Origin of the sequence: Aeromonas sp. 5HA1 (assembly GCF_029237245.1) — a bacterium.
In the GTDB taxonomy this organism is placed as follows: Bacteria; Pseudomonadota; Gammaproteobacteria; order Enterobacterales; family Aeromonadaceae; genus Aeromonas; species Aeromonas salmonicida.
The window spans coordinates 1-45,715 of sequence record NZ_JAACFW010000031.1 but is presented as its reverse complement, the minus strand read 5'-3'; the positions used below and the strand labels follow the sequence as shown (position 1 = coordinate 45,715).

At 60.3% G+C, this 45,715-nt stretch carries 35 protein-coding genes and 1 riboswitch; of the genes, 11 read left to right on the top strand and 24 right to left on the bottom strand.

Annotation, left to right across the window (positions count from 1 at the left end):
* Positions 1–162: 162 nt before the first annotated feature.
* The 10 genes from GWQ27_RS20585 to GWQ27_RS20540 form a co-directional block, all read right to left on the bottom strand.
* On the bottom strand, positions 163–1,071 hold the full coding sequence (locus tag GWQ27_RS20585; RefSeq protein ID WP_005317829.1) for a pseudouridine-5'-phosphate glycosidase: 909 nt from the start codon (positions 1,069–1,071) through the stop codon (positions 163–165).
* Positions 1,065–2,156 (bottom strand): PfkB family carbohydrate kinase, encoded by a 1,092-nt coding sequence (locus tag GWQ27_RS20580; RefSeq protein WP_058393692.1) that lies wholly within the window; start codon positions 2,154–2,156, stop codon positions 1,065–1,067. Before GWQ27_RS20580 ends, GWQ27_RS20585 begins: the two co-directional genes overlap by 7 nt.
* Before the next feature lie 143 nt (positions 2,157–2,299).
* Positions 2,300–2,722 (bottom strand): nitrite reductase small subunit NirD, encoded by a 423-nt coding sequence (gene nirD / locus GWQ27_RS20575; RefSeq protein ID WP_275908210.1) that lies wholly within the window; start codon positions 2,720–2,722, stop codon positions 2,300–2,302.
* Positions 2,719–5,304 (bottom strand): nitrite reductase large subunit NirB, encoded by a 2,586-nt coding sequence (gene nirB, locus GWQ27_RS20570; protein WP_219597726.1) that lies wholly within the window; start codon positions 5,302–5,304, stop codon positions 2,719–2,721. Before nirB ends, nirD begins: the two co-directional genes overlap by 4 nt.
* 27 nt (positions 5,305–5,331) lie before the next feature.
* Positions 5,332–6,153, bottom strand: a complete 822-nt coding sequence (locus tag GWQ27_RS20565) for an ABC transporter ATP-binding protein (protein WP_159167068.1) — start codon at positions 6,151–6,153, stop codon at positions 5,332–5,334.
* 31 nt (positions 6,154–6,184) lie between these two features.
* Positions 6,185–7,144 (bottom strand): ABC transporter permease, encoded by a 960-nt coding sequence (locus tag GWQ27_RS20560; protein ID WP_275908209.1) that lies wholly within the window; start codon positions 7,142–7,144, stop codon positions 6,185–6,187.
* A 14-nt stretch (positions 7,145–7,158) separates the two neighbouring features.
* Positions 7,159–8,526: a CmpA/NrtA family ABC transporter substrate-binding protein gene (locus GWQ27_RS20555; protein WP_275908208.1), complete on the bottom strand. Its 1,368-nt coding sequence runs from the start codon at positions 8,524–8,526 to the stop codon at positions 7,159–7,161.
* A gap of 290 nt (positions 8,527–8,816) precedes the next feature.
* On the bottom strand, positions 8,817–9,401 hold the full coding sequence (locus GWQ27_RS20550; RefSeq protein ID WP_058393688.1) for an ANTAR domain-containing protein: 585 nt from the start codon (positions 9,399–9,401) through the stop codon (positions 8,817–8,819).
* Positions 9,402–9,529: 128 nt separating this feature from the next.
* Complete coding sequence (gene cobA, locus GWQ27_RS20545; RefSeq protein ID WP_059111354.1) at positions 9,530–10,288, bottom strand: uroporphyrinogen-III C-methyltransferase; 759 nt, start codon at positions 10,286–10,288, stop codon at positions 9,530–9,532.
* 30 nt (positions 10,289–10,318) lie between these two features.
* Positions 10,319–12,976: a nitrate reductase gene (locus tag GWQ27_RS20540; RefSeq protein ID WP_275908207.1), complete on the bottom strand. Its 2,658-nt coding sequence runs from the start codon at positions 12,974–12,976 to the stop codon at positions 10,319–10,321.
* A 335-nt stretch (positions 12,977–13,311) separates the two neighbouring features.
* Between GWQ27_RS20540 and GWQ27_RS20535 the strand changes: the two genes are divergently transcribed.
* The gene (locus tag GWQ27_RS20535; RefSeq protein ID WP_125598117.1) at positions 13,312–13,821 is read left to right on the top strand and encodes an RNA methyltransferase; all 510 of its coding nucleotides are present in this window, start codon (positions 13,312–13,314) and stop codon (positions 13,819–13,821) included.
* A gap of 127 nt (positions 13,822–13,948) precedes the next feature.
* On the opposite strand, the gene GWQ27_RS20530 is transcribed toward GWQ27_RS20535, so the two are convergent.
* Together GWQ27_RS20530 and GWQ27_RS20525 are read right to left on the bottom strand one after the other, a co-directional pair.
* Complete coding sequence (locus GWQ27_RS20530; RefSeq protein ID WP_005317835.1) at positions 13,949–14,317, bottom strand: FlxA-like family protein; 369 nt, start codon at positions 14,315–14,317, stop codon at positions 13,949–13,951.
* Positions 14,318–14,401: 84 nt separating this feature from the next.
* Entirely contained in the window at positions 14,402–15,148 is a 747-nt protein-coding gene (locus GWQ27_RS20525; protein ID WP_275908206.1) for a hypothetical protein, read from the bottom strand.
* A gap of 208 nt (positions 15,149–15,356) precedes the next feature.
* On the opposite strand from GWQ27_RS20525, the gene GWQ27_RS20520 reads away from it, so the two are divergent.
* A complete protein-coding gene (locus GWQ27_RS20520; protein WP_275908205.1) occupies positions 15,357–15,785 on the top strand; it encodes a universal stress protein in 429 nt (142 codons plus the stop codon).
* A 67-nt stretch (positions 15,786–15,852) separates the two neighbouring features.
* Here the strand turns inward: GWQ27_RS20520 and GWQ27_RS20515 are convergent, their stop codons facing one another.
* The 6 genes from GWQ27_RS20515 to gpt form a co-directional block, all read right to left on the bottom strand.
* Positions 15,853–16,488, bottom strand: a complete 636-nt coding sequence (locus GWQ27_RS20515) for a murein L,D-transpeptidase catalytic domain family protein (protein WP_275908204.1) — start codon at positions 16,486–16,488, stop codon at positions 15,853–15,855.
* Positions 16,489–16,643: 155 nt separating this feature from the next.
* Entirely contained in the window at positions 16,644–17,897 is a 1,254-nt protein-coding gene (locus GWQ27_RS20510) for a glutamate-5-semialdehyde dehydrogenase (protein WP_275908203.1), read from the bottom strand.
* Between the two features lie 97 nt (positions 17,898–17,994).
* Positions 17,995–19,098: a glutamate 5-kinase gene (gene proB / locus GWQ27_RS20505; protein ID WP_021139788.1), complete on the bottom strand. Its 1,104-nt coding sequence runs from the start codon at positions 19,096–19,098 to the stop codon at positions 17,995–17,997.
* 221 nt (positions 19,099–19,319) lie between these two features.
* Positions 19,320–19,712 carry a sigma factor-binding protein Crl gene (crl, locus tag GWQ27_RS20500; RefSeq protein WP_059111349.1) on the bottom strand — a complete coding sequence of 131 codons (393 nt, stop codon included), beginning with the start codon at positions 19,710–19,712 and terminating at the stop codon, positions 19,320–19,322.
* A 60-nt stretch (positions 19,713–19,772) separates the two neighbouring features.
* Positions 19,773–21,041, bottom strand: a complete 1,269-nt coding sequence (gene frsA / locus GWQ27_RS20495) for an esterase FrsA (protein ID WP_275908202.1) — start codon at positions 21,039–21,041, stop codon at positions 19,773–19,775.
* Positions 21,042–21,151: 110 nt separating this feature from the next.
* Positions 21,152–21,619, bottom strand: coding sequence for a xanthine phosphoribosyltransferase (gene gpt / locus GWQ27_RS20490; RefSeq protein ID WP_005317860.1), 468 nt, complete (start codon positions 21,617–21,619; stop codon positions 21,152–21,154).
* A gap of 931 nt (positions 21,620–22,550) precedes the next feature.
* Here gpt and GWQ27_RS20485 point away from each other — a divergent pair.
* Positions 22,551–24,002 carry an aminoacyl-histidine dipeptidase gene (locus GWQ27_RS20485; RefSeq protein WP_275908201.1) on the top strand — a complete coding sequence of 484 codons (1,452 nt, stop codon included), beginning with the start codon at positions 22,551–22,553 and terminating at the stop codon, positions 24,000–24,002.
* A gap of 723 nt (positions 24,003–24,725) precedes the next feature.
* Here GWQ27_RS20485 and GWQ27_RS20480 read toward each other — a convergent pair.
* From GWQ27_RS20480 to GWQ27_RS20460, 5 genes are all read right to left on the bottom strand, one after another.
* On the bottom strand, positions 24,726–25,727 hold the full coding sequence (locus GWQ27_RS20480) for a dipeptide ABC transporter ATP-binding protein (protein WP_275908200.1): 1,002 nt from the start codon (positions 25,725–25,727) through the stop codon (positions 24,726–24,728).
* On the bottom strand, positions 25,724–26,719 hold the full coding sequence (locus GWQ27_RS20475) for an ABC transporter ATP-binding protein (protein WP_275908199.1): 996 nt from the start codon (positions 26,717–26,719) through the stop codon (positions 25,724–25,726). Before GWQ27_RS20475 ends, GWQ27_RS20480 begins: the two co-directional genes overlap by 4 nt.
* 25 nt (positions 26,720–26,744) lie before the next feature.
* On the bottom strand, positions 26,745–28,562 hold the full coding sequence (locus GWQ27_RS20470; RefSeq protein WP_275908198.1) for an extracellular solute-binding protein: 1,818 nt from the start codon (positions 28,560–28,562) through the stop codon (positions 26,745–26,747).
* Positions 28,563–28,712: 150 nt separating this feature from the next.
* On the bottom strand, positions 28,713–29,756 hold the full coding sequence (locus tag GWQ27_RS20465) for an ABC transporter permease subunit (protein ID WP_275908197.1): 1,044 nt from the start codon (positions 29,754–29,756) through the stop codon (positions 28,713–28,715).
* 210 nt (positions 29,757–29,966) lie between these two features.
* The gene (locus GWQ27_RS20460; RefSeq protein WP_345893577.1) at positions 29,967–30,992 is read right to left on the bottom strand and encodes an ABC transporter permease subunit; all 1,026 of its coding nucleotides are present in this window, start codon (positions 30,990–30,992) and stop codon (positions 29,967–29,969) included.
* A gap of 746 nt (positions 30,993–31,738) precedes the next feature.
* Here GWQ27_RS20460 and GWQ27_RS20455 point away from each other — a divergent pair.
* The 7 genes from GWQ27_RS20455 (at position 31,739) to GWQ27_RS20425 (ending at position 39,494) form a co-directional block, all read left to right on the top strand.
* Positions 31,739–34,345: a TonB-dependent receptor gene (locus tag GWQ27_RS20455; RefSeq protein ID WP_275908196.1), complete on the top strand. Its 2,607-nt coding sequence runs from the start codon at positions 31,739–31,741 to the stop codon at positions 34,343–34,345.
* Between the two features lie 108 nt (positions 34,346–34,453).
* A complete protein-coding gene (locus GWQ27_RS20450; RefSeq protein WP_059113173.1) occupies positions 34,454–35,218 on the top strand; it encodes a DUF3450 domain-containing protein in 765 nt (254 codons plus the stop codon).
* Positions 35,215–36,588 (top strand): MotA/TolQ/ExbB proton channel family protein, encoded by a 1,374-nt coding sequence (locus GWQ27_RS20445; protein ID WP_275908195.1) that lies wholly within the window; start codon positions 35,215–35,217, stop codon positions 36,586–36,588. Before GWQ27_RS20450 ends, GWQ27_RS20445 begins: the two co-directional genes overlap by 4 nt.
* Positions 36,589–36,598: 10 nt before the next feature.
* Positions 36,599–37,126 carry a MotA/TolQ/ExbB proton channel family protein gene (locus GWQ27_RS20440; protein ID WP_159167082.1) on the top strand — a complete coding sequence of 176 codons (528 nt, stop codon included), beginning with the start codon at positions 36,599–36,601 and terminating at the stop codon, positions 37,124–37,126.
* A 62-nt stretch (positions 37,127–37,188) separates the two neighbouring features.
* Positions 37,189–37,596 carry a biopolymer transporter ExbD gene (locus tag GWQ27_RS20435; protein WP_021139802.1) on the top strand — a complete coding sequence of 136 codons (408 nt, stop codon included), beginning with the start codon at positions 37,189–37,191 and terminating at the stop codon, positions 37,594–37,596.
* A 15-nt stretch (positions 37,597–37,611) separates the two neighbouring features.
* Positions 37,612–38,247 (top strand): energy transducer TonB, encoded by a 636-nt coding sequence (locus GWQ27_RS20430; RefSeq protein ID WP_021139803.1) that lies wholly within the window; start codon positions 37,612–37,614, stop codon positions 38,245–38,247.
* Between the two features lie 11 nt (positions 38,248–38,258).
* Positions 38,259–39,494 carry a tetratricopeptide repeat protein gene (locus tag GWQ27_RS20425; protein WP_265462076.1) on the top strand — a complete coding sequence of 412 codons (1,236 nt, stop codon included), beginning with the start codon at positions 38,259–38,261 and terminating at the stop codon, positions 39,492–39,494.
* 294 nt (positions 39,495–39,788) lie between these two features.
* Here the strand turns inward: GWQ27_RS20425 and GWQ27_RS20420 are convergent, their stop codons facing one another.
* On the bottom strand, positions 39,789–42,788 hold the full coding sequence (locus GWQ27_RS20420) for a glycosyl hydrolase family 18 protein (RefSeq protein ID WP_275908211.1): 3,000 nt from the start codon (positions 42,786–42,788) through the stop codon (positions 39,789–39,791).
* 148 nt (positions 42,789–42,936) lie between these two features.
* A riboswitch (cyclic di-GMP riboswitch) is annotated at positions 42,937–43,022 on the bottom strand.
* Between the two features lie 296 nt (positions 43,023–43,318).
* Between GWQ27_RS20420 and GWQ27_RS20415 the strand changes: the two genes are divergently transcribed.
* Positions 43,319–45,463 carry an ExeM/NucH family extracellular endonuclease gene (locus GWQ27_RS20415; protein WP_275908194.1) on the top strand — a complete coding sequence of 715 codons (2,145 nt, stop codon included), beginning with the start codon at positions 43,319–43,321 and terminating at the stop codon, positions 45,461–45,463.
* Positions 45,464–45,715 lie beyond the last annotated feature (252 nt).

Below are 45,715 nucleotides of genomic sequence, written 5' to 3'. Positions count from 1 at the left end.
CTTGCTAGCGTGGAGGAAGTCGAGAGCGTGAGCGATACGCATAAAAAATCCGAAACCAAATCAACAGGTTTCGGATTTTTACACATCAGCAGGATCGGTCAATGGATCCTTAACTGATCGGCATTAGGCCAAAAGGCCCTCTTTTGCATTCACCGCGAGTCGTTACAGGCTGGCGGCAATACGCGCCCCTAGGGCGGCGTTGTTCAGCACCAGCTGGATATTCGCCGCCAGCGAGTTGCCGCCGGTCAGCTCGCACACCCGCGCCAGCAGGAAGGGGGTGGATGCCTTGCCCTTGACACCCTGCTCGTCCGCCTCCTGCAACGCCTGCTTGATGGCCGCATCTATGTCGGCCTTGGGCATGGCGAACTGGGTCGGGATCGGGTTGGTGACCACGGCACCACCGGCCAGCCCCAGCTCCCACTTGAGACGCAGCGCCTCGGCAATGGCCGCCGGAGTGTCGAGGCGGTAATCCACCTTGAAGCCGCTTTCGCGGGTGTAGAAGGCGGGCAACTCCTCGGTCTGATAACCGATGACGGGCACACCCTGAGTCTCCAGGTACTCCAGGGTCAGGCCAATGTCGAGGATCGACTTGGCACCGGCACACACCACGGCGACCGGGGTCTGGGCAAACTCCTGCAGATCCGCCGAGATGTCGAAGGTCTCCTGAGCACCGCGGTGCACGCCGCCGATGCCGCCGGTGGCGAACACCCGGATACCGGCCATGGCGGCAATGATCATGGTGGAAGCCACAGTCGTCGCGCCCAGCCCCTTGTTCGCCAGCACGAAGGGGATATCCCGTCGGCTGCACTTGGTGGCGTCGTGACCGGCCCGGCCCAGCGCCTCCAGCGCCCCCGCATCCAGCCCCACCTTGAGGCGGCCATCCAGAATGGCGATGGTGGCTGGCACGGCGCCGTTGTCCCGCACCACCTGCTCTACCTGGCGCGCCGTCTCCACGTTCTGCGGATAGGGCATGCCGTGGGAGATGATGGTGGACTCCAGGGCAACGACGGGTTTGCCGGCGGCCAGGGCAGCGGCGACTTCAGGTTGGATATCGAGGTAAGCGTTCAACATGGGTACTCCTCCAGCATGCGTTCAACGGCGGCCTTGGATAGGCCGGAAAAGACGGTATCGGAACAATTGACGGTGAGGGCGGCGCAGCCGAGGGCGAAGCGGGTGGTGTCGGTCATGTCGCTCTCCTGCAACCAGGCGTGGGCCAGCCCTGCCATGAAGGCATCGCCACCGCCGGTCACGTTGACGACAGGGCTGCCGAGCACGGGCAGATGGCCCTGGCACTCCCCGTCGCTGTAGAAAATCCCCTGATCGCCGAGGCTCAGGAACAGCCGTTGCACCCCGGCGCGGTGGAACCAGGCTGCCGCCATGGGCCAGGTATCGGGCCCGGCAATGGTGAAGCCGCACAGCTGCTCGGCCTCGCTGCGGTTGGGCTTGAGGGTGTGGATCCGGTGCAGCCAGGGGCGGATCTTCTCCACCTTGGCCACAGAGACGGTGTCGACGAAGATGATGTGCTCACCCTGGCGCTCGAACAGCCAGTCCAGGGTGTGGGTGGCGAGGTTGGTGTCGAGCACCCAGAGCCGAGCCGCGCCAAGGAAACCGGTGAGCGGGGTAAGCCGGGCCGGTGTGAGCTGGTCGATGATCGCCATGTCGTTGACGGCGCAGCTCATCTCGCCGCTGCCATCGTGCAGGCTGAGGTAACAGGAGGTGGCCTGCCCCTCCAGCACCAGCACCTGGCGCACGTCAACGCCGGCGCGCTGGCTCACTTCCAGCAGATGATGACCGTACTGGTCGTTGCCCACCGCGGTCAGCAGCCGGGTGTCGGTACCAAGCCGCGCCAGGTTCTCGGCGATGTTGCGCCCCACACCGCCGGCGGAGGTGCGCACCTTGCCGGGGTTGGAATCGCCGATGCGCAGGTTGTCATGACTGCAGCCGCAGATATCCATATTGGCGCCGCCGATCACCACGGCGTAGGGGCCTTCCCGCAGCACATAGCCTCGCCCCTGCACATAGCCCTGCCGCATCAAGCTGGAGATATGGCTCGCCAGCGCCGAGCGGCTAATGCCGAGGCGATCCGCCAGCTCCTGCTGGGCAATCATGGGATCCTGGCGCAGCAGGGCGAGGATCTCTTGTTCACGCTCAGTCATAGACAAACATCCAGTTACAAACGTTTGTCTATTATTTATGAAAAACGTTTTCCCGCCATCCTCTCGTGCAAGAAATGTCGGGTCAGCCACAAAAAATCACCGGGCAAGCCCGGTGATTCAGCGTGGAACCAGACCCGCACGCTTCAGTCAAGCAGCACCCAGACTCCACCGGCACTCTGCATCACGGGCCAGCAGACCACCTTCAGCGCCGGATCATCCAGACAGCGGCCATCGGCCAGAGCATACCGCTGCTTGTAGAGGGGCGAGGCGACCACAGGCTCGCCACCACAATCCCCCACCAAACCCCGACTCAGCACGGCCACACCGGCCAGGGGATCCAGATCATCCAGCGCATAGATCCGCTCACCGAGCCGAAACAGCGCCAGGGAGCGACCGTCCAGCCAGGCGCTGCGCCCCGACTGCTCCGGCAGGGCCGAGATCGCACATACCCGCCGCCACTCACCATGCTCGCTCTGCAATAGCGCATCCCTGATGCCGTGCATCTCTGCCCTTTGTTGCCGTTCACCCAGCGTCTCCTGCCCTGCATTCTCGTTGGCATCGCTCATATCACCTCCTTGATATTGATCGCCGGCACCCATTGGCCCCGCTCCTCCCGTCTGGGGGGCGTGCTCCCCTCCGGCTGGTTGACGAAGGCCTCGAACAGCTTCAGCTTGTCCGGATCCGCCAGAGTGCTTTTCCACTCGCATTGCCAGCTGCCGACTATGCCGTCCATCATGGCCTCCAGCTCGGCGCCGATGCCGAGCCTGTCCTCGATGATCACCGACTTGAGGTAGTCGAGCCCCCCCTCCATGCCCTCCATCCAGACCGAGGTGCGCTGCAGCCTGTCCCCGGTGCGCACGTAGAACATCAGCAGCCGGTCGATGTAGCGGATCAGGGTCTGCTCATCGAGGTCGGTGGCAAACAGGTCGGCGTGGCGCGGCCGCATACCGCCGTTGCCGCACACATAGAGGTTCCAGCCCCGCTCGGTGGCGATGACACCTATGTCCTTGCTCTGGGCCTCGGCGCACTCCCGGGTGCAGCCGGAGACCGCAAACTTCAACTTATGGGGCGCCCGCAGCCCCTTGTAGCGGTTTTCCAGGGTCTGGGTCAGGGTCATGGAGTCCTGTACCCCGTAGCGACACCAGGTGGAACCGACGCAAGACTTCACGGTGCGCACCGACTTGCCATAGGCCTGGCCTGTCTCGAAGCCCGCCGCCACCAGCTCGCCCCAGATGGCGGGCAGCTGATCGCGCCGGGCGCCGAACAAGTCGATGCGCTGGCCGCCCGTGATCTTGGTGTAGAGGCCGTACTTGCGTGCCACCTCCCCTATGGTAATGAGGCCATCCGGGGTGATCTCACCGCCGGGGATGCGCGGCACCACAGAGTAGGTACCGTCCTTTTGCAGGTTGGCGAGGAAGGCATCGTTGGTATCCTGCAGGCCACGGTGGGGCTTCTCCAGCACATGCTCGTTCCAGAGCGACGCCAGTATGGAGGCGACCGTCGGCTTGCAGATGTCGCAGCCAAGGCCCTTGCCGTGCTTGTCTCGCAGCGCCTCGAAGCTCTTCAGCTCGCCCACCCGGGCCAGGTGATAGAGTTCCTGGCGGCTGTGGGCGAAGTGCTCGCACAGCCCCTTGTCCGCCTCGACCCCAATCTCCGCCAGCGTCTGATCCACCACCTGCTTGAGCAGATTGCTGCAGCCGCCGCAGCCGGTGCCCGCTTTGGTGCAGCTTTTCACAGCCCCCAGCTCGTGGTTGCCCGCCTTGACGGCAGCCACCACTGCGCCCTTGCTGACGTTGTGGCAGGAGCAGAGGATGGCGCTGTCCGGCAACACCAGGGGCGCCGCCGCGCCGCCCGCCTCCCCCACCAGCAGGGAGAGGGGCGGCTGGGGCAGCGCCACCCCATTCTGGTAGTACTGCAGCAGTCGCTCATAATCGCTGCCATCCCCCACCAGGATGGCGCCGAGCAGGCGATTGCCCTCGCCGTCGGTCACCAGCTTCTTGTAGATGCCGTTGACCCTGTCCAGCAAGAGCAGTTCCTGAGCCCCGGTCGTGCTGGCGTGGGCGTCACCGATGGAGCCCACATCTACCCCCATCAGCTTGAGCTTGGTGGACATGTCAGCCCCGGCGAAACGGGTCTCGCCGCCGCACAGGCTGGCCACGGCGGCGCGGGCCATCTGGTAGCCGGGGGCCACCAGACCGAAGATGCGCCCCTGCCAGAGCGCGCATTCGCCGATGGCGAGGATGGCGGGATCCGAGCTGTGGCAACCCTCGTCGATGCAGATGCCGCCGCGCTCGCCAACGCTCAGCCCGGATTGACGGGCCAAACCGTCGGCGGGGCGGATACCCGCCGAGAACAGGATCACGTCCGCCTCCAGATGGCTGCCATCCTTGAACTTCAGCCGGTGACGGGCCTGTTCCCCATCCTCTATGCACTCAGTGGCCTTCTCCACCAGCACCTCGACCCCGAGCGCCCGGATCTTGTCCCGCAGCACGGCGCCGCCGTTGTCATCTAGCTGTACCGGCATCAGCCGCGGGGCAAACTCCACCACCTGGGTCTTGAGGCCGAGCAGGCGCAGGGCGTTGGCCGCTTCCAGCCCCAGCAGGCCGCCGCCGATCACCACGCCGCTGCGGGCCTGGGCGCAGGCATCGCGAATGGCGGCGAGATCCCCCAGGGTGCGATAGACGAAGCAACCCGCCCGCTGGAATCCGGAAATGGGCGGCACGAAGGGCACTGAGCCGGTCGCCAGCACCAGCCGGTCGTAAAGGAATTGCTCACCGTTGGCGAGCGTCAAGGTGCGAACGGCTCTGTCCAGCGCCTCCACTTCAGCCCCCAGCCGCAGCTCGATGCCCTGCGCCCCATACCAGGCGGGATCCGCCAGTTGCAGCGCCTCGGGCGCCTTGCCGCCGAACACCTCGGACAGATGCACCCTGTCGTAGGCGGAGTCCGGCTCGGCACCAAATACCGTCACCTCGAACCGGTTAAGGCCGCCAGCCGCCACCAGCTGCTCGATAAAGTGGTGGCCCACCATACCGTTGCCGATCACCAGCAGACGTTGTTTCTCACCTCTCTCGGGCGATTCGACCAAGTGGTGGTCCATCTCATCATCCATACCGTTGCCCACTACCAGCAGTTTCTCTTTGTTAGCCATATCTCTCTTCCTTGAATCCGTCTGGGCTCAGGCGCGCAGCTTGCTGCGCACCGGGTCGGCCGCCTTGAGCGGGGTCACCTTGCGCTGCTTCTCATAGAGGAAGCGCAGCACCTGCTGGCGCAGCTTGTGATAGTGACCATCGTCTGCCAGGGCGACCCTGTCTCTGGGCCTTGGCAAGTCCACGGTCAGGATCTCTCCGACCGTGGCACTGGGGCCATTGGTCATCATGACGATGCGATCGGAGAGCAGCACAGCCTCGTCCACATCGTGGGTGATCATAATGACGGTATTGCCAAGCTCGGCCTGAATGGCCATCAGCGCATCCTGCAGATGGGCCCGGGTCAGGGCATCCAGGGCGCCGAACGGCTCGTCCATCAGCAGCACCTTGGGGGAGAGCGACAGGGCGCGGGCGATGCCGACCCGCTGCTTCATGCCGCCCGACAGCTCGTGGGGCATCTTCTGGCTGGCGTGATCCATCTGCACCAGGGAGAGGTAGTAATCGACCCGCTCCGCCACCGCCCGCCGGTTCGGCTCAACCTGCCCCACCGCCAGCGCCACATTCTGCTGGACGCTGAGCCAGGGCAGCAGGGCGTGGTTCTGGAACACCATGGCCCGCTCGGGCCCAGGCCCTGCCACCTCGCGGCCATCGAGGATGATGCCGCCGAGGGTCGGCTCCAGCAGCCCGGCCACCAGGTTGAGCACAGTGCTCTTGCCGCAACCTGAGTGGCCTATGAGGGAGACGAACTCCCCCTTCTCGATGCGCAGGTTGACCCGGCTGAGGGCCTCGAAGCTGCCCTGCTCCGTCTCGAACGAGATGCCGACGTCGCTTATCTCCAGATAACTCTTCATTGGCTCTTCTCCTGCCTGAATAGAAATGTGATTAACGCAGCACCTGGCGCTTGTCCCAGGAGAGCCACTGCTGCAGGGCCAGCATGCCCCTGTCCAGGCCGCAGCCGATGAGGCCTATGGTGACCACGGCCACCATGATGCGGGCCAGGGAGGCCGAGCCGCCGCTCTGGAACTCATCCCACACGAACTTGCCGAGCCCGGGGTTCTGGGCCAGCATCTCGGCCGCGATCAGCACCATCCAGGCCACCCCGAGGGACAACCGCAGCCCGGTGAAGATCATGGGCAGGGCCGAGGGCAGCACTATGCGGCGCACATGGGTCAGGAAAGAGAGCCGCAACACCCGGCTGACGTTGTGCAGATCCCTGTCCAGCCCCGCCACCCCGACCGCCGTGTTGATCAGGGTCGGCCAGAGGGAGCAGAGGGTCACCGTCAGCGCCGAGGTGACGAAAGACTTGGCGAGCCAGGGCACAGAGCTGGTGTAGAGCGCGCTCACCACCAGGGTGATAAGCGGCAGCCAGGCCAGGGGCGACACGGGTTTGAGCAGCTGGATCACCGGATTGGCGGCGCGGTAGAGCCCCTGATTCATGCCGAGCAGCACGCCGCACGGAATGGCGATAAGGCTGGCCAGCCCGAAGCCGCACAGCACAGTGAGCAGGCTGGTGGCAATCTGATCGAAGAAGGTGGGGCGCCCGGTATAGGGGCGCAGCTTCACCTCGGCCGCCGGATCCGCCGCCAGCCGCTCGGCATTGCGCAGTTGCTGACGCTCGAGAAAGGCGTTCGCCTTCTCCCGCTCCTGCACATGCTCCTGCCCCAGGGACCAGAGCTGGCTGGCGGTCGCAAGCGGCCCCGGCAGGGTGCCCAGACTGGTCTGTACCTGACTCGCCCCCCACTGCCAGAGACCGAGGAACAGCAGCACGCCGAGCAGGGGCTGCACCATGACTTTCCAGTTGATGGCTTTCCAATTGATGAGTGGCCACTTGTGTCGTTTCATCGGAAACTCCTTGTTCATTGCACCCGCTCATCGCCCTTGAGGCCGATGGCAAACTGTTGCAGGTAGGCGTTGGGATGGCGTCCGTCGTAGATGAGGCCATCGATGAAACCATCCTGCGGGCCGCGATAGCCCTGCTCGCTGGCAAAATCGGGGAAGTCACTGGCCTTGAACTTGCCCTCTGCGATCAGCGCCTCGGCCGCTAGGCGGTAGACCTCGGGTTGATAGACGGCCCTGGCGACCTGCTCGAACCAGGCGTCCGGTTTGGCCGTCGGGATTTGGCCCCAGCGCCGCATCTGGGTCAGGTACCAGATGGCATCCGAGTAGTAGGGATAGGTGGCGTGGTGGCGGAAGAAGACGTTAAAGTCCGGCAGGCTGCGCTTGTCCCCTTTCCCGTACTCGAAGGTGCCCACCATGGAGTTGGCGATCACTCCCTCGTCGGCCCCCACGTACTCCGGCCGCGCCAGCAGCTTGGCCGCTTCGCGCCGGTTGCCGTTCTGCTCGGCATCCAGCCACCAGGCCGCCCGCAGCAGCGCCTTCACCAACCGTATGTGGGTATTGGGATGGCGCTCGGCCCACTGGCGGGTAACGCCGAACACCTTCTCCGGGTTGTTGCGCCAGATCTCGTAGTCGGTGATGACGGGCACCCCTATGCCCATGGCAACCGCCTGCTGGTTCCAGGGTTCTCCCACGCTGTAGCCCGCTATGGTGCCCGCCTCCAGGGTGGCGGGCATCTGGGGTGGCGGCGTGACTGACAGCAGTACGTCCGCCTGGCGCTGACCCGAGCTGTCGCCGAGGGCGGGGGCATAGAAGCCGGGGTTCAGCCCGCCGGCCGCCAGCCAGTATCTGAGCTCGTAGTTGTGGGGGGAGACGGGGAACACCATTCCCATGTTGAACGACTTGCCCGCCTGCCGGTATTGAGCCACCACGGGTTTGAGCGCAGCAGCGCTCACGGGAGCCGGTACCTGACCCGCCACCGCCTTGGGCAGGTGGGGTTGCATGGCGGCCCACACAGGGTTGGCGACCGTGATGGCGTTGCCGTTGAGATCCATGGCGAACGCAGTCACCAGCTCGGCCTGAGTGCCTATGCCGACATGGGCGGCCAGCGGCTGACCCGCCAGCATCTGGGCACCGTCCAGCTCGCCGTCGATCACCCGATCCAGCAGCACCTTCCAGTTCGCCTGGGCCTCCAGAGTGACGTAGAGCCCCTCATCCTCGAAATAACCGCGCTCATAGGCCACCGCCAGCGGTGCCATGTCGGTCAGCTTGATGAAGCCCAGTTTGAGCTCCTCCTGCTCGGGAGCCCCCACTGCCCCCACTGCCGCCAGCGTCGGCAGTGACAGCAGGGCCAGCAGCAGACCCGCACATCCTTGTCTCTTGTTCATTCGCCTTCCTCGCTCACATCACAGTCATGGGCGGCCACTCCCCTGCGCCGTTGCAGGGCTGCGACCAAAAAAAAAGCCTCACCGATCCGGGATCGGTGAGGCCTCTTTGCCCTGTTGCGAGTGACGGGCCCATGGGCACCATCACTCCTTGTATGTTGACTAATTCACTTTCCGTGCCAAATTGGCCAAGCCACAGAAACTGGCCCTATCCTGCCTCTTTCCTCCCTGTTTATCCCCTCGTTTGCCTCAATTAGGCGCAGTTGCACCAAAACGGTTGGCCACGGGGGCGCTCAGGCAGGCAGGGCCAGCAGCAGTTGCCGAGCCAGCTCCCCCAGGCTCAGGTGCCGGTTCATGGCAGTGCTGCGCATCAGGCGGTAGGCCTGCTCCTCGTCCAGCCCCTGATGACGCATCAGTCGCCCCTTGGCCTGCTCGACCAACCGCCGATCCACCAGCTGTTGGCGCAGTTCACTCTCGGTCTGCGCCAGCGCCTGCACCATGGCCAGCTGGCTGCGGGCCAGCCGCAGCCACTGCTCGACCGGCTCCCGCTCGCCACACGGGTGGGGCACCAGCAGCACCCCCTGCTGCAACAAGGTGACCTGGGGCTCGGGGCCGATCCGTTCGCAAAACAGCAGGCGTGGCAACCCGGGCCAGAGAGAGAGACCGAGTCGCACCTCGGCGCCAAACTGGCGACTGCTGATGAGCAGGGCATCCCCCTGCCCGTTCGGGCTCAGCAGTTGGCGACTGTCCAGGATCTGCGGCTGATGGCCGTAGTGGCTGACCAGCAGGGCCAGACGGTTGGCCTGACCCGGCTCATCGGCGTGGATCATCAGGCGGGAAGGGGGGCCGGCACGGCCCCCTGGGGGAAGAGTAGTCATGGCGCTCCTTGCCAACGGCTGTCGCAGCTTGTCTGTCGCTGCGTGTCCACCACAGATGACGCAACATGAAGGCCAACTATTTGAATCTACCCCCTTTTTATCTATCTGGAGGTAGTGGAGGTAGGTACTCAGGCCACCCGGTCCAGCGCCTGGTTCAGCAGGGCGTTCAGCTCGCTGCGCAGGCTCACCACCTCCCCCATGATCATCAGCACGGGACTCTGTCCGGCCAGTGTCACGGCAGCCTCTGCCAGCATGGCCAACCGGGTCTCATGAACCTGCTGCTGCGGGCTGCAACCGGCCACCACCAGCGCCACCGGCAGATCCGGCGAGGCACCGGCCGCCAGCAATCCCTGCCGGATCCGGGCCGCCCGCTCCAGCCCCATGTAAAACACCAGGGTGTGGCCGGCCCGTGTCAGCCCCTGCCAACCCTGATAGTCGCCCTCCTCCATCAGATGACCCGTCACCAGGGTCAGGGAGCGGGCCAGCCCCCTGTGGGTCAGGGGGATCAGGCAGCTGGCGGCGCAACCCAGCGCCGCCGTGATGCCGGGCACCAGCTCGGCGGCGATACCGTGGCGGGCCAGGTGCAGGGCCTCCTCCCCGCCCCGGCCAAACACCAGAGGATCCCCTCCCTTGAGCCGCACCACCCGCTTGCCGGTGCGGGCCAGCGCCAACAGCAGGGCGTTGATCTGATCCTGGCTCGGACTCGGCTCGCCGCAGCGCTTGCCCACATCGAAACGGGCCGCCCCCTTGGGAATGCGGGCCAGGATCTCGCTCCCCACCAGGCGGTCATAGATCACCACTTCCGCCGCCTCCAGCCGTTGCAGGGCGCGCAGGGTCAACAATTCGAGCGGGCCGGGACCGGCCCCTACCAGACTGATTTGGCTCATCAGAGACTCCTTGTGTTGCCGCTCACGTCCTCAGACGGAGGCGATAAAAACATGCTTGATCAACAGCTTGTCGATCTCTGGCAGACAGGTGCCGCAATTGCTGCCACAGCCGAGCAAGGCCTGCAGCCCCGCCAGCTCGCTCACCCCCTGCCGGGTGATGGCGTCGACGATGCGCTGCTCCGACACCCGCAGACAGGAGCAGACCAGTCGACTATCTCCGGCCAGGGCCGCGCTCAGGGTCTGGCTCAGGGCCCCCGCCTGCAAGGGCGTACCGAGCAGGCTGGCCAGCAGATCGACCTTGATGTCAGGGCGCCGCTCCCCCACCAGCAGCAGGCCGGCGATGCGATCCTGCGCCAGCGCAACCGCCAGCCAGCCCTGTTTGAGCGGCAACCGCAACCAGCGGCCCGCCGCTCCCAGCCGCTGCCACAGCGCCTGCGGCCCCTCCGACCAGGAAGCCAGCAGAGTGCAGTTGCCTTCGGGCAGGGGGCGCCTGGCCCACCAGTCCACCGCCTCCCCCCAGGGCTGCTGACCCAGCCAGAGCCCTTGCCAGCGGGTCGGCTGCGGCTCGACCATCACCCGCCCCTGCTTGAACATGGGCTGACCCGAGAGGGGATCCACCACGGCGGCGATGAGGCGGTTGACCGCCCCCTGGCTGCACTGGCTGTCGGTCCAGTGCATGGGCAGGAAAGCATCCCCCTCCCTCAATCCCTCATCCACCCCGACGAGTAGTCGCGCTTCACCGAGATCATTGCTCAATCGCACCAGATCCCCCTCGGCCAGCCCGAGCGCCAGCAGGCTGGCGGCGCCAACCCGCAGCTTGGGCCAGGGTTCGGCTTCCTGCAGGCGGGGCACGTGGCCGGTGCGAGTCATGGTGTGCCACTGATCCCGCAGCCGGCCCGTGTTAAGTAACAAAGAGCCGAGCGACAAGGAGTCGAGCCGCGAGGGGATGGCCCCCGCCGGCGCAGCAACAGCGACAGGTTCGGGGGGAAAGTGCTGGGCCAGCGGCAGCAGACGGGCCCGCCCATCCGGCGTGGAGAAGACCCCATCTTCGAACAGGCGGGCGCGGCCACTCGGCCAGGCGGCGTTGACCGGCCAGCTCAGGGGCTCCAGCGCCTCGAACTCGGCCCGACTGAGGCGGGCCAGCCCCGAGATGTCGAACTGGCGGGCCCCCTCGTTCTCAAACCCCGACAAGGCCGCGTGTTCGCTGAAGATGTCGTGCTCATCCTCATAGGCAAAGCCCTCGCCAAAGCCGAGCCGGCGGGCCAGCTGGGTCAGCGCCCACCAGTCAGGCTTGGCCTCCCCCGGCAGAGGCAGGAAGGCGCGCTGGCGGCTGATGGTGCGCTCGGAGTTGGTGACTGTGCCGCTCTTCTCCCCCCAAGCGGCGGCGGGCAGCAGCAGGTGGGCCAGCCGTGCCGTGTCCGTGTCCGCCGTCACCTCGGAGACCACCAGCAGCTCGCAGCGGGCCAGAGCGTCGCGCACCCGGTTGCCATCGGGCAGGGAGACAGCCGGGTTGGTGCCGAGCACCCAGAGGGCGCGTATCTCCCCCCGCGCCACCGCCTCGAACAAGGCCACTGCCTTGTGACCCGGCCCGCTCACCATGGTCGGGCTCTGCCAGAAGCGCTGCACCCGGTCGCGCTCGACCTCGCCAAAGCCCATGTGGGCCGCCAGCTGGGTTGCCAGCCCGCCCACCTCACGCCCGCCCATGGCATTCGGCTGCCCCGTCATGGAGAAGGGGGCTGCCCCCGGCTTGCCGATGCGCCCGCACAGCAAGTGGGCGTTGATGATGGCGTTGGCCTTGTCCACCCCCTGATTGGACTGGTTGATCCCCTGACAAAAGAGGGTGACTGTCCTGGGGGTGCGGGCAAACAGCTGATAGAAGCCGAGCAGATCCCCTGGCGCCAGATCGCAGCTTCGAGCCACAGCCTCCAGCTGCCAGACCGGGTCGTCCAGCGCCGCAGCCAGCTCGGCAAAGCCGCTCACATGGCGTGCCACGTAATCCTTGTCCCAGCCATCGTGATCGAGCAGATAGCGGCAGAGGCCATTCCACAGCGCCACATCACTGCCGGGCTTGAGGGCCAGATGCAGATCCCCCTGCTCCGCCGTCATGGTACGACGGGGATCCAGCACCACCAGCTTGAGCTCTGGCCGCCGCGCCCGAGCCTGTTGCAGGCGGCGAAACAGCACAGGGTGGGTCCAGGCGGTATTGGCCCCCGTGATCACCACCAGATCCGCGAGCTCGAGATCCTCGTAGCAGGCGGGCACCAGATCCTCGCCGAAGGCGCGCTGATGAGCCACCACCGCCGATGACATGCAGAGCCGGGAGTTGGTGTCCACGTTGGCACTGCCCAGATAGCCCTTCATCAACTTGTTGGCGACGTAGTAATCCTCGGTAGTGAGCTGCCCCGAGAGGTAGATGCCGATGGCCGCAGGCCCGGATTCGGCCAATATGGCGGTAAAACGGCTGGCCAGGATATCGAGCGCCTGGTCCCAGCCGATGCGCTGCCCCTGCCAGCGCGGATAGAGCAGGCGGTCGGGGAAATCCAGACTCTCCAGCAGACTGGCCCCCTTGACGCAGAGGGCCCCCGCGTTGGCCGGATGCTGTTCATCCCCCTTCAGCTGCCAGCTCGCGCCCTCCCGGCTCAGCCGGATGCCGCACCCTACTCCACAATAGGCACAGGTGGTGTTCATTCCCTCGCTCCTTGTCGCCAGGCAGCCCGTCCAGTCGCGGGTCGCCTCCTTGCCGTGGCCCACAAAAAAGGCGTCCGCCCCTGATGGGGACGGACGCCTTTGTCCAGATAAGCCGAGATCATCTTGTCATAACAGACAACTGCAAACCCTGCGCCAAGATGTCAGCCCCAGTGCCACTGCGACCACCCAGGCAAGGTTGCGCCGGGACAGTGCAGCTGCCCCCTTGTTGGGCCCCGCCAGGCAAGATGCAGGAGCCCTCCTGCAGGCATCGGCACGCATTCCATGGGCAAAGTACGAGCCAGGGGTATAATACGGCCGCCACAGAGGAGAGAGAGATGAAAGAGTCGGATTACGGCTGTGAGGGACAAACCAATCCACAGTCACCAACAGAGGACACATCCCCGTATTGCTGCATCGGACTGGTCAATCCCAAGTCACCGGAGAACGTGGGCGCCGTGATGCGTGCCGCCGGTTGCTACGGGGCGGACGAGGTCTACTACACGGGCAACCGCTTCGAGCTGGCACGCCGTTTTGCTACCGATACCAAGCAGATGGTGGACAAGATCCCCCTGCTCGGGGTCGAGGCGCTGCTGGACTTTGTGCCGACCGGCTGCACCCCTGTGCTGGTGGATCTGATCGAGGGGGCCACCTCGTTGCCGGATTATGTCCATCCTGAACGTGCCTTCTACATCTTCGGCCCCGAGGATGGCACCCTGGATCCCGCCCGCTTCGCGGCAGTGAAGGAGGTGATCTATGTCCCGACCCAGGGCTGCATGAACCTGGCCGCCTCGGTCAATGTGATCCTCTATGACCGGCTGGCCAAGCGCCTGAGGGCCAAGGGATAATAAGCATCTGGTCTATGTGACTACACAGCAAGGCTGCATGAACCTGGCGCCTCGATCAACGTTATCCTCTACAACCAGTTGGCGAAGGGATAACCTCAGTCCTGAGCCGTGGCGCTGTGACGAACAGTCAAACCGTAATGGAAAATGTGCTGTTCATTGGCAAGTTGTCAGAATTGGCGGCCGCGGGAGCTTCTTGACGCTTGTTGGTCGGCTCCTCTTTCTTGGCGGCTTCCGCCTGCAGGCGAGCAATTTCCGCCATGATCAGTTCCAGTTGTTGTTGCAGGACTTTGATCTGCTCTTGCTGTGCTTTCGCTGATTGGGGATCCGCTGCCGCGCTCTCATCTTTCTTGTCTGTGAGCGCTTTTATCTGTTCCCTAATCTTTGCCGATTTTGCTTCTAATTGAGCAATTCTGCTTTGAGGGTCGCCAGATGCACGGCTGCCAATAGAAGCTGTATCGCTGCGGCCGATAGCGGCTGATGGAAGGGGCACTTGCATGTTATCTCCCTGGATTTTCGATGGATTTGTCTTTCTATCGACCAGAGAATGAGTTACTTCACTCCTTTTCCCTCTATAGTTGCATCAGTTACCGCTTGGCTCGACTCTTTGTTCCAACTCCTTGATAAAACCGCGATAGTAATCATGGAGTTGATAACGGCGATAGATATCGGCCAGGGTGCCACTGCGGATCAGGCGCACCATGCCCTGATCCCAGAGTTGCTGCAGGCGGGCCCCCCGCTCGGTATCGGCAAAGATGGGGTAGGTCGGGATCCAGCGCAGGAAGGTACGATTCATGTTGGCGGGAATGGAGTCGGCTGAATAGAGCACACCGGCGGTCAGGTAGTAGCGGTAACGCTCCTTGGTCAGCAGTTGCAACGCCATGTCGTGGCTGTCAATCTCGTGCCAGCGCATGGAGACCGGGATGTACTTGTCGAAGGCCCAGCCCCGCAGCCACAGCACCCCCTGCCCTTTCAGACTGTTTTCACCCAGCCACTGAGGTTGCCACTTCTTGAGCATCAGCACAGTCAGATCGTCGGCAGAGGCGGGATAATCCGGCTGGCGTACGCCGTTGACCTCGTCCCGATAGACCCCCATCGCCATGTCGCCCCCCTTCTGTGCTACCACCGCCAGCGCCCGCTTGTAGGGCACTATGTGCGGGACGACCTCATAGCCATGGGGCTGATAGATGGCGCCGACGATATCCAGATAGATGCCCCGCCCATCGGGCTGGCAGAAAGCGGGCCAGTCATCGCAATAGACATGCAAAGGGTCGGCCCTGCCAGGCAAGCAGAACAAGAGAAACAGCAACGAAATCAGCAGACGAACCATGGTTCACAATTTCCTCGGTGGCGATGCGCTCATCGGGCGGATCAGCCTGCGCGATGAGTACACCAAAGCCATACCACATGATATGGGGATCTCGAACCGAATCACCTCTTTTTCCCTGTTTTGCGAGCGAGTCGAGGGTTATTGCCCTCTGAATGGGTATTATTGGCAATAAGATTCATTAGTAACCCAACCATAGGGGAGCCTTCATATGCCATCCATCAAAACCCTGCTCTGCCCCGTCGATTTTTCCCAGATGTCCCAGCCAGTGCTCGACTATGCCGTGTTCATGGCACAGAGCCATCAGGCAGAGCTCAAGCTGATCCATGTGGTGGATCAATTGCATGGTTTCGACAGCTACAAAATCCTGCACATGACCGCCATCGAGATCACCCACGAAATGGAACGCCAGGCCAAGACCCAGTTGAAAGAGCTGGTTGCCACCCTGCCCATTGCGGCCAGCTTCGAAGTACGCTTCGGCCGCGCCGCCGACGAAATCGTCATTCAGGCAAAAGAGGACAAGATTGATCTCGTGGTCATGGGCAGCCATGGCCGTTCCGGCCTCAGCCACCTGTTGGTGGGCAGTGTCGCCGAGTCAGTGGTGCGCCACGCACCCTGCCCTGTGCTGGTTGTCCGCTAACCCTTCCATCGCCAATCAACGAACTAAGGCCAGCACTCTGCTGGCCTTATCTCTTTCAGAAACGCGCTCAACCGTGGGCGTAGATGACGCTGCCACCCTTGATGGTGTCTATGATGGCTCTGGACAGCTCCTTGGGCAGCGCAGGGCAGCCCCAACTGCGACCCAGCTTGTCATATTTGCGCAGATGCTGCGGGCTGGCATAGCTGGCCCCGTGCACCACAATTGCCCGCTTGCGGGCATTGCAGTTCTTGCCCGGGCTCAGGCCATCGAGACGCAGTGAATAGCCGTGCTTTCCCTGATAGGTCTCGGCGGTGCGATAGACACCGAGGGAACTCTGCCTGGAATTCAGCTGATTGGAAAACTGGCGAGCGGCCAGCTCACCTGAATTGCGACCATGGCTGACCCAGGTGTGGTAGAGCAACTTGTGGCGTTTCACGTCGATCACGAACAGTCGGCGCTGGGTCGAGGGCTTGGTGTAATCGATGATGGTGAGGATGGGTTTGCGCTTGTGGTGCACGCTCTGGTAACTGTCGATGGCCTTGCGAAACACCTGCTTGTCGAGCTTGCCTGCCAACCCAAGCTGACGATAGAGATCCTGATCCCAACTGGCGTGGCTGCTGGCACTGAAAAAAATAGCTCCGAACAGGAGCGGCAAGCTCAACCAGAGCGTACCAAATCGCGTTATCCAATCTGTTTGCTTCATCCTTGAATCTGCTCCCGTTTTTGTTGGTAGCGCAGTGTGCAAAATATCGCCACAGCCTGCTGGATAGTTATATGCAAGCCCCTGATGGGGCGCAAGAAAAAAGCACAAAAATGCCGACCATGGTCGGCATCATGCAATGCGTTCTGGCTGTGCTATCAGGCGCGGATCAGATAGTCCGCCAATCCTACCCATTTGTAGCTGGTCAGCTCGGTCAACCCCATGGGGCCGCGGGCATGCAGCATCTGGGTCGACACCGCTACCTCGGCACCCAGACCAAACTGGCCACCGTCAGTGAAACGGGTGGAGGCGTTGACGTAGACAGCAGCCGAACCTGCGCCGTTCACGAAACGCTCCGCATTGGCGAGATCATTGGTGAGGATGGCATCGGAGTGACCGGCATTGTGCTCGCGCATGTGGGCCAGCGCTTCGTTCACGTCCACCACCAGCTTGATCCCCAGGGTCAACCCCAGCCACTCGGTATCGAAGTCTTCTGGGCCTGCTTCGCACAGGTTGTCGGCACCAGCCAGCAGTGACATGGCGTTGGGAGCGGCCACCAGGGTCACCTGGCGCTCGTTCATCAGGCGGACCAGCTGCGGCAAGAAGCTCGCCGCAATTTTTTCATGCACCAGAAGGGTATCGAGGGCATTGCAGGCCGAGGGGCGCTGCACCTTGGCATTTTCGATGACCGCCAATGAGCGCACCGGATCGGCACTCTCGTCCACGAAGACATGGCTGATGCCAAAACCACCGATGATGACGGGGATGGAGCTGTTCTCCTTGCACATCTTGTGCAACCCGGCGCCGCCACGGGGGATGATCATGTCCACATAGCGATCGAGACGCAGCAGCTCGCCCACCAGCGCCCGATCCGGATTGTCGATGTACTGTACCGCTTCGGCAGGCAAGCCGGACGCAGCCAGCGCGGCCTGGATCACCCGCACCAGTTCCAGATTGGAGTGGAAAGTCTCGCGACCGCCACGCAGTATGCTGGCATTGCCTGTCTTGAGGCAGAGACTGGCGATATCTATGGTCACATTGGGGCGCGCCTCGTAGATGACGCCGATGACGCCGATGGGTACCCGACGGCGGGAGAGGCGCAGGCCGTTTTCCAGCACCCGGCAATCTATCTCGGCACCAACCGGATCATCCAGGGTGATCACCTTGCGCACATCGGCAACTATCCCGGCAAGGCGTGCCGGGTTGAGCAGCAAGCGATCCAGCATGGCCTCGGAGAGGCCTGCCTCGCGGCCCGCCGCAATATCTTTCTCGTTGGCAGCCAGGATCTGGCTGCTGCGTGCTTCCAGCTCGTCGGCAATGGCAGCCAGCGCCCGGTTTTTCTGCGCCGTACTGATGGTCGCCAGCTGATAGGCGGCTTCACGGGCCGCCTGCCCCATTTTTTCCAGACTCATAACCTAATCCCTTTGTCTCTCGACTCTGGGTACCACCCTGGAGCAGTACCATATCGTCTCTGCGAATGGACCATTTATCCCGTTCTATCAAACGGCCTTAGAGCAGTACCATATCATCTCTGTGAATGGCCACGGCCCCATAGCCGTAACCCAATACCTGCTCGATGCTGTCCGAATGCACGCCGCGCAGCTTGTTGAGCTCGACGTGATCATAGCGACAGATGCCCCGCGCCAGCTCGACGCCTTTGGGGTCGAGAATGCGCACCACGTCGCCCCGGACGAAGTCGCCCTTCACGGAGACGATCCCCTTGGGCAGCAGGCTGGAGCCTTTGTCCTGCATGGCGGCAACAGCGCCTTGATCGACCTGGACTTCACCGTGCGGGGGCGGGCCGGCCAAAATCCAGCTCTTGCGTCCCTCCAGCGGGGAAGCGAGCGCCGGGAACAGGGTTCCGATACGCTCACTTCTGGCGAGACGACCTATCACTTCGGGCATCTGGCCGGTAGCGATCACCACCTTGACCCCGGCACGGCGCGCCACGTCGGCCGCCTGCAGCTTGGTTGCCATGCCGCCAGTGCCTAGCCCACCGACACTGCCACCCGCCAACTTGCGCAGCGTGTCGTCTATGGTCTGCACCTCTTCTATCAATTGTGCATCAGGGTTGCTGCGCGGATCGGCGGTGAACAAGCCTGTCTGGTCGGTCAGCAGGATCAGCAGATCGGCATCAGCCAGGATGGCGGCACGAGCCGAGAGGTTGTCGTTGTCTCCCACCTTGATCTCGGCGGTTGCCACGGCGTCGTTCTCGTTGATGACGGGAATGATGCGATGATCGAGCAGGGTTCGCAGCGTATCGCGAGCGTTGAGGTAACGCTCCCTGTCCTCCAGATCGGCGCGGGTCAGCAACATCTGACCGATATGCAGCCCATAGAGATTGAACAAGTCCTGCCATACCCGGATGAGCTGGGTCTGGCCTACCGCCGCCAGCATCTGCTTGTTGGGCAGAGTCGGCGCCAGCGGAGGGTGGCCCAGATGTTCACGCCCGGCGGCAATGGCCCCCGAGGTGACCACCACGACTCTATGGCCGTGACGATGCAAGGCGGCACACTGTCTGACCAGCTCCACCATGTGGGCACGGTTAAGCTGGGAAGATCCCCCTGTGAGCACGCTGGTGCCCAGTTTGACGACTATGGTTCTGTTTTCCATGGGAGCAAGAAGGCTGAAAAATTAGGAATCCCTTTATACCCACGGCCCTGTTGCCCTGCAAGGCAATTAAGCCCGCGAGCTGTACTCGGATAAAGGAAGGGGCCAGGCAGGCTTGTCTTGCAACGAAATAAGCCAAGACTCAGGAGAGAGTGTGAGTGGAGGAAAGCAGGGTGGAAAGATGGCCCTGCGAGTGAATGGACAACTCGCAGGGCACAAGATCATCAGGCGGCGGTGACCGCCAGCTCGTTGGTCACCTGCTCGGCAGGGGAAAGCTGGCACTCCAGCAAGGTGAGCTTGTCACTGATGAGCTTGTAGAAGCGGTTGAGGGTTCGCTCGACTTCTGCCTGGTGCTTCTTGGGCAGCGGCTTGTTGATCCACTCCCCTTCTGCATTGTAGAAACCGACCTGATAGTGATAGCTGAAGCTGCGGTCCTGCTGTTCCAGCACCAGCCACCAGCCCCAGAACTCCCGCTTGTCCGGTGCCGGCTTGGCACTGACACAGACGGAAAGACAGTCGAAACGGTAACGGCCCTCTTCACACAGGTCCTCACGTAAATAGGGGCCGATCGCGGCAAACTGCCTCAGCAGTCGCTTGTAGGTCACTCTTTCTGACATGTTAACCTCCCTGTTGAACAAGCCACATCACCTGGGTGACGTTATGTTTTTAGCGCTAAATCATGTGCATAGGTGTTTTTTAAGCCAGTCGATCATCTCTTTCAACGCCTCGTCATACACCTCCAGCAAGGGTTGTTTGTCGAACACCACCGCCTTGCCATTGTGGCTGGCGGCTGCCAACGCCCGTACATCTTGCTCGGGGCAAATAAAATCCTTCTTGTGTCCGATACTTAATATCGGCACGGAAGTGCGAGTCCCCAGTAATCCTTGCGTCTTGAGTGAAAATACCTGGCACTTGGTGCGCAGCAAGTCCCACTGAGCCGCATCGGCCCCAAGGCGGTTCGCCAGTCCGTCGCGCATCATGCGCGGGCAGCGGGCAAACATCTCCTGATTGGTGAACACCTGATTGACGCCGGCACCGATGCAGACGACGGTTCTGAGTTTGAACGGTTCGATGAAGGCCAGCCGTGCCGCCACATTGCCCGCCAGACGAAAGCCCACCATGGCGATGCGCTGATGATCGACCCAGGCAACCTCGGAAAGATGGTTCAACACTGCCTGATGCAGGCGACTGGTGTCCTGCACCAGCGGCCAGTGTTCGGCATAGCCGATGCCCGGCATATCCAGCGACAACATGCCGATGCCGTTGGGTTCCAGATACTTGAGGTAAAGGCTGAGGAAATCGACCTGCAAGGAGTCTATGCCACCGCTGACGATGACCAGAGGCACGGGTTTGTCGATGGTCGGCAGATGCAGATAGCCCTGAATGCTCTTGCCACGAAATGGCACCTGTATCTCTTTGAGGGGGACCTTGAACAGACGGCCAGCCTCGCGGTAAGCCATGTTGCAAAGCAGCTGAGCCTGATCGGCCAGCTCGTCATTCTTGAGATGGGGATAGCTGGCGATGGAGTAGTAGCGTACCGCCTTGAGCAGATCTTTGAGGGCTGGCGCCGAGTCACCTTGCTCCGCGAGTGCCCGCCCCTGCTTGAAGTAACTGCCAGCCAGCAGACTCCACTCGTAGATCCAGTTTCCGGGCACATATCCCTTGATGGTATCCAGGTAACGCTCGTGGGTGCGCTCACCCTTTCCCATGGCGATGCAAGCCAGGGTCTGTTCCACTTCGACCGGATCCGCCCCCTGCCAGGCCCAGGTGGGTCGGCGAAGCAGACGATACCAGTGTGACGACATGGAGCCGTCGATAAAGGTCTCGTCCAGATTGGCATCTTGCTCTTCCACTGGGCTGCTGTTGGAGATTTCAGACGTCTCCAGCACCTTCTTTACCCGGGTGAAAAGCTTTTCGGTCAGATTAAGGTCATCATTCAAGTCCAAATCAATTACTCATACTGTCAGGCAGTGGTCCCATCTTAACCACTTTTCACGCTAGGCAGCCAGTTACACCACAAAAAAACAGGGCTCCGGATGGGAGCCCTGTATGGTGATTACTCTTCGTCGCAGATTGGATGGGCGAATTCCAGCGCCATATCCCATGGCTGCTCAATCCAGGTGTCTTGCGGAATGGCGACCTCGAAATCATCCACCAGCGGCTCACCCATCGGCTTGGCGAAGATGGTGATGAACTTGGCTTTGGGATAGAGATCGCGGATTGCCTTGGCAGTGCCACCGGTATCCACCAGATCGTCCACCACCAGCCAGCCTTCACCATCACCTGCGGTGGTGGCAGCCTTCACCACCACCAGATCACGCTGGTTGTTGTGGTCATAGCTGGAGATGCACAGGGTTTCGACATTACGGATGCCAAGTTCGCGAGCCATCAGCGCGGCGGGCACCAGACCACCACGGCTAACCGCTATGATCCCTTTCCACTGGCTGACAGGCAGTTGACGACGGGCCAGACGGCGCGCTTCACGTTGCAGGTTATCCCATGAGACGTAGAATTTTTTCGGCATGTTATCGATCTCGAAGAGTTATATAAAACAATTACTTAAAAAATAATCGCCTCGCGTTCACGCGCGGCTGAGTCAATGCTGGCGCCTCTGTCTCCCGAATTCGGCTTGCACGTTGGCTGCCTCAGGGCTGGAACCTCGGCAGCAAAAACGGATTCAATGAAAGCGGGATGGGCATAGCTGGCGGCCATGTCGTTTTGAGGAAAGACCCCAGACAGGCTGTTGGGCCGGAATGATAGCACCGTTTGCGGATAAATTGACTGGCAAACGTATGCGAAATACAGGAAAAAAACTGCGTCATCCCGCTCGCGCCATCCGGCTTTGGCCTGCCACACGCGCTGCATAAACAGACGCTGGCGCCAATTGCAGATAAAAAAATAGCAGGGGGAGGATAGATTCCTCGCTCACCTGCTGCTGCATCTTGCGTGTTGCCCCTGTGGGGCACCCCTGGCTTAGCGGTAAGCGAAGGGATTCGGGTAGCTATAACCCTGGGTATAAAGTGATTGGGCAAACCAATAGGTTGAATTGCTGCCAGACATAGTAAAACTCCTGATTGCTTAACAAGTTACGTACCTTTAATGCGGGCTCAAATCCTTGAACAGATACTCGGTTCCATGGAGGCGCACTTGCTTTGCTTCGGTTCCCTGGAGGCACTCCTCGTCATCCTGACGGGTGGCGAACCACGGTCACTAATTTACCAGTCGGCGCCACAAACACAATGTTTTTGTGATGTATGTCACATAATTTCTTTTGTGCTGGGTCTGGTCACTCACACATCGGCTGCACGCTGTGAAGCGCCAGATTGTCAGCACAAGTCGCCCGCAATTTGCGCTGTTCGCTCACATTTTTGTGTGATTGACTGTATTATCGTTACCCTCTTCCCCGGCCCGTTGATGGGGCCCAATCATTTTCCTTGCTGGTAAGGAGTCCCGACGTGGCACAGCTTAGTTCTCTCTCTCCCAAACTGATTTGGCATTTCTTCGAGCAGATCTGCTCCATTCCCCACCCTTCCAAGCACGAAGCCCGCTTAAGCGCCTGGATAATGCAGTGGGCCCAAGAGGAAGGTCTGGCGGTCAAGCAAGATGCTGTGGGCAACATCATCATCAAAAAGCCGGCCACCCCCGGGATGGAGAACCGCAAGGGTGTGGTGCTGCAAGCCCATATCGACATGGTGCCTCAGGCCAACGCCGACACCCGGCATGATTTCACCCAAGATCCCATCGATGCCTATATAGACGGTGACTGGGTGACGGCACGCGGTACTACCCTCGGTGCCGACAACGGCATGGGCATGGCCGGCTGCCTGGCCGTGCTGGCCGACAAGAGCCTCAAGCACGGTCCGCTGGAAGTGCTGCTGACCACGGACGAAGAGACCGGCATGACTGGCGCATTCGGACTGGAAGCAGGCTGGCTGGAAGGCGAAATTCTGCTCAATACCGACTCGGAAGAGGATGGCGAGGTCTACATGGGTTGCGCCGGTGGCGTGGATGCCAATATTCGCTTCCCGCTGGAGCTGGTAGCCACTACCGAAGGTGAAGGGTTTGAATTGCAGGTGAAGGGGCTGCGTGGCGGTCACTCCGGCGTTGACATCCACCGCGGTCGTGGCAACGCCAACAAGCTGCTGGTACGCCTGCTCAAGGCTGCAGAGCCACTGGGGGTGCGTCTGGCCGAGATCCACGGCGGCACCCTGCGCAACGCCATTCCGCGCGAAGCCCGTGCCAGGCTGCTGGTGCCCACTGCTCACGTCAATGAATTCAAGGCCCTGGTCGATCGCTACGCCGGTATCTACCAGAGCGAACTGACCGCCACCGAAGCCAACCTGACAGTGCTGCTCACGGCTCAAGACAAACCGGCCAGACTGATGAGCGAGACCCTGCAGGCCCGTCTGCTGGACGCCCTGATGGCCTGCCCGAACGGCGTTATCCGCATGAGCGATGCCATCCCGGGCGTCACCGAGACCTCCACCAACCTCGGCGTCATCAAGACGCTCGAAGGTGAAGTCTATGTGCAGTGCCTGATCCGCTCCCTCATCGACTCCGGTCGCGAGAGCGTCGAACAGATGACTCGCTCCCTGTTCAATCTGGCCGGTGCCAGCTGTGAATTTACCGGTGCTTATCCTGGCTGGGCGCCGGATGTGGACTCCCCCGTCATGGCACTGGTACGCAACAGCTACCAGACCCTGTTCGGCGAGATGCCCAACGTCATGGTTATCCACGCTGGCCTGGAGTGTGGCCTGTTCAAGAGCGCCTACCCGGACTGGGACATGGTCTCCTTCGGCCCGACCATTCGTGGCGCCCACTCACCGGACGAGAAGGTACATATCCCGGCCGTCGAGCGCTTCTGGCAGCTGCTGGTCCATGTGCTGGAACAGATCCCGGCCAAGTAAGCCTGCCGATTCATCCGCGGGGATCGACATCTGATCTTCCGCAGAACAGGTTGAGCCCGCTGCCCCCTATGATTCATACCCCGCCCAGTGCGGGGTATTTTTTGCAACCGTCACCTGCAGAGTCGCATCAGCACACTCCCGAGGAGTCGGATCGGAGCATCTACAGCCCCCCCTTCTTTGATCCACCCGCCCTTCATCTGTTTGAGCATCCCAATACCGCCATCCTGCTATGCAGGTCTCTGAAACCGTCTCCATGAACAGAACTGGGTTTGAAAACCTTTTCCATGATTTATGTAACTTTACCACTCAAAAAGTTGATCCATATCACATAAGGCCATAGGATCAAATTGTGACTCAGGTCACAAACAACAATTAGATAACAGAGCGATGAGGTGAATATATGTTTGAGAACCTGGCAGTATTGTTCCACCTTAAGGGTGCAACCAGCAAAAAAGGCGCCGTAGAGAAAGACACCTACGCCCCGTCAACCCGTGAGTACTACTTCCGTTACGGTGCCTGATGCATCAAGGAAGCACATTAAAAGTAGTAAAATTACACACATTATAATCCGTACAACAGCCACCCCTTGTCGGGGCCGCTGTCCTGCCCTGGCCAGATGTTCCACGGCCAAACCTGAACTCCAACCATGAAGATGGGGCCCACAGGCCCCATTTTTTTATTGCTTCTCTTCCCTGCCCTCTGGCTGTGACGCCAGCAGCGACATCACACCGCCTTTCCCAACGGCACCACCTCAGCCACCGGCAAGGGGGGGTGGCATGCCACCTCATGGGCATCCCCATCACAAATCTGCAGGCTCGGTGCCGTATTGCGGCACAGATCCGTGGCATGGGGGCAGCGTTGATGAAAGTGGCAGCCGCTGGGCGGCGATATGGGAGAAGGTACATCGCCGGTCAGCAGGATGCGCTGGTTGCGACGGCGCGGATCCGGTACCGGAATGGCCGAGATCAGCGCCTGGGTATAGGGATGGCGAGGGGACAGGTAGAGGGTTTGCGCATCCGCCAGCTCGACAATCCTTCCTAAATACATGACGGCAATGCGATCCGAGATGTGTTTCACCACCGACAGGTCGTGGGCGATGAAGATGATGGCGAGGTTCATCTCCCGCTGCAGGTTGAGCAGCAGGTTGACGATTTGGGACTGCACCGACACATCGAGGGCCGATACGGCCTCGTCGCACACCAGCAGCTTGGGCTTGAGGGCGATGGCGCGGGCGATGCCGATGCGCTGGCGCTGGCCGCCGGAGAACTCGTGGGGGTAGCGATCCACCGCACTTTTCGGCAAACCGACCTTGTCCAGCAGCGCCAATACCCATTCTCGCCGCTGCTGGCTGTCGCCCTTGCCGTGGATGATGAAGGGCTCTTCCAGGATCTGGCCCACCGTATGGCGGCTATTGAGGGATTCTGCAGGATCCTGAAACACCATCTGCATCTCCTGGCGCAGGGAACGCATCTCTCTGGTCGAGAGCTTGGTGATATCCCGCCCCTCGAAACTGATGGTGCCGGCAGTCGGCTCGAACAGCTTGAGCAGGGAACGACCCAGGGTGGACTTGCCACAACCAGACTCCCCTACCAGCCCAAGCGTCTCCCCCTGTTTCAGATCGAAACTGATGCCATCCACCGCATAAACGGTGTAGTGCTTGCGCAAAAAGCCACCGCCCAGCCGGAAGTGCTGTTTCAAATCCCGCACGGATAAAAGCGTGTTCATACGGCCAGCTCCTTCCAATGGTGACAGGCAACCCCATGGCGGGGATTGAGCTGTTCAGTCGCCGGAATGGCGATCACACAGAGCTCGGTGGCGTGTGGACAGCGATTGGAAAAACGACACCCGGCCGGCATCTCGTGCAGGGCGGGCACCTGACCCTTGATGGTCTTTAGCAGGCTCTTGGGCACATCTTCCAGCCGAGGGATTGAGCTCATCAAACCATGAGTATAGGGATGGCGCGGACTGTCAAACAGCTCAAAGACATCGGCCTGCTCCACCGCCCGGCCGGCGTACATCACCACCACCTCGTCGCAGAGCTCCGCCACCACACCAAGGTCGTGAGTGATGAAGATGATGGCCATGCCCGTCTGGGCCTGCAGCTCTTTCATCAGCTCCAGGATCTGGGCCTGGATGGTCACATCAAGCGCCGTGGTCGGCTCGTCACAGATGAGCAGGTCCGGCTCGCAAGAGAGCGCCATGGCAATCATCACCCGCTGGCGCATACCACCCGACAGATTGTGAGGGTAGACGGCAAAGCGCTGGGTTGGCTCAGGTATTCCCACTTGTTGCAGCATGGCGATAGCCGCTTCCTTGCGCTGGACCTTGCTGTACTCCGGCCTGTGGAGGCGAAACACCTCCATCAGCTGATCACCCACCGTCTGCACCGGGTTTAGCGCCGTCATCGGCTCCTGAAAGATCATCGAAATACGGTTGCCGCGAACCTTGTACATCTGATCCGGCGCCAGGGTGAGCAACTCCTCTCCCTGAAAGCGGATGGAACCCGCCACCACCTGACCATGGGGCTTGGGCAAGAGCCCCATGATGGCGAGGGAGGTGACGCTCTTGCCGCAACCGGACTCGCCGACTATCCCCAGAGTCTGGCCCGGGGCCACAGAGAAGCTGACCCCATCGAGTACTTTTATTTTGCCGTCGTCGACGGCGAACTCCACCTCGAGATCGCTTACCTCGAGGATGGGAGCCTGTATGGTTGGCATAACAGCCGCTCCCTTCTCAATGGCATCAATGATGTGCATAGGTCTTGTCGAGCAGGTTGATGGGCGCCAGCGCCTCTCCTGCCTCCTTGGCTTTCAGGGTCTCTTCCTTCACCTTGGGATCGAGCCAGAGCAGGCCGCCGCTGCTGTGGGGGTAGCCATCCATGGGCCAGTAGAGCAGATCCGGGGTATTTCTGGTGGCAGGCACCTCGGGCAGCATCACATGGCGCCAGCTGCTGGCCCGCACATAGTTGAGCTGCACCCCGGGCACGAAAATGGCGAGATCATAGATGCGCTGCTGGATCTGACGGGAAATCCCGGCCCGCTTGGCCATGTCGAACTCTATGTTGTAAGCGTCGATCAGAGTGTCGAGCTCCTTGTCAGCCACGTTGAACAAGTTGTTGGTCTGGGGCTTGTTGGCGTTGGCCGAGTGGAAGGATTCCCAATACTGGGGATAGAGACCACCGCCGCCCCAACCGAGCCAGGCTGCCTCGTGTTTCTTCTCCAGCATCACCTTGAAGCCGGTGGCGCCATCCACCAGATTGAGCTCCAGATCCAGGCCCGCCTTCTTGGCTTCCTCTTTGAGCACAGTCAGTCTCTTGGAATGCTCCTGGGTGGTGTAGGTGAGCGCCAGGGTCAGCCGCTCGCCCTTGTCGTTTTGCAAGATGCCGTCCGGCCCCTGCTTACCATAGCCGCCCTTGGCGAAGTACTCCCGTGCCTTGGTGATATCATAAGCCCGGCTTGGCAGTGACATGTCGGTAAAGTCACCGAAACCCGAGCCGAAAGTGGTCGCCCTGTCATAATCGCCACGCAGTACCGTCTCGATCATCTTGTCGAGGTTCATGGCATGCTGAATGCCAAGGCGCACATTCACGTCCGACAGTTTGGGGTTACTGACATTGAGGTGTACCCCCTGCCCCCCCTGCTTGGTATCGGTCATGGCCATCACCTTTTGCACGTACCCCTTTTTGTACTCTGGGGTGACCGCTTTTTCATGCCACCAGTTGGGCAGGATCATCTCGAAGGTATCGAGCTCCCCCTTCAGAAAGTGGCGAAACGCTATGTTGTGATCCCGGATCACCTGCACCTTGATGGTGTCGATATTAAATCTGTGCTGGTTGAAACGATCGTCTTTGGCCCACCAGTCTTGCTGCTTGCTGAAGGTGATGGACTTGCCCTTCTTGACCTCGCTCATCACATAGGGACCCGTGGTCGGGACCACGGCCCAGTTGTACTGCTTCACCCAGTTGGGCGTGAGCTTGTAGTAATGCTTGGGCTGAGGCCACAGCTCAGTGGTGTTGAGCAGGTCCAGCTTGGCCTTGCGGCTGCCCGCCTTGACCAGAATGGTGTGGGCATCAATTTTGTCTACCGCCACCACTTCCGTGGTGTAGTAGTTGTTGAACCAAGGCCCTTTGATGTGTTTGGAGCGCATCATCTCGTAGCCGAAGGTGTAGTCATCGGCGGTAACCGGCTTGCCATCGGACCACTTGGCACGCGGATCCAGCTTGAAATAGACGGTCTGGCTGTCTGGTGCTATGGCCCAATGAGTCGCCAGCGATGGTATGGGATTGCCGGTATTGGGGTGAAAACTGATGAGTCGCAGCTGGTTATCCAGAATATAGGAGCGGAACGAACCATTGGAGTCCGGCCCCACGGTGCGAAACGTCAGGGGAAAGCTGTCGACAAACATGGTGATGGCACCACCGGGCAGCGCCTTGGGAGACGCGAATGTCGGGTCAGTATCATTGGTCTCCCACTTGAGATCTGCGGGCAGACTGGCGGCCCAACCCCAGGATCCGTTCACCAGTAGAAAAAGAGCACCTATCCATTTGATTTTATTGTTCATGTTTGACTTCCAAGTCTAGCCCCTGCACTGGGGGTCTTGATTGATAACGGGTTTATCCCTTGCTCCCGGGTCCGCCTGTGGTGGCAGCCCGCCCTTCATTAATTACTGTTCGTAGCCAACGTATACCAACGCGATGTGGCGCCGACTTCGTCACTGATAACGGGTAAATTTGCGCGGGTCAAACGCCTCGCGGATCGCCTCGCCAATAAAGGAGACCATGATCAGCACCAGACTCACCGCCGCCACCACTGAGCTCACGATCCAGATGGCATCCAGATTGTTGATGCCCTGGGAGAGCAATTCACCCCAGCTTGGGGTCGGTGGCGCCAGGCCAAAGCCCAGATAATCCAGCGCCGTCAGGGTGGAAATGTTGCCCACCACGGCAAACGGCGCCAGGGTGACGATCATCATCAGGGTATTGGGCAGTATGTGGTTGAAGATGATGCGTTTGGTGGTGGCCCCCTGGGCCCGCGCCGCCATCACATAGTCTCGCGCCCGCTCCTTGTAGGTGAGGGTACGCATGTACCAGGTGATCCCCATCCAGCCAAACAGCACGTTGATGCCGACAAAGAGGCCGAAGTTGGGCTTGGCCAGCGACACCAGGATCATGATGACGTAGAGAAACGGCACCTGGGACCAGATCTCGATAAAGCGTTGCAGGATGAGGTCAAAGCGCCCGCCGAGGAACCCCATCATGCAGCCTATGGTGACCCCTATGGCATAACTGGCCGCCAGCGCGATAAAGGCAAAGCCGATGGCGATGCGAAAGCCGTAGACCAGCCGCGCCAGCACGTCGCGACCGCTGGTGTCGGTGCCGAGGAAGTGGCGCTCAGCCATGCTCGGAGCATAGGGCGGGTAGGCATCCTCCTTGAAATCCTGCTCGTAGGGGTTCCAGGGTACCGGCGGCAACAGCACCCAGTCGCCCTGGCCCTCTGCGCCAAACTTGGCCTTGAGCTGGCGGTAATTGGTCTCGTACTCGTAATCGAGCCCGAAGTGCTGGCCTGGGATCACATCGCCATAGGTGGGGAAGTGCAGCTGGCCCTGATAGCTCACCATCAGTGCCCGGCTGTTGACCAGCAGCTCCGCCAGCAGGGAGAGCAGCACCAGCATGGTGAAGATGACAAAGGAGTAGTAGCCGCGCTTGATCGACTTGAAGCGCTTGAGTTTTTTCAGCGTAACCGGGTTGAGATTCATGGTTATTCTCCAAACCGCACGCGGGGGTCAACAAGGGCCACACAGATATCGGAAACGACATGGCGTGATATCAGCATCGGCATGACAAGAGAGTTCTGATTCATGTTCACTCTCCAAACCGCACGCGGGGGTCAACAAGGGCCACACAGATATCGGAAACGACATGGCGTGATATCAGCATCGGCATGACAAGAGAGTTCTGGTTCACGTTCACTCTCCAAACCGCACGCGGGGGTCAACAAAAGCGACACAGATATCGGAAACGATATTGCCCACCAGCATCAACATGGAGGTGATGGCCAGAATGCCCATGACGGTGGGGTAATCCCGCTCGACGATCGCCTCGTAGCCAAGCAGGCCTATACCGTCGATGTTGAAAATGGTCTCGATGAGGAAGGAGCCGCCGAAGAAAACAGTGAGCACAGACCCCAAGTGACTTGCGATGGGGATCAGGCTGTTGCGCATGGCGTGGTCGGTGACCGCTTTGCGAAACGGCAACCCCTTGGCCACGGCGGTACGCACATAATCCGCCGACAGATTCTCCATCAGGCTGTTTTTCATGGTCATGGTCAGGATGGCGAAATCCCCGATGGCGTAGGCGATGAGCGGCAGAAGGGCATGGGCAAAGACGGTGCGGACCTGATCCCAGCTGCTCTCCATGTATTCAAAGTCGTCCCCCGGAAAACCGCCCATGGGCAGCCACTCCAGATGGAAGGCGAACACTGTGATGAGGAAGATCCCCACCACATAAGCGGGCAGTGCATAGGCCATGTAAATGAGCATTGAGCTTAAAGAGTCAAAGCGGCTGTTATGCCTGAGGGCTTTGGCAACCCCGAGCGGTATTGATACCGCATAACTGAGCAGAAAGGTCGCCAACCCGAAAAAGGCCGTCACGGGAAGCTTGTCCTTTATCAGACCCCATACTGGCTCGTAGTAGCGGGTCGACTCCCCCAGATCCAGCACAGCCAGCTTCTGCAGCCACTCCCAATAAGCGACCAGCATGGGCTTGTCCAGCCCGTAAAATGCCTTCAACTCCTCGATCTGTTCATCGGAGAGCGCCTGAGCCCCCTTGCTACCACTGGATCGCCCGGTCTCATTCTGTGAGACCTGAGCCTGCAACAGCATGCGTTCGACCGGGCCGCCCGGCACGAAACGGGTGATGGAGAAGACGAGCAGGGTGATACCGAGAAACGTCGGGATGATCAAAAGCATCCGACGTAAGAAATACGACAGCATGGTGAAACCTCGTCCTTGTTGTTCTTGTGTGGCTAGTCAATTCCGATGACCTGCCTGTCCTTCCTGGCATTACTCACTGGATAGTCTGTTTATTGGCAGACAATCCGCTCGGTCACTGTAAAAGCTCTGCAACAAAAATCAAGTACAAGAAAGGGTAAAACCGATGGAAATGGCCACTTGGTGTAAAAGCCGCAAGAAAATGACGTTTTTTATTTAAAAAAGAAAAATCAAAACAAAACGCTGGCTATCAATTAAATTTTAAAAACAATAAACAGTTGTTTAACTGCTATTAAAGAAAAGCCAACCACATGAATTTAAATGGCTTTATCTTCCAGTCTGCCGAACTGAAAACGATGTCAACACAACACCTCTATATTGTTCTACGGGTAACTACCAATGGCATCTATCGCCACGAAAACAGTGTTTCCTCCTTTTTTTTCTCATTTTCACAAAACAAGATACAAACAGACATCAGCATTAATAATAAGTTCATCACTTTTTAGTTAGGCGACACAAAAGGCATTTAACAAAATTTTCACATTGCTTTGAATGTTATTCATAGGATTATTCACTAAGAAAACGCCACAAAAATAACACACTCCTCTTATTGCACTCAGCTTGCACTTGGCGCTCTGCTTTTCCCCTGCTCCATTGACGTCACCAGCCAAAGATTGATAAGCCTTACGCATCGCTCCAACGAGGGCGGTATGGAAGCAAACAAAAAACAACCAGGAAGGATATAAGCGATGCTTAGGAAAAGCAGACTCTCTGCTGCCGTAGCGTTTGCCTTGGCGAGCGCGGCAGTTATGACCACCCCTGTCTTGGCCGAAGAAGGCCAAAACGTCGAAAAGCTGCAAAAAATCAAGGTGACCGGCTCACGTATCTCCCGCGTCGATGTGGAAGGCGCCACCCCTGTTGTCTCCGTCAGCAAGGCCCAGATAGAGCAATCTGGTCAGCAGACAGTGGCCGATTACCTGAAACAAGCCTCCTACAACTCCTTCGGTGGTGTATCCCCCGCCTCCGGCAGCTCTTTTCAATCCCAGGCAACAGTAGGCCTGCGCGGCCTCGGCTCCGATCGCACTCTGGTACTGTTGAACGGCAAGCGTATTGCTGGCTCTCCCACCATGGGGGGTTCCGCCATCAACCTCAACACCATCCCTATGGCAGCAGTCGAGCGGGTGGAAGTGAACCTGGATGGCGGCTCAGCCATCTATGGCTCCGATGCCATCGGCGGTGTCATCAACGTGGTGCTCAAGGAAGGGTATGAGGGCTTGACCTTCCAGGGCCGCATCGGCAGCCCGACCGAAGAAGGGGGGGATGAGAAGAGTGGCTCCATCGTCGCCGGTGTCGCCGGTGAAAAAGGCTCCCTGATGGCGGTCTATGAGCACGACAAAAAAGACGTCATTTACAGCCGTGATCGCGACTATCTCTCCAAGCAGGGCAACGACTCTCCCAGCGCCTATGGACGCAACGTGGAAGGGATCACTGGCCTGGATGGCAATGGCGACCCCATCTGGAAATATGGCCCGCTGGCGGGTGCAACCAATGCAAACGGCACCTGCAAGGAGCCATTTACCAATTTTGAAGGCGGCTGCAACTTCAACTACGGTCAGGTTGCTGCCACTACTGCCTCCCGCAGCCGTGACACTCTCTATTTGAATGGTCGTTATCATATCAACGACAACGTCGACTTCGTGCCCCAGATCATCGGCTCCCGGGTCGAGAGTTTCGGTCGCTTTGCACCCGCGGCAGGGGTGTTCACCATAGATCCTGCCAACCCGAAAAACGCCAAGTTTTTCACCGACAACGGCCTGGATGCCGCAGCCACTCAGGGCCTGGGCGAGGCGGCCTATGCCTACTATCGCTTCAGCAACGTCGGAACCCGTGACAATCTGGTTACAGACACCACTGGCAGCATGAACCTGGGTTTTGAAGGCACCCTAGCCACCGAGAGCGTCGGTGACATGCAGTGGAACGCCGGTTACATGTACTCCAAGACCGACAACAAGGAGAATGGCACCGGTTATGTACTGAAGTCCGCCGCCCAGAAGGCGGTCGAAGATGGCAAGTTCGTCGGTGGCGAGTTTGATGCCTCCACCACGGCCTCCATGGCCGCCGACACCAGCCGCCGCTCCACCATGGACTTCTACCAGTGGTATGCCGGTGTCCAGTGGGACATGGGCGAACTGCCGGCCGGGCCGGTCAGCTGGTACGCAGGCGCCGAGTACAATGACTGGGTCTACGTCGACAAGTACGATGCCCAGTCAGAAGCTGGCAACATCATAGGCTCAGCGGGCAACTCCTCCGGTGGAGTAAGGGATGTGACCGCTGCCTATATCGAGTCACTGGTCCCCATCACGGACGAGGTTGAGCTCAACGTCGCCGGTCGTTATGACAAGTACAGTGACTTTGGCAGCGCCTTCTCGCCCAAGGCCAGCCTGCGCTACCAGCCGCTGGACAACCTGATGCTGCGTACCTCCTGGTCCCGTTCGTTCCGTGCTCCCAGCCTGAGCGACCTCTACTCTGCAGACTCCGAGTCTGCCGACTGGGCCAAGGATTATGTCTATTGCGCAGCAAACGGTATCTCGGCTGCAGCATGCCCGAACCAGCAATACACGACCATCCGTACTGCCAATGAGAACCTGAAAGAAGAGACAGCTGATACCTGGAACTTCGGTGTGGCCTACAGCCCGCTGGATGATCTGAATCTGTCGCTGGACTACTACACCATCAAGATCACCGATGTCATCCAGCTGAACTCACTTCAGTCCATCATCTATGACGAGCTGAACACCGGCAGCTCCAGCAACATAGTGCGTAACAGCCAGGGCAAAATCAAACAGGGCACCGCCCCCATGGTCAACCTGGGCGAGCTGAACACCAGCGGCCTGGACTTCAAGGCGGACTACAAGTACGACCTGAACATGGCGACGGTGCGTTATGACTTCGGTGGTACCTATATCCTGGAGTACAAGGAAGGTCTGTATGCCGGTGGTCCTGTCATCGACAAGATCGGGCAGAACGGCAAGCCACAGCTGCGCTTCAACACGGGTGTCGGTGTCAATGTGCCCCAGTGGTGGAACATGGATACCTACCTGAGCGCCAGCTACATCGACTCCCAGAGCCAGGACTACATCGCCGATACCGGTGCTGAAGTGGGTCACATTGCGTCCCAGACTACCTGGAACCTGAACGTCGGCGTGGAAGCCCCCTGGGATGGCAAGATCCAGGTCGGCGTGAAGAACATGTTCAACGCGGCCCCGTCACTGGAAAGCGATGGTTTCACCTATGACGAAGACGTGTACAGCATCGATGGTCGCATCTACTACCTCGACTACACCCAGAAGTTCTGATCAACCCCGTTGATATACGACTCAAGCCGGCCCGGTCGGGCCGGCTTTGCCCAACGTCCAAGGAAGTTACGGAGATAGGGTAATCCTATGAAGACAAGGACTATTAAAATGAAGAAAGCGCTCCTCGGCAGCCTGGTATCCGCTGCCTTGCTGACCAGCTTCAATCTGAGTGCCGCTTCTGCCGGTCAGGCAGTGGACGCTCAAGCCGCCACCGACAATGCATCCAAAGTTTCCCAGCAGAAGATCGACACCTACGCCGAATCTGCCGAGTCTGCCCTGGCCCAGTACAAGGCAGCCCTGCGCCAGGCGGACAGCCTGCGCGCTTACAACGAACAAGTGGGCAAGATGGTCGATTCCCAGGCCAGCGAGCTGGCCTCGATGCAGCGCCAGATTGCCCAGATCGATCAGACCAGCACCGAAGTGGTGCCCTTGATGCTCAAGATGATCGACTCCCTCGAGCAATTTGTATCGCTGGATCTGCCGTTCCAGAAGGTCGAGCGGGAGGACCGCGTGGCGGCCCTGACCGACCTGATGAACCGGGCCGATGTCACCATCTCCGAGAAGTACCGCAAGATCCTGGAGGCCTATCAGATCGAGGAGGGCTTCAGCCGCACCATAGAGGCCTACAAGGCCAGTCTGGACAAGGATGGCAGCGAGAAAACCTACGAATTCCTGCGGGTGGGCCGCATCGCCCTGCTCTACCAGTCCCCGGACGGCATGGAAACAGGAGTCTGGAACAAGCAGACCCGCCAGTGGGAAGCCTTGCCACAAGAGTATCGCAGTGCAGTCGAACAGGGCTTGCGTATCGCCAAGAAGCAGGCACCGCCCGCGCTGATCAAGCTGCCGGTACAAACTGCGGAGAAAGCATCATGAAAGGAATCAAACTCGCCATTGCCTCCCTGATTGCGGGAGCTACCCTGTTCACCCTGCCGGTGACTGCCGCCGAGAAACCGGTGGACCTGAACGCCCTGCTGAACCAGGTCAAGGCCTCCAGCCTGAGCGAATCCCAGCTCAACAAGGAACGGGAAGCCCGCTTCCTGGCCGACAAGAACCAGCAGACTGCGTTGCTGGCCAAGGCCAAGGCCGAGCTCGCCGCCGAAACCGCCAAGGGTGAGCAGCTCAAGGCCACCTTCGATGCTAATGACAAGCAGCTGACCGAGCTGACCGACACCCTGCGCCAGCGTTCTGGCAACATGGGTGAGATGTTCGGGGTAGTGCGCCAGTTTGCCGGTGAGTTCAAGGGCATTTTCCATGCATCGCCCATGCGGATCCTGCATCCGGAGCAATCCGAACTGCTGACCAAACTGGCAGAGAGCAAGGAGTTGCCCTCCAGCGAAGAGCTGGAAGCCTTCTGGACCGCGACCCTCAGCCGCATGGTCGATGGTGGCAAGGTGAGCCATATACCGGCAACGGTTGTGTATGGCGAAGGCAACCAGGCAGACAAGACAGTCACCCAGATCGGTGAGTTCAACACAGTTCTGGAAGGCAAGTACCTGAACTTTGTGCCGGAAACCGGCAAGTTCGAACAGCTCTCCCGTCAACCTGACAGCAAGATCACCTCACCGATCGCTGACTTTGAACAGGGCGGCGATGGCCTCAACCCCATCTATATTGACCCGTCACGGGGTGTGATCCTCTCTCTGCTGGTGCAATCACCGACACTGGGCGAGCGTATCGATCAGGGTGGCGCAGTAGGCTATGTGATCCTGGCGCTGGGTGCCATCGGCGTGCTGATCGCCCTGTTCTGCGGTGCTCGTCTCTCCCTGATCGGCGGCGCCATGCGCAAGCAGCTCAAGTCCGACAAGGTGATCAAGGGCAACCCGCTGGCCGACATGCTGACGGCCTATGAGACCCACCGTGGTGACAACATAGAGGATCTGGAATCCAAACTGGATGAAATCATACTGCGCAACGTGCCCAAGCTCGAGAAAGGTGTCGGCATCATCAAGCTGATCGCCTCGGTGGCGCCGCTGCTGGGCCTGCTGGGTACAGTGGTCGGCATGATTGCCACCTTCCAGGCCATTACCCTGTTCGGTACCGGCGATCCCAAGCTGATGGCGGGGGGTATTTCAGAGGCGCTGGTCACCACAATGCAAGGTCTGGTGGTCGCCGTGCCCATGCTGTTCCTCTATACCCTGGTACAGACCCAGAGCCGCCGTCTGATCCAGATCCTGGAAGAGCAGAGTGCCGGTTTCGTCGCCCGTTATCAGGAAAGCCTGCACGCCTCCAAAGCCGCAGCGTAAGGAGTCTCCCATGTGGTTCTGGTTGATAGAAGAAGCGGAGTCCATTCGCCGCTTCCTGGGAATGGGAGGAGATGTGCTGGTTGCCATCTTCTTCCTCACTCTGCTGATGTGGGCCCTGCTGCTGGAACGTTGGATCTATTTTCTGACTGTCTACCCGCAGCAGGCGAAAGGGACACACCAAACCTGGCAGGCACGCCAGGATCATCTCTCCTGGTCTGCCAAGCAGATCCGGCGTGAGCTGGTCTCCCGGGTGGCGCTGGCCGTGGACAAGGGGATGCCGGTCATCAAGGTGTTGATCGCACTCTGTCCCCTGATGGGGCTGCTGGGAACCGTGGTCGGCATGGTGCAGGTGTTTGACACCCTGGCCATCACTGGCACCGGCTCCCCCAGAGCGATGGCATCCGGTATCTCCAAGGCAACCATTCCGACCATGGCAGGCATGGTCGCCTCCCTCTCGGGCTTGTTCTTCGCCAGTCGCCTTGAGCACAGGGGCCGACTCGCTGTCGACAAGCTGGAAGACAGTCTGAAACACGGATAAGTCAGGGACAGATAGCTGGCGGGGAGTCTCTCCCCGCCCGATACAAGCAAGGAGTTTTTGCTATGAGAAAGCGTCACAGCGCAAGCAGCGCAGACGAGGCGGCGATCGATATGACCCCCATGCTGGACATAGTGTTCATCATGCTGATCTTCTTCATCGTCACCACCTCGTTCGTCAAGGAAGCCGGGGTTGAGATCAACCGCCCGAGCGCCAATACCGCCGAGACAGTGAAAAAAGGCAACATCATGGTCGCAGTCCGTGAAAACGGTCAGGTCTGGGTCGACAAACGCATGGTCGAAGTGGGCGCAGTTCGCGCCAACATAGAACGACTGAGAGCGGAAAACCCGGAAGGCGCCGTAGTCATTCAAGCCGATGTTGAATCCCGCTCCGGTGTCGTGGTGCAGGTGATGGATCAGATCCGCATGGCGGGAGTACAGAACATCTCCATTGCCGCCAACAAAGACGGCTGATGCCAGGGGTCACCTATGAGATACCTGATATCCTTTGCCGCCGCCTTCCTGGTGGTGTTTGGCCTCTTTTGGGGCATGAACAAGCTGGTCAACCAGGACAGGCGCGAGCTGCAGGAAAAAGAAGACGTCAGCATGGTCGACTTCATCCGCCTCAAGCCGCAGGAGACACTGCAAGAGAAACAACGGGAGCTGCCCAAGCCACCGCCGCCGAAACGCCCGCCACCCCCTCCCGAGATGGAAGTGGCCAGTACGGACAGGCCCAAGATGGAAAGCTCGCCCATGGACATGCCCAAACTCGACCTGCCGGTCAACATAGGGGGCGGCAACGCCCTCGGTGCCTACAGCACGGGCGGCGGTGGTGGCGGTATGGGTGGCAACAACGGTGCCATTCCACTGGCGACCTTCGAACCCATGATGCCCCGCAAGGCGGCGCTGGCCGGGCTCGCCTCCGGCAAGGTTCTGGTGGAGTTCACCGTGACCGAACGCGGCACCGTCAGCAATATCCGCATCGTGAAGGAAGAGCCGCGCAGCTATGACCTCGGCAAGGCCGCGCGCAAGACCATCACCAAATGGACCTTCAAGCCGGCCATGGTGGACGGCAAGCCGCAAGCCAGTCGCATGCAGCAAGAAATCGAGTTTGCGACCAACTAAGGAAGGTGGCGATGAAAAAGTTACACACCCTGATCCTCGCCCCGGTTGCCATGGCGGTGCTGCTCAGCACCGCCAGCTGGGCCGCCGAGCAACCAGCCCTGTCGGATCGCGCCTATCGCGCGGTCAACAAGGCGCAGGAGTTGATCACAGAGAAGAAATACGGCGAGGCCAATGGCAAGCTGCAGGAGGCGCTGTCCGGTGCTGGCGAGCGGGTCTACGACAAGGGGGTGATACTGCAGACCCTCGGCTTCGTGGCCGCACAGCAGGAAAAATACGGTCAGGCGACCAAGTACTTCGCCGAGGCCATCGCCACCGGCGGCCTGCCACAACCCGTGGCACAGCAGGTGCGCTACAACCTGGCACAGCTCTATATGGCGGAGGGGAACTTCAAGGGTTCCATCAGCACCATGAACCAGTGGTTTGCGAGTCTGGGCAAGGATGAGAAACCGACCCCGCACGCCTACATCACCCTGGCAAACGCCCATGTGCAGCTCAAGCAGTATCGAGAGGCCATACCTGCGGTGGATCAGGCTATCAAGCTGTCGGCGGGCAAGGCGCCGGAGTCCTGGTATCTGCTCAAGATGGCGGCGCACTACGAGCTGAAACAGTACAAGCCGGCCACGGAGGTGCTGACTGCCCTGGTGGACAAGTTCCCGGAGAAGAAGAAGTACTGGACCCAGCTCTCCGCCATGCACATGCAGGCGGGCAACGATGCCAAGGCGCTGGCGGCGCTCGAATCGGCCTACAACCTCGGCATGCTGACCGAGTCGGCCGAATTGCAGCGCCTCGCCAACTACCTGGCCTTCGCCGGCATTCCCCACCGCGCGGCACGCGTGATGGAGAAGGCGATGAAGGATGGGAGCATAGAGAACAGTGCAGCCAACTACAAGACACTGGCCAACTACTGGCATCAGGCCAAGGAGCTGGATCCGGCCATCGATACCCTGGCCAAATCCTACCAGATGGCCCCCAGTGCCGAGCTGCAGCTCAAGATGGCGCGCATGATGATCCAGAGCAAACGCTATCAGGATCTGGTGGCCCTGGCCGCCAAACCGGCAGCCAATGCCAGTGGCGAACAGCGGGCGGATCTCAAGTTCCTGACCGGTGTCGCCTATTTTGAGCAGAAAAAGCCGAAGGAGGCACTGAGTGCCTTCACCCAGGCTGCACAGAATGGCAACGTCAGCGGTCGCGCTGCCCCCTGGATCAGCTTCCTCAAGGAGCAAGAGGGAGAGGCAGTCACGCAGTAAGCACCGAGCGCACCGGCTCAGGCCATTCACTCCCGGGTCGAGGTCAAGGCTCAATGACGCGAAACGGGTGCGGGCGCCCTCACCGCCCCCGTTTCATACCACAAGGGGTTCGCCCCACCGCTTGCCTTGGTGGCAATTGGCCGCTCTTCGGAGCGGTCTTTTTTATATCTGCGACCTCCTCTTTATATCTGCCGTCATAAAAAATCCGGAGCCTGGGCTCCGGATTGGGTCATTCATGGATACGGGCATTACCTCACCTCTGAGGGTGTCGGCCGCGCCCGCTCCGTTGCGCCATCAGTAACTGCATACCAGCTTCCAGCTGCCATCGGTCGCCTTGGGCTCGCTGCTGGTCCACCAGTTGGCCTGCCACACCGCCTTGTTATGGGTAATGCGATCGCCACCACCTGCGTGATCACCTTGCGGCCAAGTCGGGTAGGCCTTGTAGGCCGCCGGATTGACGTTCTGGCTGCTGCAGCTGGTGCCGCCCGGGTTCTCGCCACCTCCCGAGCCCAGTACGGCCTCTGGCAGGGTCGGGAACTCAGCCTTGAGACCTATGGTCTGGCTGCCGCTGATGATACGCATGCCACTCGGCACGCCGGCTGCGGGCAGGTAGTAGGTCATGGCGACTTCAACTTCAGCGCCCGGCGCCAGGGTCTGCCAGCTCGGCAGGTTCATGGCGACCTTGTGGAAGTCCTTCTCGTTGGCAATGCCCTCCGAGTTGTCGTTGCCACCGCTCTCCGCCACTTTCAGCCCCATGCCACTCTGATCCGTGATGGTGTCAGAGGTGGACGTCGGCATCAGAAACTCGATGCGAGCGCCGCCCGGAATGGTCTGGGTCGACTTGTTGACCAGCTTGAGTTTCGGGTTGATCGGGTAGTTGGAGTCTCCTTCCTTGAAGCCGGAGAGGCTGACCTGGATGTCGAGCTGGGCACTCGGCGCGGCCAGATCATTCTGCTTGTTGTTGTACGGAGTTGCCTTGGCAAACTTCTCGTAGGCAAGAGTCGTCAGAGTGCTGCCCATGCCGTACTCGTTCTTGGCCGGATCGAAGGCGTAGTCCCCCGCCATCTCCCAGAACATGACGCCACCCAACCCGCGCTTGATGATGTAGTCCAGCTTGTGACCCATGGACTCTTCATCTTCGGTGGAGAGGAACACCTTCTTCTCCTCGTTCCAGAGCCAGGGCGCATGGGCCTTGTCATCGTAGTAACGCACATACTTGCCCTGCATCACGTGGGCCGGATTGTTGGGGTCCAGACCCCAGGCCGTGCCGTAACTCGGCAGCGTGGTGATGCCCAGGCTGGCCGCGTGCTCCAGGTTCTTGGCATGCCACATGGGCACGGCGCCACCGCCGATCTCCTTGCCGTTCTTGTCCAGATCATGCCAGATGTTGTCGATGCCGACCGCACCATTGCCGCACGGAATCGTACTGCCACCGGTGCCCGGCTGACACTCGTTCTGGCTCGGCAGGGCAGCCTTGCCACCCAGACCGTGACTGCCACCGCTCACCCCCTGCCAGCCGCGGGTGTAATAGGGCACACCCACGTTGATCTTGCCGGCCGCCAGCGCACCGCGGAAGTAGTGGGCCGACCAGGCGGCGTTGAGGTAACCGATACCGCCAAACTGGGCCTGATTGTATACGCCCCAGTGGGAGAGTTCGGGATCGGCATTGTTGTCGAACAGGGCCGCGTTGTGACCGACAAAGTGGTTCCAGGCACCGTGGAAGTCATAGGTCATCAGGTTGACATAATCCAGATACTGGGTGACCTGGAAGTTCTCCATGCCGCGCAGCAGGTAAGCTGACGCCGGTGAGGCTATGGTCAGCATGTACTTGCGACCATCCTCGGTACCAGCATTGTCGAGCCGCGCCCGCAGTGTCTTCATCAGCACCTCGTAGTTGGCAAACAGCTTGGCACGGCACTGGTTGGAGAGCGGGAAGTCGTTGGGGTTGCCTGCATCCTTCATGGAGGTGGGGTACTCGTAGTCCACATCCACCCCATCGAAACCGTACTGGCGGATAAAGCTCACCGCCGAATCGGCAAAGGCGTTGATGCCGGCTGTGTTGACCGAGCAGTCGCCCTTGGTGGTGGCGGTGTAGAAGCCGCGGGTATCGGCCCAGCCTCCGACCGAGATAAGGGTCTTCACGTCCGGATACTGCTTCTTGTACTTGGAGATCAGGTTGAAGTGGCCCTGATAGGCGAATTCGGGATCCATCTCGGCGCCCGGCACCCCGTCCCAGGTCAACTTGGTGGCCGCATCATCCACCTTGATCTGGTGACTCTGCTCGTCCACAGCCGCGAAGGCGTAGTTGATGTGGGTGAGCTTGTCCCAGGGGATGTCGTTCACCAGGTAGGCGGGCAGGCCATTCTTGCCAGTGCGCCAAGAGGTGAAGTAACCGATCACCCGGCGGGCGTGGTCATCCCCCATGCACTCGTAACCGTCCGGGCGATAGATCTGGCGAATGTCACAAGAGAGGTTGCCACCGGTGGGCGGCAGCGCCGCCTCTTCCACCTGCACATCGACCTGGGCAGACTCGCCCACCAGATTTTCCTTGTCGGTCGCTACCAGCTTGAGGGCGGCAGCCCCCTTGCTCTGGGGCGTCCAGCTCACCTGCCAGGGGGCGCTGACGTCTTCACCGACTTTCTTGCCATCCACATAGAGCTCGACCCTGGCCACGTCATTGTTGGCATCGGTGACATTGCCACTGACCGCCACGCTGCGCCCCAGGGTTACCTTGGCGCCGCTGACCGGGCTGCTGATGCTCACCCCGGGCGCCTCTGGCGCGACCACGGCGTTGACGCTGAAGCTGGCATCCGCCTCGCTCAGCACAGTGCCATCCTTGTCCAACCCACGAGATTTGAGTTGATGGGGGCCGACACCGGTAGCGACCCAGCTGGCCGACCAGGGGGCCCCGCTGCTCACCGCCACCTGCTGACCATCGATCAGATACTCGACCTTGACCAGGGCGCTGCTGTTGCCGCTCAGGGTGACCGCCAGGGCCACGGGTACACCTTCGTTGAAAACGCTACCAAGAGCGGGCGAACTGATTGCCAGCCCAAGGCCCGGAGTCGTGCCGCCGTCGTTGAACAGCTTCCAGGCATCAGCCCAGACTGCACCCACACCGGGGGCATAGTGATAGGGGGATGCCCCGCACCAGCCGGAGTAGGGAAATTCTTTGCATTCGTAGAGAGCGCCTGCGTTGCTGACCACATCGCCAGCCTTGTAAGCGGTGCCGGCCTGATAGGCGGGATAAGCGGCTTGTACCCAAGCGGGCATGGCAGCCAGGGCCACCAGCATGGCAAGTCTGCTGGGCCTTAAGGTCTGTTGCATATTGTTATCTTCCTTGTTTTGTCTTGGCATTGGTCACCAGGGCAAAGAACAAGCGCAACCGGCGTGATGGGAGCAGACAACTGGCAATGGACGTGCCACAAACACCACCTTCACCCTGGGAAGCCCCGCTATCTGGATCGACTGATCTGGAGACCGGAGGCATTGCGTCCCGGCATTTCGACCGGTTTGCCCTTTACCTGGGTTCCGTGAGGAACAAGCCGAGTATAGGAATCAACCAGCAGAGTCTCAATCTTCATTCTCGAAGAAAAATATGTGGATGCAAGCCAGATCACACTTTCCCGAGAACAGTGAATTAATGATTTTGTCATTAATTTCATAACGTTAGTCAGGTCAAAAAAACCAGCACTGCCCTCATTTGCATCCCGGTAATGTGCGTTGGCTCACTGGTATGACGTGCCAGAAATGTGACAATGCGCGCCCTTGGTCAAGGTGCCAAGGCTATGGAAACACTGGCAAAAAATAAAAAAGGAATCGTTATGAAAGGAACACGTACCCTGCTGTCGCTGGCCGTGGGGCTTGCGCTCGCGTCCCCGTCCGTCCATGCCGCCAGCTTCAGCTGCCCGGCTGACAGTGCCCTCACCCCCATCCCCGTCATTCAGGGCATTGGTGGCAAGAGTCCCCTCATCCCCGATGGCAAGTTCGAAAGCGCCCAGAGCGTCACGGTCAAGGCGGTGGTCACGGCACTTGGTGAGAGCCTCAACAAGGGTTTCTACCTGCAGGATCTGCAAGGGGATGACAATCCCCAGACGTCGGATGGCATCTTCGTCTACCTCAACGACAAAAACTTCGCCAGCAAGTACCCGGACATCAAGCCGGGTGCCGAAGTCTGTCTGGAGGCCAAGGTCGAGGAGTACTACAACCACACCCAGCTCAAGCCGGTCGTTGACAGCGGCGCCCCGCGTCTGCAGGTTCTCGCTCAGGGCTCTGTGCCTGCCGCCGTGCCGCTGCGGGTACTGGAAAACGAGACCCTAGCCCGGGCGCTGGAGCGTCACGAAGGGATGCGGGTACGCCTCGATGCCGACAGCGCGCTCAAGGTAAGCCGCAACTTCAGCTATGACTACGCCGCCAAACGCAACAATCTGGTGCTGTCACACCAGGCACCGCTGATGAAGCCGACCCAGCTGCATGCCGCCGACAGTAAAGAAGCCAAGGCGCTGGCCAGGGCCAATGCCAACAACCGGGTATTCCTCGAATCTGACTTCAAAGCCGCCGATGGCAAACTGCCCTGGCTGCCGGGCTGGGATCCGGAGCAGGGTTATCTGCGCATCGGCGATGCCCCGGTCAATCTGGATGCGCTGGTGGGTTACAGCTACAACGAGTACCGGTTGATAGTGCCGCAGGATCAGGTGATCACCGCCGGCGATCTGCTGCGCACCGGCGATAACGATCGCCAGAGCGCACCGGCCCGTGCCGATGGCACCGACTTGCGTATCGGCAGCTTCAACGTGCTCAACTACTTCACCAGCCACTCCAGCGTGGGGGGGGCCCTTAATGTGCTGTGCAAGGATCAGGTGGATGCGGACAGCGCCAAGGGCTGCAACCGCGGCGCCAAAAACCTGGAGGACTTCCAGAAACAGCGCGCCAAGATAGTCAACGCCATCACTGAGATGGATGCCGATCTGCTCGGCCTGATGGAGATGGAGAACAACGGCTTTGACAGCCACTCCGCCATCAGTGATCTGGTGCAAAGCCTCAACGCCCAACAGAAGGAAGCTGACAAACAGTACACCTTCGTGGCCCTGCCCAAGGCGCTGCTTGGCGACGAGCGCTTCTTCGGCGGCGACGCCATCATGGTGGCCATGATCTACCGGCCCGCCAAGCTGACGCCGCAGGGGGATGCCAGCGTCATCACGCTGCCGGTACAGAAATACCAGGATGCGAAAGGAGTCGAGAAACAGGCCTCCCAGCGTGACTCCCTGGTGCAGAGCTTCACCGTCGAGGGCAGCAAGGAGCCGCTGACCCTGGTGGTCAACCACCTCAAATCCAAGGGTTCCGGCTGCCTGGAGAACCTGGATGGCAAGGAGCCCGCCGATCTGCAGGGCAAGTGTACCGAGTTCCGGGTCAGTGCTGCCAAGGTGCTGGGCGAAGCGGTGAACACGCTGCCGGGTATGGTCATGTTGGTGGGTGACCTCAACTCCTACGCCAGGGAAGATGCGATCCGGGTGCTGACCGACTATGTGCCGACCGAGGGCCAGCGCAAGATAGTCTCGGCCTCCCGGACCTTCCTCGGCGAGCAAGTCTATGAGCAGACCGGCAGCGAAGTGAGCAAGAGCTATGGCCTGATCGATATGAATGTCAGGTTCAACAAGGAGAAGGCCATCTCCTACAGCTACGAGGCCGAACTCGGTACCCTGGACTATGCCCTCGCCAACCCGGCACTGGCCAGCAAGGTAGTCGCGGTCGCCGACTGGCACATCAATTCGTTCGAGAGCAACCTGTTCGAATATGGCCGTGGCTTCACCGGTGACATGATCAAGTCCGACAATCCGTTCAGCGCCTCTGATCATGATCCCATCATCGTCGACCTCAAGCTGAAGGAAGAGAGCAACGGCGGTGGTGGTGCCATAAGCGCCCTGTTGCTGGCCCTGCTGCCCCTGGCCTGGCGTCGTCGCCGCAACTGATGCGGCTTTGCCATCACGCCAAAAGCCCGCTGCGATGCGGGCTTTTTTACGGGCAGGAGGCGGCCGGACGCAACATGAGCCTGATAGAAAAGAGGCCCGGCAAATGCCGGGCCTCTTTCGTTGCACCTGTCCCGTCCTGAATATGGTTTACACCTTTCCCCCACATAAACGGAGAGCCCGATGGGACAAGGTGTGAAACGGACACAGCGCGATTACTCGCTGACTTTTAAACTGGCGCTGGTCGAGCAGATT

Excerpts from the sequence above, each read along its gene's own strand:
- cobA (WP_059111354.1), bottom strand. The coding sequence starts at position 10,288 with ATGAGCCAAATCAGTCTGGTAGGGGCCGGTCCCGGCCCGCTCGAATTG.
- GWQ27_RS20510 (WP_275908203.1), bottom strand. The coding sequence starts at position 17,897 with ATGAGTCTGGAAAAAATGGGGCAGGCGGCCCGTGAAGCCGCCTATCAG.
- GWQ27_RS20470 (WP_275908198.1), bottom strand. The coding sequence starts at position 28,562 with ATGAACAATAAAATCAAATGGATAGGTGCTCTTTTTCTACTGGTGAAC.
- GWQ27_RS20460 (WP_345893577.1), bottom strand. The coding sequence starts at position 30,992 with ATGCTGTCGTATTTCTTACGTCGGATGCTTTTGATCATCCCGACGTTT.
- GWQ27_RS20580 (WP_058393692.1), bottom strand. The coding sequence starts at position 2,156 with ATGACTGAGCGTGAACAAGAGATCCTCGCCCTGCTGCGCCAGGATCCC.
- GWQ27_RS20480 (WP_275908200.1), bottom strand. The coding sequence starts at position 25,727 with ATGAACACGCTTTTATCCGTGCGGGATTTGAAACAGCACTTCCGGCTG.
- GWQ27_RS20515 (WP_275908204.1), bottom strand. The coding sequence starts at position 16,488 with ATGAAGCAAACAGATTGGATAACGCGATTTGGTACGCTCTGGTTGAGC.
- GWQ27_RS20565 (WP_159167068.1), bottom strand. The coding sequence starts at position 6,153 with ATGAAGAGTTATCTGGAGATAAGCGACGTCGGCATCTCGTTCGAGACG.
- GWQ27_RS20425 (WP_265462076.1), top strand. The coding sequence starts at position 38,259 with ATGAAAAAGTTACACACCCTGATCCTCGCCCCGGTTGCCATGGCGGTG.
- GWQ27_RS20455 (WP_275908196.1), top strand. The coding sequence starts at position 31,739 with ATGCTTAGGAAAAGCAGACTCTCTGCTGCCGTAGCGTTTGCCTTGGCG.
- nirB (WP_219597726.1), bottom strand. The coding sequence starts at position 5,304 with ATGGCTAACAAAGAGAAACTGCTGGTAGTGGGCAACGGTATGGATGAT.
- GWQ27_RS20585 (WP_005317829.1), bottom strand. The coding sequence starts at position 1,071 with ATGTTGAACGCTTACCTCGATATCCAACCTGAAGTCGCCGCTGCCCTG.
- GWQ27_RS20440 (WP_159167082.1), top strand. The coding sequence starts at position 36,599 with ATGTGGTTCTGGTTGATAGAAGAAGCGGAGTCCATTCGCCGCTTCCTG.
- nirD (WP_275908210.1), bottom strand. The coding sequence starts at position 2,722 with ATGAGCGATGCCAACGAGAATGCAGGGCAGGAGACGCTGGGTGAACGG.
- GWQ27_RS20415 (WP_275908194.1), top strand. The coding sequence starts at position 43,319 with ATGAAAGGAACACGTACCCTGCTGTCGCTGGCCGTGGGGCTTGCGCTC.
- GWQ27_RS20465 (WP_275908197.1), bottom strand. The coding sequence starts at position 29,756 with ATGAATCTCAACCCGGTTACGCTGAAAAAACTCAAGCGCTTCAAGTCG.
- proB (WP_021139788.1), bottom strand. The coding sequence starts at position 19,098 with ATGGAAAACAGAACCATAGTCGTCAAACTGGGCACCAGCGTGCTCACA.
- GWQ27_RS20535 (WP_125598117.1), top strand. The coding sequence starts at position 13,312 with ATGAAAGAGTCGGATTACGGCTGTGAGGGACAAACCAATCCACAGTCA.
- GWQ27_RS20550 (WP_058393688.1), bottom strand. The coding sequence starts at position 9,401 with ATGACTACTCTTCCCCCAGGGGGCCGTGCCGGCCCCCCTTCCCGCCTG.
- gpt (WP_005317860.1), bottom strand. The coding sequence starts at position 21,619 with ATGCCGAAAAAATTCTACGTCTCATGGGATAACCTGCAACGTGAAGCG.
- GWQ27_RS20560 (WP_275908209.1), bottom strand. The coding sequence starts at position 7,144 with ATGAAACGACACAAGTGGCCACTCATCAATTGGAAAGCCATCAACTGG.
- GWQ27_RS20530 (WP_005317835.1), bottom strand. The coding sequence starts at position 14,317 with ATGCAAGTGCCCCTTCCATCAGCCGCTATCGGCCGCAGCGATACAGCT.
- GWQ27_RS20445 (WP_275908195.1), top strand. The coding sequence starts at position 35,215 with ATGAAAGGAATCAAACTCGCCATTGCCTCCCTGATTGCGGGAGCTACC.
- crl (WP_059111349.1), bottom strand. The coding sequence starts at position 19,712 with ATGTCAGAAAGAGTGACCTACAAGCGACTGCTGAGGCAGTTTGCCGCG.
- GWQ27_RS20520 (WP_275908205.1), top strand. The coding sequence starts at position 15,357 with ATGCCATCCATCAAAACCCTGCTCTGCCCCGTCGATTTTTCCCAGATG.
- GWQ27_RS20540 (WP_275908207.1), bottom strand. The coding sequence starts at position 12,976 with ATGAACACCACCTGTGCCTATTGTGGAGTAGGGTGCGGCATCCGGCTG.
- GWQ27_RS20450 (WP_059113173.1), top strand. The coding sequence starts at position 34,454 with ATGAAGAAAGCGCTCCTCGGCAGCCTGGTATCCGCTGCCTTGCTGACC.
- GWQ27_RS20525 (WP_275908206.1), bottom strand. The coding sequence starts at position 15,148 with ATGGTTCGTCTGCTGATTTCGTTGCTGTTTCTCTTGTTCTGCTTGCCT.
- GWQ27_RS20555 (WP_275908208.1), bottom strand. The coding sequence starts at position 8,526 with ATGAACAAGAGACAAGGATGTGCGGGTCTGCTGCTGGCCCTGCTGTCA.
- GWQ27_RS20430 (WP_021139803.1), top strand. The coding sequence starts at position 37,612 with ATGAGATACCTGATATCCTTTGCCGCCGCCTTCCTGGTGGTGTTTGGC.
- GWQ27_RS20475 (WP_275908199.1), bottom strand. The coding sequence starts at position 26,719 with ATGCCAACCATACAGGCTCCCATCCTCGAGGTAAGCGATCTCGAGGTG.
- GWQ27_RS20420 (WP_275908211.1), bottom strand. The coding sequence starts at position 42,788 with ATGCTGGTGGCCCTGGCTGCCATGCCCGCTTGGGTACAAGCCGCTTAT.
- GWQ27_RS20435 (WP_021139802.1), top strand. The coding sequence starts at position 37,189 with ATGAGAAAGCGTCACAGCGCAAGCAGCGCAGACGAGGCGGCGATCGAT.